Raw genomic sequence first — 41,893 nt, 5'->3', positions numbered from 1 at the left:
CGAAGACATACCCTACGATCAACATCCGGATCATCAGCTCCGGATCGATCGACGGGCGACCCATGGACGAATAATGAGGAGCAAGTTCGCTGCGAAGCCAGGATAGATCGAGAGCAGTGTCGATCTTCCGCACCAGATGATCTTCGGGAACTACATCGCTGAGATGAAACTCGTAGAACAGTTGACCTTGGTCACTCTTCAGACGGCCCATCATGGATCGACCTCGTCGCGATTCGCGTCAACACAACGGAATCACGCTTGCTGGCTCGTCTCAACTGACTTTTGCAACAATATCGGCCCTTAGCTGCCTCTTCTATCAAACGCCGACGTGACTGCTTTCGGCCCATAAGCGGACCACTGGCAGACCGCGACGGAAGCCCTGCTTGTGACCGACATCGGACGTGCTGCCGTTCTCAAATGGTTTATTCTGGTTGGTAACTGTCTCAGCACACCTTTACCGCCTTGGGTCGCTCGGTAATAGTTCCCCCGTTCAACCTGTGGGGGAATCATGAAGCATGTTTTTACTTTGGCTATAGTTTTAATTGCGTCTCCCGCCTCGGCAGCGCCGCCATATGCTTGCCACCACGATCCGATCTGCCAAGTGAAGCGTGATGGCATTTCGGTGGAGCAGGCCAAGCGGCGCGACAGTGGCGCGGAGCCCAGCAATAGTTCTCCGCATGCATTGGCTTGCATGAAGAAATACGGCTTCACCTATGCGGAGTGGCGCGCATACACGGTCCCCGCATCAAAGGCCGAGCCTTATCGGAGATGTCGTGACGGTAGAGGATAAGAACCGAGAGTGAGGCCGCCTCAGTTGGCGGCCTCTTTCATTTTGCAGGCACCAGTAATTTCTATCTGGCGCCCCCTCGCCACGCTTCTAGGACATCAACCAGCTGCAGGAACTTCTGCCTGCTTTTGTGTTCATTGGTTTTATAGGTCTCGCTCGCAAGCCAGCAAACGGGTTCTATTTTACTGTCATTAGCATTCATCCGGCCCCGCCTCTGGGCGTTTATCAGTGGCAAGTTTCCTCCAGGAAACCGCTCACTGTCTGATTTCCCGCTGCTTTACATAGCTCACATACCGATCGATCTGGTTGGCTAAGCGAAGCCAACTTCTAGCCAAATCTCCAAGCATCCGACTTTTGGTGCCATCCTGTGTTTCCTGCGACAACCGATAGCAGTCTGCTGATTGATCTCTGCAATAATTTGAAGTCTGCAAGATGCTATCTCCAACATTGGCGTCCTGATCGACGACGTCATCTCTTCGTCGTCGACAATACATCGCAATGAATATCGGAAGTGAAAGACCGGGCGTCGGCCTCCAACCGCGGCTGCGCGTGAAGGTTCCTAGAGCCGTTTTATTCTCAAGGACTCAAGGCGCGCCCCTCTCAGCACGGCCGCCTGCGATGCGAACGGGACGCGAGAATCAGTCCAGCGGATGACTTGTCGATCGTCAAGTTGGATCTTCGGTACGTCGGATAACCGCACCTCGCCCTGACCGGAGGAATACGGTTGAATTGGTCGGCGCACACGCATCATTGGACGCTTGAGACCGGTGCATCGGTACGGCTTATGGCCGCCGCGAAAGGCCAGACTGTCCCGCCTCGCGGCGTGGAGCTGCCGATTCTTCTAGGAGACGGAACGGTCCTCAAGACACTGGTGACTGATTCTTCAGCCTATCGGATCGTCATCGAGTTGGACAGCGGCCATCTTCGGCGCTTGGCACCCAAGCCAGGGGAGCCTTCAAATCCCATCCGTTTCCCCGGTTCGTGCTGGATCGTTCAGCGCCGCATATAGAGCGGGCGATCACCGGATGGGGTCGAATCCAGAGGCTGGAACAATGGGGCTCGTAGTTGCTGTCACTGCCGCCAATTTCGCGGCAATTTTTCTTGCCGAGATTGGCGAAAAGTAGCACCGCAGGATTCTCGCGACGCTGCTGGCTAGATAACGAGAGCGCGCGGAGAGTTCCTGCACTACTGATATGAGTGTGACTTGGCCTAGACGATGAAGTCCGTCGCATGCAGGTCCGCCGTGTGGACTCCGTGCAGCGTGATCGAATCGCTGGCCGTCAGGTGGATAACCGCATTACCGGAGCTATCGTCGCTGATCAGGCTCTTCAGCGCAGTCCAGTCCGCGAGGCCGTAGTCCCGCACGTCGATCAGATTGTGCTCGATCGCCGTGCTGCCGACGATAATATTGCCTTGATTGAAAGTCATGGATCAGATCTTGTCCCGAGCCCATGTCGAACGCGAAGATGTCGCTGTTCGGTCCGCCCCACATTTCGTCGTTGCCGCCTTTGCCGTTCAGGATGTCCCTGTCGCCTGTGATCGAGCCTGGCGTCGCTGGATCGTAGTACCAGGCGTCGCCCAACACGTTGTCAGCGTACGATCCGCCCGTAAGGACATCGTTGCCTCCATGCGCATTGCCGGACATGAAGGAGGCATCGCCGATCATTAGGAAGGAATCGTAGTGAAGATTGCCGTTGAGATCGACGACGGTGAAGGTATCGTTTCCACGTGCATCACCTGAGAGCCCACCCGCATCACCGTATAAGTTCCCGCCTCCAGTCTGGGCTTCGTCTCCAATCGTGAAGACGAGGTTGCCATTGCCGCCGTGCGCGTGATCGGTCAGGCCGAACGCATCGACAGACCGGCTCGGCAGTTCTGTACGGCGGCGAAGCACAGCTGCGCGTACTGGCGATGTTGCTGATGACGTTGCGGGGCACGCCGTTTCTCTTCATGGCCGACGAGATGAGCCGCAAGCGCGTTCCGATTCCTTCCGACCGCGTCCGCGATCCCTTCGAGAAGCTGATACCGGGCCCATGGGGCTGTGCCGCGATCCCGAGCGCGCGCCGATGCGCTGGGACGACAGTCCCAACGGTCACCAGCGGCGATCCATGGCTGCCGCTGGAGCGCCCCGACGGCGCAGCCAACGTCGCCGCGCAGCAGCGCGACGCGCGTTCGATGCTCGCGGTTTCGCGCGCTGACGTCGCTGCGGCGCGAGCATGCGTGCCTGCGCCTTGGCGGGTACGCGCCGCTGCGCGCGCAGAACGAGATTCTCTCCTTGAACGGACCGATGGCAGCAGCCAGATCCTGGTCGCGCTCAACATAGCGGCCGAGCCGCGACAGCGCCACCGGCAGGGTCGCGACCGCCTGTCGATGTCGACGCATCTCGACCGGCCGTCCGAACCGCTGCTCGACGCGGCTATCCTGCTCCGCGGCAACGAAGGCGTGATCGTTGCGATTGAAGCGCGGTGACCGCAGGAACCATCCGCGCATCAGAACGTCTGATCCACGCCTCCGCCATCCCGCTGTCGGAGGCGAACTGCACGAAGCCGCGGCCCCAGCACTGCCCCGCGCCGGGGTTGGCGGCGTGAGCCCGGAGGCAGCTCATGAGCAAGACGACGAGACTTCAACACCGGATCGTCGGCAAGACCAGGCAGGCCGTCGGCGAGATCATCGGCGACCAGACCCTGCACGATGAAGGCAAGGCCCAGGCGGAGCGCGGACGCGACGAACAGGATGCGCCGAGCGAGATCGATCCGCTGAAGAAGCCCAAGCAGCCGACGTGAACGCGGAGCCACGATCCGCCACTTCCGATACAGCGCGGCCTGCCGGCGGAGACACGCTGCAGCCCAGGGAGCGGCAGCGCTGCTCGCGCTGGATTGCCGCCGCCGAACTCGCCCTGATCAGCAGCACCTTCTCGACGCTTCTGAGCCAGTTGTTCGCCGCCCGCATCGGCCGCGATGCCGCGGTCGACTGGATGACGGTCGCGGCCATTCCCGCGCGTGACTGGGCGCTCAGCGCGGAGCCGTCGTGGGGCGCGATCCTCACCGGCATCGCCTTTCACCAATGGGCGGATTTCTCCTGGGCACTGGTCTTCTTCGGGGTGCTCGGGCGCTGGACCGCGGATCTGCGACCGTTGACGATCCTGCTGCTGGCGCTGCCTTGGGCGTTGTTCTCCTCGAGCCTGGAATGGTTCGTGCTGGTGCCACTGCTTCCGTTCTGGCAGCCGCTGTTCACACTGCAGCAGCCCTACTGGATCGGACTACTGGTCCATGGCTGCTCGGCCATGATGTATCCCTTGTACGCGCGGTTGCGCTGGCGCCGCGGCCAGGCACCGGTGCGCGACATTCGTTTCACCAATGCGTGGAGCACCGGCGCACTTGTCGTGATCGTGCTGCTCGGGACGGTCGCGTTGTTCGGCGCCCATGGCTACGAGCTGCCATGGATCGGTCGCGACAGGGATGCGGACCAGATCTATATCAGGCACATGAGCGCGCATCACGCCCAGGGCATCGAGCTTGCGCGGCTCGCTACCGAACGCGCCCAGGATCCGCATCTGCGCAAGCTCGCGATGCTGATGGTCGCGAGCCAGAACGGCGAAAACCAGATCTTCGAGAACTGGTGGCTGAGCTGGTTCGACACCGAGATGCCCGACTGCAGCACGGATGAACGTACTGCAATGCCCGGTTACTTGACGCCGGCCGACATGCGACAGGTCAAGACCGCGTCGTCCGACCAGTTCGACGCGGCCTTCATAGCGGCGATGAGCAAGCATCATGCCGGCGCGGTCAGGATGGCGGACCGAATGTGGCAAAGCCGCGGCGATCCGCGCCTGCGCATCATGGCCCACGCCATTCGCCACGAACAGCAGGGCGAGATCGCGCTGATGCACGCCGCGGACGGCGTCGCGGCCGTCGCCGCGGCGGTCCGCAACATGTTCGCCGACAACGTCAATTGAGCGCGGGGAAGCTCGCTTCGGCGAGCCGATAAAGTCATAAGGCCCTTAGGCTTCAGCAAACAGATGCGGCGGATGGCGGGCCGAACGAAACCGGGCACCTCGCAACAGTCTGAACCTGGCGACCGCTATGCTACCGGGCGCTGATGGGCCAGAAACTCCATCGTCCAGGCAAGCTGCGGCTTTCTCCCCGAGTTTGCCCCTGTGCAGATCGCCGACCGTTGGCTCGGCGATGGAGGCTTCTCACTGAACGCCCCATTCGAACCGATCCTGGAGAGCGGGACACCGCCTCGCCTTTATGTCGTCGATCTCTTTGCGCGCGACGACGGGGTTCCTGACGGCCTCGAGGCAGCGGCCGAGCGCAAGAGCGACCTCATCTTCGGCAACCAGACTTATCAGCGGCTGCGCCATGCTTCCGAGGCTCGCTGGCTTCGCGCCGAGCTTCAGGGTTTGGTTCACGAAGACCAGATCTACCTCCTGAGCTATCGACCAGGCCAGGGGGAGGCGGGGCCCGAAAAATCCTTCGACCTCTCGGACATCGCAATGGCGCAGAGATGGCGGGCTGGCCGTCTGGACATGGAGCATGCGTTGAGCCTTGCCTGCGACTGCAACAGCATCTGCAGCGTGCGCCGGGCTCAACGGACGGGCGCCTGAGCAGGCGCAGCGCAGCTTCAGCCCTCCCGAACGCTGCATTGACGGATGTCGTCGAGGAATTGGATAAGCCCCTCATCGGCGGCAGCGCCCTCGGGTGAGGCAATGGTCGTGATGCCCCAGTTCGCGAGCACGGCTTCCTGCACCGGATTGCGTTGAGCGACGAAGACGAAGGATCTTGGCCCGTCCTGGCGGTGCCCGGATTCATCCCAGGTCTGCCAGATCCGGTGCAGCAGCAGCCTTATGTTTGGATCCGACATGCTGTACCCGATGAAGAGCAGCGTGCTTCCAAGAGCCGGCACGAAATCGGATATCGAGCGGTGAATCGAAGGCAAGGCGGTTGAGGAAGTCGGTCTCGGTCAACACGAGCGAGGCGTCATCGTCAAAATCGCCGTGATATTTGATGATGTGCATCACGCCGGATCTCGCGCCCGCAATCTCCTTGGCGTTGCTGATCTTCGCATAAGGCCGATCGAGAACCTCGAAGGCAGTTTCGAGATTTCGATTGTAGTTGGTCGTATAGATGACGGGAAAGTCGAGATCGACGATCAGGCGGTGCAGCTTCGAGTCCGCGATTCTCTTGGGATCGACGCGCCAGTTGCGGTCGAGCCAGCTGCGCAACGGGCCGACGCCGCCGCGCTTCAGCCGGTAGTATTCCGCCAGCATCTGATAGCCGCCATGCATCCCATCGATGACGTCGCGATCGAGGCAGAGATCGTCCAGCAGATGGTCGATCAGGGATTGCCAGGAGGGCAGCCCTACCGCCATCGAAATGCCGGCGCCGACAAACAGGATTGCACGCCGCCGCCTGATCGCAGCTGCCAGGATTTCGTGAGGCGCCTCCTCGGCTATGAGACCCGCTGGTTGCTGGTTCATCTCACAGAATGGCCGGATCGGCGGGGCGTTCCTAAAGCGGCCGTCATCGACTGAGGAAAGGCCCCGCCCTTCCCCGTCCGTGTCGCAAAGCGCACGATCAGCCGCCGGAGCTCGGCCTTGTGGACCAGGCGGGCCGCTGTTTTGGCCGAGACCCAGATCGCATCGCGTTCGCCCTTCTCAGGCCACCAGCGCTCCTGGCCATGCACCTTCATGGGAAACACCGCGACATTCATGGTCTGCTTGCGCTCGCCCTTGCGCTTGCGATGCTTGAAGCTACCCAACGCGCGCTTCGCGATCACACCGACGAGCCCGGCCTCCTCGTAGGCTTCGAGCGCAGCTGTGCGGTGCGGCTCCGTGTTGGGCATCAAAGAGCCCTTCGGGACACTCCACCTGCGTTTGCGTCTCGTCGTGATCAGCATCACGTGAAGCTCGGATTTATGCAGACGAAATGGAAGCGCGGCGAATTGCTTCTTGCCCATCAGGTATCTCCAATGGGTTGATAAGCAAGGCCTAACGCCATGGTTCCTGCGGACAGCGTGGGCGCACCCATTAGACATCCTCCACCATTTTGAGGCGCAGGGCGGAAATGGCCTCGCCGGGATTGAGGCGCTTCGGGCAGCGGCATTTGGAGCAGCAAGCGCAAACTCAGATGGATCCGAAGCAGCGCAGCTGAAGGACATCGTCCAACGAAAGCCCGAATAGAACAATACGAAAGGCCGGCGCCGTGGCGAGCATGAGCAGCAGCAGGAAGAGTGCGTACACGAGCCCCGGCGGTGTTCTTCTAATGAGGCTGTAGATCGCCTTGCCCATGAACTTTCCCCTGCGCTCCGCGCACCAGCCTGGCACCCATGGCTAGCATCGCAGCTCCCCACAACAGAAAGCCGATATCCCAAAACACCCGCTGCGCCTCGGGCGCCGTCTCGTTGACCTGATGCAGCCGCAGGATCTGGTGATCGATCACACCCTCGACCAGATTGAAGATGCCCCAACCGAGCAACATCACGCCAAGACATCGCTCGTTCGACCAGTCCAGCCCATCCTTCCGCGCCCGCTGCCACAGCAAATAGAGGCCCGCGAGCACCAGAACGTAGGCTGCGCTGTGGAATAGGCCGTCCCAGAGCGTATTGAGCCTGATGTTGTTGAGAGAGTTGAGAGGATACCAGCCGCTTAACATATGATGCCATTGCAGCAGCTGGTGCAACACGATGCCATCGAAGAATGCACCCAGCCCAAGCCCTAGAAGTATGCCTGCGGATGTCGGAAAGCCATTGGACTTCTCATCTTGCATTTGATGCACTCACACAAGGCGCAAAAGATGCGGGGCAAGTCATCGCACTGTTCGGACGTTCCTATATTTTGCGCCTCCGCTTCGTTGATGCCCACGGATCGCAATCTGTACGCGCGCCGGCAAAAACATGCATTAACGACCGCGACGTCCCAGATTCAGATCGCGATCGGATCTTTGGGAACAAAGGCTGCGGCCAACGCGTCTGTCGCCCACATGTTGAGGGCGCAACATGGCGGGACGCTTGGACTTCACAGCACACCGCGGCGACCAACACCGGCGCCCTACTTAAACGGCCCAACAGAAGCGAGAGAGGTTGTCATGCCATATGCCGTGTTCAAGGATGGTGAGAAGCTGAGCCGGACGTTCTCGACCAAGCAGGAGACGCTCGAGAAGGCCGACGAAGCAGGGCTGGTCGAACACGACGGCGAACGCCCCGTGCTCGAGGACGAGTTGAAGATCGAACCGTGCGCTCCCGATGCCGAGGCTCACGATGACGCTGATCTCGATTGGACACCGGCAAAGCCGTCGCCGTGATGTTCAGCTGGTATCGCCACAGCTCGCATCGGCTGGAACGACCGATTTACTGGAGGGTTGGTGGCACAGGCGACAGCCCTGCATTCCCAACCGAATGAGGAAACGATGCCAAAGGCACCCAAGTCCGTCGAACACGATCCAAGAGAGACGCCGGCCGATGATCCGCGGCAGCAGACCGACATGCCGACGCATCGCCAGACCGACCAGCCCTGGCAGGGCAATCCGGAGAAGGATCAGATTGATCCAAACCGGCCTCCGATCGATCTCGAGAAATGGCAAAAATCAAACACTCATTAGGAGTCCCCGGCTGGCCAGCCAGTCCGAGCTTTAGAGCGTATCAATCGAGCGTGTGGACGACCGGCCGAAGCTCGCCCGCCTCGCCGATCTCGACGGTCGCCAGCGTGACCGGCAGCCTGAAGCGCCTCGGCCCGGCGCTGCCCGGATTGAGATAGAGGACGCAGTGGACCACCCTCACGCTCGCCCGATGCGAGTGGCCACAGATCACCGCATGGACCCCGCTGGGCGCAGGCTTCGCGGCCAGCTCCTTCAGATCATGCAAGACATAAAAGCCGTGTCCACCGAGGCGTATGGTCGTTGTCTCAGGATAATCGCGCGCCCAGGCGCCGACGTCGACATTGCCTCGGATGGCTGTCACCGGTGCGATCCGGCGTAACTCGTCGAGGATACGCTCGGCACCGATATCGCCGGCATGAATGAAATGCGACACGCCGGCGAGGCAGGGCGCCACCTCCGGCCGGAGCAGGCCATGCGTATCCGAAATCACTCCGATCTTCAAAGTGGCATCCCTCCGGCGGACCGAGAACTCCAAGGGATTAGGAACCCCCGCAGTGCGCTCGCATTGCTGCCTATCTAGCCGGAGTTCACCATTGGGCAACAATGGCGTCATGGCAACCGCGTTCCCACCAGCTCGGTCCGCCGGCTCAGCCCGCGAAGCCGTACGGCGCCGCGCGCGACGAACGACGCAGCCACCTAGGCAAGGATAACGGATGCTCGAAGACCTGCGCGCGATCATGCAGCCCGGTGCGATCATCGCCGTTCTCATCGTGCTGGCGCTGATGGCAGCAGCCGACGCGGCCATCTTCATCGCGGCCAGAGGATGGCCGTTCTAGGCCAGAGCCGAAGGGAGGGTCGCCGTCACCAAGCCAGCGCCCTCCACACCAACCGCTCCGACGACCTATAGGAACCTTCATACGTTTGACCGGTTCGCCCTCCAACAGGGGAGCACGGCAAACATCGATGCCTGTCCGGATGCGAACGGCTCTGGTGCCATTTGCGACGTTGCCGCTGGCCGATTGCGCCGGCCGGCAGTCGGCGCTCGACCCGCAGGGACTTCAATCCAACCAGATTCTCCAGACTTTGTTCATCTTCCTGATTGTCGCAGCCGTCATCTGGACCGCGGTCGTCGTCGTCCTGTGCATCGGCCTGCTGCGCCGGAAGCGCCACGCCGACCAGCCTCTCGCGCTGCATCAGGGCTTTGAACGGACCAGCGGTTACGTCGTCTTCGGGTTGGGGCTCGTCACCCTCATCATCGTGCTCGGTCTCTCGATCGTCAGCTACGCTGGCCAGCGCACTGTGTTCGCCAAGGACGAGCATGCCCTCACCCTCAAGATCATCGGCCATCAATGGTGGTGGGAAATTCGTTACGAGGATGACAGCCCCCATCAGAGCTTCGTGACCGCAAACGAGATCCGCATTCCCACCGGCCAGCCGGTGAAAGTCGAGCTTGAATCCGCCGACGTGATCCACAGCTTCTGGGTGCCGAGCCTGACCGGAAAGATGGATCTGATCACCGGGCAGAAGAACGAACTTCAATTCACCGCGAAAAACCCCGGCGTCTACCGCGGCCAGTGTGCTGAGTTCTGCGGCCTTCAGCACGCCCACATGGCCTTCGCGGTCCTCGCGTTGCCGCCCGACGAGTACGGGCGCTGGCGGGATCACGAGAACCAGAGCGCCACCAGCCCGACCGACACGCTCGGCAAGCAGGGCGAGCAGCTGTTTCGCGCGAGAGGCTGCGCGCTCTGCCATACGATCCGCGGCACGCTCGCGGGCGGCCAGCTCGGCCCCGATCTCACGCATTTCGGCAGCAGGACGACGATCGCGGCCGGAACGCTGCCGATGTCCTCGGCAACCCTCGGCGCCTGGATTGCCGATCCCCAGCACATCAAGCCCGGAAGCAACATGCCCAAGATGCCGCTGCAATCGGGCGAGCTCATCGCGATCATTCATTACCTGGAGCAGCTCAAGTGAGCATGATGGCCGAGCAACGAGAGTTGCGTGATGACGCGCTGAATGGCCTTCAGCTTTCGACGCATATGGAAAGCATCTGGCGCACGCCATCCGGATTTTCCGGCGCGCTGATGTCGGTGGACCACAAGGTCGTCGGGCGCCGCTACATCGTCACGGCATTCGCATTTCTGCTGCTCGGCGGGCTTCTCGCGGTGCTCATGCGCGTCCAGCTCGCCAAGCCCGAGAGCACGTTTCTGTCGGCGGACAAGTACAACCAGATCTTCACCATGCACGGCTCGACGATGATGTTCCTGTTCGCCGTGCCGGTGATGGAGGCGTTCGCCGTCTACCTCGTGCCGCTGATGGTCGGAACCCGGAACATTGCATTCCCGCGACTGAACGCCTTCAGCTACTGGATGTTTCTGTTCGGAGGCTGCTTCCTCTGGATTTCCTTCGCCCTCAACGTGGGACCGGATGTCGGCTGGTTTGCCTATGTCCCTCTGTCCTCCTTGCAGTACACGCCCACCAAACGGCCCGACGTCTGGGCGCAAATGATCACCTTCACCGAGGTGGCCGCGCTTGCCGTCTCCGTTGAGATCGTCGTGACCGTGTTCAAGCAGCGCGCGCCGGGCATGACGCTCGACCGAATCCCCCTGTTCGTCTGGGCGATGCTGGTCACCAGTTTTCTGGTGATGTTCGCCATGCCATCCATCATGGTCGCATCGACGTCGATGATCCTCGACCGCCTCGTGAACACGCGCTTTTACGATTCCTCGTCGGGGGGGCATCCCCTGCTGTGGCAGCATCTGTTCTGGTTTTTCGGCCATCCCGAGGTCTACATCATCTTCATCCCCGGCACCGGCATGGTCTCGGCGATCCTCGCAACGTTTGCCCGGCGTCCGGTGGTCGGGTATCCCGTGGTCATCCTCTCGCTGATCGCGACCGGCTTCCTGTCGTTCGGCTTGTGGGTCCACCACATGTTTGTCACGGGCTTGCCTCAGCTCGGCGCCGGCCTGTTCACGGCCTCCAGCATGCTGATCGCGGTGCCCAGCGGTCTGCAGATCTTCTGCTGGCTGGCGACACTTTGGGATGGCCGTCCGGTCTACCGTACGCCGCTGTTGTTCGTGATCGGTTTCATCGTGATCTTCGTCATGGGTGGTCTGTCGGGCGTGATGGTCGCCTCGGTGCCCATCGACACCCAGGTGCATGACACCTATTTCGTCGTCGCCCACTTCCATTACGTGCTGATCGGCGGCGCCGTCTTCCCGTTGATCGGCGCCGTCTATTACTGGTTTCCCAAGATCACCGGCCGGATGCTGAGCGAGCGGCTGGGACGCTGGAACTTCTGGCTCGCCTTCGTTGGCTTCAACGTCGCGTTCTTTCCGATGCACATCCTCGGACTGATCGGAATGCCGCGACGCGTCTACACCTACACCGCCGACATGGACTGGGCGCATCTCAATCTGCTCTCGAGCGGCGGTGCCCTCATATTCGCGCTTAGCTTCGCGCTGCTGCTCGCGAACGTGATCCACAGTCTGCGCAACGGCGCGCTCGCGGGCGACAATCCCTGGAATGCTTCCACCCTGGAATGGGCGACATCCTCACCCCCGCCGCCGCAGAATTTCGATCGCATTCCCGTCGTCAAGCACCGCGATCCCCTTTGGTTCGACAATGAAAGCTTGCCGGTGGTCGCAGGTCTCAGCGCGGAGCGCCGCGAAGTGCTCTTGACCTCGCTCGCCGAAGCGGAGCCGCAAATTCGAGAGGCGTCGCCCGAACCGAGCATCTGGCCACTGCTCACAGCCATCGCGACGACCGTGTTCTTCATCGGCTCGATCTTCACGCCGTGGGCCGTGCTGTGGGGTACCCCACCCATGGCCGTCGCTCTGATCGGCTGGTTCTGGCCGGCCGGCCACAAGGAGGACGAGGAGTGAGGCAGACCATCGTTCGAAATGTGGGTGACTTGCCGACCTATGGTTACGGTCCGCAAAGCGGTCCGTGGTGGGGCGCCATGGGCTTCATGGCGCTGGAAGGCATGGGGTTTGCACTTGCCATCGGCGCCTATCTTTATCTCTACGCCGTCAATCCGAGCTGGCCGATTGGCGCTACCCCGCCCGATCTCTGGCCCGGCACGGCCGAGGTCATCATCTATCTCCTGAGCATCATCCCCAACGAGATGACCAACCGCGCGGCACATCGGCAGGATCTTGCCAGGGTACGCACAGGCCTGATCGTGATGTCGCTGATCGGCATCGCCCTGCTGGTGTTGCGCGGGTTCGAATTCGCCCATCTCAACACGCGCTGGGACAATTCCGCCTACGGATCGATCGTCTGGCTGATCCTCGGGCTGCACACGACCCATCTCGTCACCGATCTCGGCGACACCGTCGTGCTGACGGTGCTGATGTTCACGCGGCACGCGAAGCCGCGCAGGTTCAGCGACGTCACCGACAACGTGTTTTACTGGAACTTCGTCGTGCTGGCCTGGCTGCCGCTCTACGCGCTGCTCGACTGGGTGCCCCGCCTATGACCGCTACCGAACGACACGCGAAACTACTCTATTGGGCGGGCGTCGCGCTCGGCCCCCTGGCCTGGGGCATCAACTTGCAGGGGATCTACGCGCTCACTCATTTCTCATGCGAATCGACCAAGTTCAGCGGCGCGATCATGAGCACGGTGCTCGCCGGCATCGCCCTCGCAGGCACGGCCATATCCGCCTGCGCCATCTGTCGGGGCGCCGGTGCGGAATGGAGCGATGCGCAAGGCGGCGGCCCCCGGACCTTCATGGCCTGGCTTGGCGTCGGCTCCGGCGTTCTGTTCGCGCTGGTCATCGCGAACCAGCTCGCGGCCTCGTTGATGATCAGCCCATGCCTGCGCTGAGCCTCCTCGCAATCCTGCTTGGCCTGCTGGCAACGCCTGCGACGGCTCACGGCATCTCCGAGGTCGATGCGGGCTCGCTCTGGAGCTCCGATCCCTGGCTTCTGGCCCCGCTCTATGTCGTCGGCATCTCCTTTTACATCGGCACGCAACGGCTGTGGCGCCATGCGGGTGGAGGCCGCGGCGTCCGCTTCCGTCAGGTCGGTGCGTTCTGGACCGGCTGGCTGATCGTCGCGCTCGCCCTCACCTCGCCGTTGCATTGGCTCGGCGAGCGCCTGTTCACCGCGCACATGATCGAACACGAACTGCTCATGGTGGTCGGCGCGCCGCTGATGGCCTACGCCCGGATCAACGGGCCGATGATGTGGAGTCTGCCCGCCTCGCTGCGGCCGGCGGCGGGCCGTCTGTTGAATTGGTCGATTGTGGCACGGCCATGGGCCGTCATCAGCCATCCCATCAGCGCGACCACCCTGCATGCCTTGGCGCTCTGGGCCTGGCATGCGCCGCCGCTCTATGCGTTGGCGCTCGAAAACACCGCCATTCATCGCCTCCAGCACATCAGCTTCTTTGCCACCGCGCTGTTGTTCTGGTGGGTACTTTTCCATGGCCGCGGCGTCGGACGCAGCCTGCGGCTGCGGGACGGCATCGCGATCGGATGCCTGTTCGTCACCGTTCTTCATTCCGGTGTGCTCGGAGCGCTGCTGACGCTATCGACGCGCGTCTGGATTCCCGGCCAGGGCGCTCTTGCCGGCGAGTTCGACTTATCTCCCCTGGAAGATCAGCAACTCGCGGGCATCTTGATGTGGGTACCGATGGGGATTCTCTACACCGGCGCTGCGCTGTTCTTCGCCTATCGGTGGCTCATCACTGTCCCCGCGCGCTCCCAAAAGCCGGCGGTTCACCATGCCGGCTGAACGATCCGGGCACTGTGAACGTAGGAACCGCAGGTGTGTTGCAACGTTCGCCAGTTGACGCGCGATATTTCCGTGGAGGCCCTATGCGCAAACAAACCGTCGTGGCGACTGTCATTCTCGCAGCCGCCCTTGCGCCGCCGCAAGGTGCCATCGCACAAGATCAGCCGCGCCCGGGAATGTCGTGTCCGGTCGACCATGATCGGCTCGCCGACATTCTCAAGAAGAGTGTCAAGCCCGGCGGCGGCCCCAGCAATGGCGGCCTCGACAACAATGAATGGGCTGCCGTCGTCAATCGCCAGGGGGTGGTTTGCGCCGTCGCTTACAGCGGCAGCAAGGTCGACGATCAGTGGCCCGGCAGCCGTGCGATCGCCGCCGAGAAGGCCAACACTGCGAATGCGTTCAGCCTGAAGGACAAGGCGATGGCCACTGCCAATCTCTACGCGGGCGCACAGCCCGGCGGCTTTCTATTTGGTGCGGCGCTCAGCAATCCGCCCTCTCCGGAAGTCATCTATGCCGGCACACCCGACGAGTTCGGCACGGCAAAGGATCCGATGGTCGGCAAGCCTGTTGGCGGCGTGATCGTGTTCGGCGGTGGGCTCGCCCTTTACGATGGCAACGGCATCGCGGGTGCGCTCGGCGTGAGCGGCGACAGCTCGTGTGCGGACCACAACGTGGCCTGGCGCATTCGCCACCTCCTCGGCCTCGATCATGTGCCGGCCGGCGTCAGTCCCAACATGAAGGACGCGATCATCTACGACATCGGACCGGACGGCAAAAGCCCGTCGGGCTTCGGTCATCCCAAGTGCAACGGCAAGGAGGACCAGATTGCGGTCGATCTCGGTGCCGGCGTCTCGGGAAACGTCGTGAGATAGCCAGACTCCCGGAACTTAGGAACCAAGCGTGCGTACAACGTTTGTACGTTCGCAAACCGGCCTGCAACGCGGTAAGGCCTCGTCAATGCCGTGGAGATCTTCACTTATGTTAAGTTTCGGCCTCAGGCAGTTGCTGTGGGGAATACCGACTACGCTCTGCGCCTGGCTCGTGTTGCTTTCCCCCGGCTTTGCCCAGACCGATCTCGTCAGTCGCATGAAGGATCCCGGCCAGTGGCCGATGGCGGCGCGGGACTACGCCAACACGCGCTACAGCGAACTCAATCAGATCAACGCCAGCAATGCCTCACGCCTGCAACTTGCCTGGACGTTTTCGGTTGGAGCCGATCGCGGCCAGGAGGCCGCCCCGCTGGTCGTTGACGGGACCATGTATGTGGTCAGCCCCTACGCTGGACCTTACCCGAACCGCGTCTTCGCGCTGGATGCGGCGACAGGCGAGCTGAAATGGTCCTACGCGCCGAAGCCGGAGCCGGCCGCAGCGGGCGTTGCCTGCTGCGACGTCGTCAATCGCGGGCTCGCTTTCGATAACGGCAAGATCTTTCTCAATACGCTGGACAATCACTCGGTCGCGCTCGATGCCAAGACCGGTAAGGAGCTCTGGCACACGAAACTCGGAGAGATCAACAAGGGCGAGACCATCACGATGGCGCCGATCGTCGTGAAGGGCAAGGTGCTCATCGGCAACAGCGGCGGTGAGATGGGCGTTCGCGGCTGGGTGACTGCGCTCGACGAGAACACCGGTGCCATCGCCTGGCGCGCCTATGCCACGGGCCCCGACAAGGACGTCTTGATCGGCGACGATTTCAAGCCCTTTTACGACAACCTCAAAGGCAAAGACCTCGGCGTCAAGAGCTGGCCCGCCGACCGCTGGCAGGTCGGCGGCGGCACCATGTGGGGATGGATTTCCTACGACGCCGACCTCAACCTGATCTATTACGGCACCGCCAATCCCAGCCCGTGGAATGCGAACCAGCGCAGCGGCGACAATCTCTGGAGCACCACCATCTTCGCGCGGGATCCCGACAACGGTCAAGCGAAATGGGCGTATCAGGTCAACCCGCACGATCTGTTCGACCATGACGAAGTCAACGAGAACGTGCTGGTCGACCTCGAGCTCAATGGCCAGCCGCGCAAGGTGCTGATCCACCCCGGACGCAACGGCTATATGTACGTCATGGACCGAACCTCGGGCGAGGTGATCTCGGCGGAAGCCTATGAGTTCGTGAACGCCTATAAGGGCGTCGACCTCAAGACCGGCAAGATCATCCCCAATGAGGAGAAGACCCCTCTGGTCGGCAAGACGGTCGAGAACATCTGCCCGACGGCCCCGGGCGCCAAGGACTGGCAACCGTCCGCCTGGTCGCCCCGTACCAAGCTTCTCTACGTTCCACATCAGCATCTCTGCATGAACTTCAAGGCGTCGCAGGTCGGCTACATCGCCGGCACGCCCTATGTCGGCGCCGATGTCGACATGTATGCCGGGCCGGGCGGCCACCGCGGCGAGTTCATGGCGTGGGACCCGGTCGCTCGGAAGAAGGTGTGGGAGATTCACGAGAAGCTGCCGGTTTGGAGCGGCGCGCTGGTAACCGCGGGCGACGTCGCCTTCTACGGAACGATGGATCGTCTGTTCAAGGCGGTGGACGCGAAAACCGGCAAATTGCTTTGGCAGTTTCGCGCGGGCTCCGGGTTCATCGGTCAGCCGATCTCCTATCGGGGATCCGATGGGCAGCAATACATCGCGATCCTCTCCGGTGTCGGCGGCTGGCCTGGTGTAGTGGCGAATGCAGAGGTGGATCAGCGCGTGCGCAACGGCGCGCTCGGCTTCACCGGTGCGATGCAGGACCTGCCATTCTACACGGCAGGTGGCAGTGAGCTTCTGGTGTTCAAGCTCGGCGGCACCAGCAACCAGGACGGCAGCCATGCGCCTCCGCAGTGATTGGGTCGTCCTTACTGCTGCTCTCGCTTTTGCCGGCCCGATCGGGATCGCATCCTCGGTAGCCGCCGCGCCGAATGGCGAGCTTCGCGTCTGCGCTGATCCGAACAATCTGCCGTTCTCCAATAGCGCCGTAGCCGGTTTTGAGAACAAGCTCGCTTCGATGGTGGCCGAGGCGCTGGGACGGTCGGTGTCCTACACATGGTGGGCACAGCGTCGGGGCTTCATCCGCAACACGCTCAAGGCCGAGAACTGCGACGTCGTGATGGGCGTTCCTGTCGGCTACGAGCTCGTAGAGACCACGAAGCCCTATTATCGCTCGACCTATGTTTTCGTCAGCCGCCAGGACGCGCATCTCGATCTCTCGTCCCTGCTCGATCCCCGCCTCCATCGCCTGACGATCGGCGTGCATCTCGTCGGCGACGACGGCAACAACCCACCGCCCGCACAGGCCCTCGGCCAGCTCGGCATCGTCGACAATGTCCGGGGATACTCGATCTATGGGGACTATCGTCAGGCCAATCCGCCTGCACGCCTGATCGAGGCGGTCGAACACGGCAAGATCGACGTCGCCGCCGCCTGGGGTCCGTTGGGCGGCTATTTCGCCGCGCATTCCAAGGTGCCGCTGTCAGTCATCCCGATCCGGGATGGCGACCGCTTCGCACCTCAACAGTTCCAGTTCGCCATTTCGATGGGCGTTCGCAAGGGGAACCACGCGCTGCGCGACCAGTTGAACGCGTTCATCGACGCACATCGAACCGACATCGCTGCACTGTTGCGGAGCTACGGCGTGCCCTTGATCGAGGAGCCCGTAACGGTCTCGGGAGGGCACGAGTAATGCCTGCCTCACCGCTGCGCGCGAGCGCCTTATCGCTACTGCTGGCGGTCGTGCCGAACAGCGCTGTGCTCGCGCAGCAAACCCTGCCGCAATCCCAGGAGGCGCAGATGCCGACGCTGGCGCCGCGGCCGAATTTCGGCGGCAGCGTCGGCAACGGCAGGCCGGGCGTGTTCATGCAGGTCCCCGTGACCACGCTATTCCCGGGCGCTCAGCCGGATCCGCCTGTGATCAAAAACCCAGTGCAGGGCGACCCCAATGCCGAGCAGCGCGGGATAACCTATTACGTCAATTTCAATTGCGTCGGCTGCCACGCGCCGAATGGCGGCGGCGGCATGGGACCGGCACTGAGCAACAACCTCTTCACATACGGCTCGCAGCCGGAGAACATCTATCTGTCGATCTACCAGGGACGGCCCAACGGCATGCCGGCCTGGGGCGGCGTGCTGCCCGACAGCGTGATCTGGGACCTCGTTACCTATATCGGCAAGATCAGCAACGAGCCGAGCCGGCAATGGGGCCGCACCTTCTCGGCAGACCCATTGTCGCCTGAGCTCGAGCAGGTACCGAGCGAGCAGGTCTCGACGACTGATCCGTGGTCTGCCACCAAGGCCTTCAACTTCGGCCAGAAGCCCTGATGGAATGCGGAGCAGCCGATGGTCCATCCAACGACACGATTGCTGATCGTCGCGCTGCTGGCCGTGACGGCTGCCGCCTGCGAGCCGGGCAGGGCCACCGGCCCCGACAATTTCATCGGCGATGCGCGCCGCGGCAGCGACCTCGTCAAGCAGTATCAATGCGGCACCTGTCATGACATTCCCGGCATTGCCGGTGCCGACGGCAATGTCGGCCCGCCGCTGCACCGGATCGGCACCCGGACCTACATCGCCGGCTACATCTGGAACTCGCCGGACAACATGGCCGACTGGATCGAAGATCCGCAGCGCGCGTTGCCGGGCAACGCCATGCCCAAAATGGGCATCCCGCAGAAGGACGCGCGGGACATCGCGGCGTTTCTCTATACGCTGAAGTAGACCACATGAATCCCACACCGCGCCCTGCAAGGTTGTTCCGCGACACGCCATTGCTGGCCGTCACCATCGTGATGATCGCCATCATGGGATTAGCCCTCATCGGCGGTGGTGCCTGGCTCGCGATGCTCGGCGGCTCCGTTTACTATCTCGTCGCCGGAATCATGCTGCTGCTCACGGCCTGGCTGCTGGTGCGACGTCGCGCCGAGGGTCTCTGGATATATGCCGCGCTGCTGCTTGGCACGATGGCGTGGGCGATCTGGGAAGCTGGATTCGATTTCTGGTCACTGGCGCCGCGAGGCGACATCCTTGCGCCGCTCGGTGTATGGCTGCTGTTGCCGTTCATCGCCCGGCGTTTGACGCCCAATTTGCGGGCCGCGCGCTGGGCGCTCGGGCTCGTCCTGATCGTCGCCGTCGGCGTCCTCGGCGTCTCCCTGGCGCGCGATCGCCACGATCTCGCCGGCACCCTGGCGGAGAGCGCGACGACGGAGGCCATCGCCTCCGCGGATGGAGTTCCGCCCACCGCCGGCGAGAACTGGATGGCCTATGGCGGCAGCGGTCTCGGCACGCGCTATTCTTCGCTCAGCCAGATCACCACAGCCAACGCCCGGGATCTCAAGCTCGCCTGGGAGTTCCGCACCGGCGATCACAAGGGACCTGATGACCCCGACGAGATCACCAACCAGGCGACGCCGCTCAAGATCGGCGACCTCCTCTACACCTGCTCGCCGCACCAGATCGTATTCGCACTCGATGCGGCGACCGGAAAATTGCGCTGGAAATTCGATCCGCAGGTCCAGCACAACAAGGTCTTCCAGCACATGACCTGCCGTGGCGTGTCCTATCACGCGACGAAGCAGGGCGCGGTGACGGCTGACGGCACCCCAGCCCTAGGCGATTGTCCGGAACGCATCTTCGTGCCGACAAATGACGGCCGGATGTTTGCGTTGGACGCCCGGAGCGGAACGCCGTGCCTCAGCTTCGGTAACAAAGGCCAGATCGATCTCAAGGAGGGGAGCGAGATCCAGACGCTCGGCTTCTACGAGGGCACCTCGCCGCCCGTGGTGACCGACAAGGTCCTGATCGTGGGCGGCGCCGTCATCGACAATTATTCCGATCGTGTGCCGTCGGGCGTCATCCGCGGCTTCGATATCTATTCGGGCCGACTCATCTGGGCCTTCGACGCCGGCAATCCCGATCCGAACGAGATGCCGTCGGACTCACACCATTTCACAGCGGGATCACCGAACTCATGGAGCATCTCGGCAGTCGATGAAGAGCTGGGGCTCGTCTATGTCCCGCTCGGCTCGAGCTCGCCGGATATCTGGGGCGGCGGCCGTTCGCCGGAGAAGGAGCGCTACGATTCAGCGTTGATCGCCCTCGATATCGCCACCGGAAAGCTGCGTTGGTCATTTCAGAACGTGCACCATGATCTCTGGGACATGGACATGCCCTCCCAGCCGAGCCTGGTTGATTTGCGTTCGAATGGCGGCGCCACGCCGGCGATCTACATTCCGGCAAAGACCGGCGACATCTTCGTGCTCGACCGCCGCGACGGTCATCAGCTGGTGCCTGCGCCGGAAAAACCCGTACCGCAAGGAGCTGCGCCCGGCGATCGGTTGTCCTCCACCCAGCCCTTCTCGGAGTTGAGCTTCCGTCCGCCCGGCATGCTGACGGATGCGCATATGTGGGGCAGCACGATGTTCGACCAGCTCGCCTGTCGGATCAAATTCAAGCGTCTGCGCTACGAGGGGCCGTTCACGCCACCCTCCGAGCAGGCACGCTGGTCTTCCCCGGCGATTTCGGCGTGTTCGAGTGGGGCGGCATCGCGATTGATCCCCAGCGGCAGATCGCTATCGCCAATCCGCAGTCCATTCCGTTCATCTCGCGCCTCGTGCCGCGCGGAAAAGACAACCCGGCAGCACCAAACGCGGCGCATCCCCCGGGCACCGAACTCGGCGTGCAGCCGATGTACGGCGCTCCCTATGGCGTCGATCTCGGCATCTTCCTGTCGCCGCTCGCCATTCCCTGCCTCGCTCCGCCCTGGGGCAATATCGCGGCCATCGACCTGAAGACGCACAAGGTGGTGTGGCAGCACCGCATCGGCACGATCCGCGACCAGGCTCCGCTGCCGCTGCCCTTCAAGCTCGGCGTTCCCATGCTGGGTGGCCCGATCGTGACCGTGGGCGGCGTCATTTTCATCACGGGGACGATGGACGACTACATCAGGGCGTTCGACGTTCGCGACGGCAGGCAGCTCTGGCAGGATCGGCTTCCGGCCGGGGGGCAATCCACGTCGATGACATATGAGGCAGGCGGCAAGCAATATGTCGTCACGGTCGATGGCGGCCATGGCTCGTTCGGCACCAAGCTCGGCGACTACGTGCGGGCTTACGCGCTGCCTTGATCGGCCGGCACGACCAGCTATGCCCGGCGACGTCGCGTCCTGATCTGCCGGCGCGGACGCGCAAGTGCAGAGGCCACGACACCAGCACAGGCGGCGACCGCAAGCATAGCAATTCCTTTGCTGATGATCCCAGCCGGCGGAAGCTGTTTCCGCACCAGCCAGCCTCCGTCGACCGACGTGCCCGGCGGCGATGCCTCGATCATGCTTCCCTCGCTGATTGGTGCGCGCTTCGCCCGCGACAGCAGGAATCGGAATGCGCTTCCCACCAGATCTTCAGTGAGTTTCGGCGCGACCGCATAGGCGATCTGACCCGCTCGGGCCGGCCAGCCGACGGCCACCTCATCGCGCGGCGCGCGGACCAGGTTCAAGAAGGTCTGGGCAACGTCTTCGGACTGGTACAACAACGGACCCGGATCGAGCCTCTTCCCGGACATGTTGGCGCCGTGGACGAATCCCGGCGTATCCACCATCGCCGGGAATACACCGCAGACGTGGATGTGGGGATGTGCCCTGAGTTCTTGCCGCAGGCTTGCTGTGAACCCACGCAGGCCAAACTTGCTGGCGGTGTACGCGGCCGCGAACGGTGTCGGCGCCCATCCCCCAAGTGAAATATTGTTGATCAGGATGCCTCGCTTCTGGCGCAGGAAGATCGGAAGGACCGCGAAGGCGCCGTTCATGGCGCCCAGCAAATTCACCTCGATCGTCCGGCGATGCAGCGCGAGATCAGCGTCCTGATAGCGGCCAAATACACCCGTGCCGGCATTGTTGATCCAGACGTCGATCCCGCCGAACGCGTCCTCCGTCTGTCTGGCCAATCGTTGCACCGCGTCGGCATCGGTGACGTCGGTCGCGACAGCCAATGCGCGGCCTCCCAGCGCCTCGCACTCCGCGGCAAGCCGCGTTAGGATCTCCCCACGACGCGCGGCGAGCACCACGCTCGCACCTTCCCGCGCGAATGCCAGCGCCGCAGCCCGGCCTATTCCGCTGGATGCTCCCGTAATGACGACCCGCGTGTCCGCCATTGACCGGGCTGGCGATCGCGAAGCGCTGGCAGGAAGCAGCCATCGCAACGACCGGCGGAGACGCTCGATGCCTCCTGTCTCGAACCAGTCGCCGTGGGCAAAAATGACCCGTTCGGGCGCAAGGCCCACAAGCCGCTCTGCCGCGGCCTGGACCGAACGACCGCCCAGGCGCAACAGCATCCGCAAATAGATCGGTGCCATCCCGTCGGGCTTGGCGATGCCAAGCAGGCTTGCGGCAGCCCGATTTGAGGCAGGAAGGTGGTGAGGATCGAGATTTTGCACGAGATCCGTCAGCACCAAGCTGCGGCTCCGCTTGTCGAAAATCTCCACCTCGGAAAACATAGGGGCTTGCACCGAGACGGTCTCGAGTTCGACAGCCCACTCTTCGGGAGACGACGCCCCAAGCTCGCGGTCGATACGGAGGCCCGCCTCGCGGACCTGCTTCCGCGCCGAAAGTCCGCGCGCCGCGAAAGTTTGTGCTTGCGGCAATTCTCTCTGCCAAGCCGGCAGGAACATCCAATGCGCAACGTTCGGCGCCATCAGATATTTGATCGGGCCCAGACGCTCCAGCTCATCGCGCAGAGCTGCCGAATATCGCACTGGCGAGTGCAGGATGAGGCCGCCGTTGGACAACCGGATGACCGTCATGCGAACGGGCAGACGCAAGCACGCTGCACTAATGGGTCGATCGTCGACAATCCAGATGTCGTCCGTGGCCCTCGTCAGGGTCGCAGTCGATGGAGCGGCATCAAATTCGTGCATGAGCGTTTTCCGGTGGAGATCTTGTTCAAGTGCCCGGATAGGACGCTCGTTCCTCTTACACTCACCTCCGCGCGGCGCAGGCCTCGGACAAAGCCCTGGAACCGGCCTGCTTGAGGTCGTCAAGAGAGGTCTGCCCCTTTGTCGCTGCTTCCAGAAGCTTAGAGGCGACGTGAGTCCGGGTACCAATCTCGCGACGGGAGATGCTTTCGCACACTTCTTCGAGCACGGCGCGCAAAAGCGCCGTCGTATCGGTGTCGAACATCGGAGCGGCCTCCAGCCTGAAAGGCTTGAGACTAAGGCAACGGCGAGAACGAGAGATTCAAGATTGTTAAGATCGATCAACTTGCCGAACAAAATACCACGGGCCTGCAGCTCTAATCGTTCTGGCAGTAATCCTTCGGGCAGTGGGAACTTTGAGGATAGCTATCGTCCAATGCCTACGTATGAAATCGACGGATCGTATCACAGGTTATTGTCCGCCGCTTTCCATTTGGGTCAGAGTTGGTGGAGGCGCGGGCGATCGGAAGACCAATGCAAACTGGATTTGCCTTTTCCAAGCTCGCCGATCATTTGGCAAGTCTCGGTGACGCGACCGCGAGCGATCTCGACCTGCTGGCAGACATGCCGAGCACGATCGCGCACCTCAATTCCCATCAGGCCATCCTGCGCCACGGCGACGACAGCCATCAATGCTGCGTGGTCCTGCAAGGTTATCTGTCCTGGCAGGCCGCCGAAGGGGCAAACGGGCAAATCACCTCGATCTCTGTTCCCGGTGACATCGCCGACCTCCAGACACTCTACCGGCCGCGCATCGACGGCAACCTCATCGCGCTCGGCCCCGCCGTCGTCGCCCTCGTGCCGCATCGCTTCTTCCGCGAGCTATCAGCGCGCTCACCTGCGTTGGCGCGTATTCTTCTGCTGATGCTGCTTCGTGATCACGCTATCCAGCGCAACTGGACTATAAATCTTGGCAGCCGGGATGCGTTGACACGCGTGGCCCATCTGCTTTGCGAGATCACGACGCGCCTGCAAAATGTCGGGTTCGCCAAGGATTTTCGGTTGTCTTCGCCCTTCACCCAGTCCGACCTCGCAGCCGCTTGCAGCATCTCTCCCGTTCACGCGAACCGCACCATCCAGGAGCTGCGGCGCGGTAACCTGTTGCGATGGCAAGGTAAGACCCTGGTGATTACGGACTGGCCTGGGTTGGTCCGCGTGGCGGAGTTCGATCCTGCCTACCTTGGTATCCGGCCGCGCGATCGAGGCACACGACCGGCACAACCGGAAGAGACCAAAGCCGCCGTGGCGATGGCCTGACAATTCAGACTTTCTTCCTGAACCTGGCGCGCTCTTGCAGGGCCAATCTCACTTCCGCGATGACACCTTCCCAGTCACCGATCGTCCTTTGATGAAACAGCCGTAAGCTCCGATACCAAGGAGAACGGTTCCCCGACGAAGGCCAGCGCCAGTCGCAGTCGGCATGCAGCAGGACCCAGGCTTCGCAACCCAGCGCCCCCGCGAGATGCGCGACCATCGTGTCGACACAAATGACCAGATCGAGCTCGCGAAGAAGATGACCTAGAGCCACGATATCGGGCGTGCTGATGTCGCGTGCACCGATCTGCGCGACCTCTTCGGCTGTCGTCCTTCTCTGCAGCGAATGAAGCACGATGCCGGGAACGGCGAGCCGGCGCAATAATGAGGGAGCCACGGCGCGCCGCTTATCCCACTGGCCAACCTCCCAGACCAGGCCGACAGCCAGACTGTTGCCGTCGAGGGGCACCGACGCGCTCCTCGGCGGAAGCGTCAGATAAGGCCCTCGCTCGACCTGCTCCCGTCCAACTTTGAGCGCATGCGGCACCTCCATGATTTCGATGTCCACCTCGAAATCCGCTTCGGGTATGCCGTCGTGGAGAGCAAAAGCCCTATCGACGCCTGCCGTGCGCTCGGCCAGTGGCAGAAGTTCCGGCTGGCACCAGACCGTGACACTTCGCGCGATATTCCGAAGAGGCTGCATGAAACGCAGGAACTGGATCGTATCGCCTAGTCCGTGGTAGCATCGGACCAGCACATGCCGGCCCGCGAGAGCCTCGCCGCGCCAAATCTGCTGGACATGACGCGGACCGGTGTGCTTGGGCGGATGCTGCAGCACCGCGAGATCCTGGTCAGCGATGGCCCAGGCGCGGGCGAAATCACCCGCTCGCATGGCCTCGACCCATCTGTTCACGTCCTAAGCTCTGCTAGCGTCGGACGAATTTATGAAATCGGCTTACCTTGCCGTCCTTGGTGCGGTCCTGGTGCAGAAAGGCAATACCGGCTTCGTCGAATTTGTCGAAAAACTCGTCCCAGCCGATGCGGTCGAGTCCCTCATCCGGAGGATCGAAATCGATCCGTAAGATGCCGGCGTGCCCATCCTCTTCCGTCGCCTTGACCGTCGCCGGCTGCCCGCCGCGTTCGTCGACCCATTTGCGGATTGCGGCATGATCGGTGGTCTGCTCGGCTTCGCTGTTTTGCGTCCTGGACGTCATGTGGCACCTCACTTGTGTGCAGATCCGACAATGACACGGTCATTGCTCAAGCCATCCGTGGTGAAACGCGAGCCGGCAAGATTTGTTCTTCGTCGCACCTCGCGACGCGCGCGAGCGCAGCTTCATCTTCTTCATCATCATCAATGATCTTCGTTCCGTTGATACGAACTGGGATTCTAATCCAGGTTAATCGCCGCGCATTTTGTTGACCTGAATCGCTTCCCACGCGCACGCGGCCGCTCCGGCACAGGAACGAACATACCTTCCGGCACGTTCGCCGACCTACTTACGCTGTCGCCACGCGCTTTCCCGGAGGTTTCTCGTCTATGCATTCCCGTCTTCAGGACAGGCGTCGCGTGCGCGTCGGCATCGTCGGCGTGGGCAATTGCGCAAGCTCCTTCGTCCAGGGGCTTACCTATTACCGCAGCGCCAAGTCGAATGAACCTGTACCCGGCCTGATGAACGTCGATCTCGGCGGCTACCATATCAGCGACATTCAGATCGCATCGGCATTCGACGTCAACGCCGACAAGGTCGGGCGCGACGTCGCCGATGCCATCTTTGCCAAGCCAAACAACACGCATCGCTTCAGCGATGTCGATCAGACCGGCGTGATCGTACAGCGCGGCCCCGTGATGGACGGTATCGGGCACTATCTCGAGGATGACGTCCCGGTCGCCGACGTTCCCGAGGCCGATGTTTCGGAAGTGCTGGCGACGTCACGGACCGATGTGCTGGTGTCCTACCTGCCCGTCGGCTCGCAGCGCGCCAGCGAGTGGTACGCGGCGCGCGCCATCGAAGCGGGCTGCGGCTATGTCAACTGCATTCCTGTCTTCATCGCCTCCAATCCGGACTGGCGTCGGCGGTTCGAGGAGGCGGGCCTCCCGATCATCGGCGACGACATCAAGAGCCAGGTCGGCGCCACAATTCTGCATCGCGTGCTCGCCAATCTGTTTCGCGACCGCGGCGTGCGGCTGGACCGCACTTATCAGCTCAATGTGGGCGGCAATACCGATTTCAAGAACATGCTCGAACGCGAGCGGCTGGCATCGAAGAAGATTTCGAAGACGCAGGCCGTCACCAGCCAGTTCGACGTCCCGATGGACCCCGACAATATTCACGTTGGGCCGAGCGATCACGTGCCCTGGTTGACTGACCGGAAGCTGGCGTTCATCCGGCTGGAAGGCACGACGTTCGGCGGCGTGCCGTTGAGCGCCGAGGTCAAGCTCGAGGTATGGGATTCGCCGAACTCGGCCGGCGTGGTGATCGACGCAGTACGCTGCGCAAAACTTGCCATGGACCGCGGCCAGGGCGGCGCCCTGACCGGCCCCTCCAGTTATTTCATGAAATCACCGCCGCAGCAATTCAACGACGAGGAGGCCGGACGGCGGACGCGCGCCTTCATCGACGACAAGGTTTTCAGCTGATGGCCAGGATCATTCATCTCGTGCGTCACGGCCACCACGCCCTGCTCGGCCGCACGCTGTGCGGCCGGATGTGCGGCGTCACGCTCGACGACATCGGTTGCGAGGAGATTGCCCGGTGTGCAGCCAATCTCGCCCCACGGCCGTCGCTAATCCAGTCGAGCCCGCAGAGGCGCTGCATGCAATCGGCCAGCATCCTCGCTGCGCGCTTCGGATTGCCCGTCGAGATCGTTCCTGCTCTCGACGAGCTCGACTATGGCGAATGGACTGGCCGGTCTTTCATGCAGCTCAGCGAAGATCCTCAATGGTCGCGCTGGAACAGCCGCCGCGGCAGCACTCGCCCGCCCGGAGGCGAGAGCATGCGCTCGCTCCAGACTCGCATCGTCCGCCACCTCGAGCAGCTGCGCTCTGATTCTCTCGTAGACTCGGTGATCGCAATCAGCCACGCCGAGCCCATTCGCGCGGCGCTGTTGCATTACGCGCGCATGCGGCTTGACGACTTTCTTTCGATCACGGTCGATCCCGCGAGCGTCAGCACCCTCACTGCGGATCGACGCGGGTTCAGGATCACCGGGATCAACCAGCGGGTGCCGGCGTGAAGATCGTCATTTTCGGCCTGACCATCTCCTCCTCCTGGGGCAATGGCCACGCGACGCTCTGGCGCGGCCTCTGCAAGCACCTCGGACGTCTCGGCCATACTGTCATTTTCTTCGAGCGCGACGTGCCCTACTATGCTGGCGCCCGGGACTTCAATGAGTTGCCCGGTGGGCAACTGCGGCTTTTTTCGAATTGGGAGGAGACCCGCTCCCTCGCCCGCAATGAGATCGCGGATGCCGATGTCGCGATCGTGACGTCCTACTGTCCCGACGCAATTGCGGCCACCGACCTGATCATATCCGAAGGTCGCGCCAGCCCCGTCTTCTATGATCTGGATACCCCGATCACGCTGGCGCGGCTCATGGCGGGAGAATCTGTTGCTTATATCGGCACGCGAGGCCTCCGCGATTTCGCGCTCGTCCTCAGCTTCACCGGCGGCCCACGCGTCGTCCAGGAGTTTCGCGACCGGGTCGGCGCCCGCGACGTCCGTCCCCTGTACGGCCACGTCGATAGCGATATTCATCGCCCGGTGCCGCACGAGCCGCACTATCGCGCGGATCTGTCCTATCTCGGCACCTACTCCGAAGACCGCCAGCGCGGGCTCGAGGCGCTCTTCGTCGAACCGGCGCGAGCGCGGCAAGACCTGCGTTTCCTGATCGGCGGAGCGCAATATCCTGATGACTTCCCGTGGTCGCCCAACATCTATTTCGTGCGGCATCTGCCGCCGTCGGAGCATGCGCCTTTCTTTGCGTCCTCACGCATGACCCTCAACGTCACGCGCAAGGCCATGGCGGAGATGGGCTGGTGCCCCTCCGGCCGCCTGTTCGAGGCGGCGGCCTGCGGCGTTCCCCTCCTGAGCGACGACTGGCCGGGCATCGAGGAGTTCTTCACGCCCGGCAGCGAGATCCTGATCGCCCAAGATGCGCAGGACACTTTGGACGCGTTGGCGATGTCGAGCCCCGATCTGCAGTCCATCGCCAGGCGCGCCTATGAGCGCACGATGGATCAGCATACGTCCGACAAACGCGCGCGCGAGCTGGTGGCGCTGCTCGAGCAGTCAGTATCCGGCTGCGCGCGTCGTCAGCAATCCGAGGAGGCCTGACATGTGGGGCATCGTTCCGGCCGCGGGCCGCGGCAGTCGTATCCAGCCGCTGGCTTTCTCCAAGGAACTGCTGCCCGTCGGCAGCCGGCGCGACGACGGCACCGAGCGTCCGTGTGCGGTCTCCGAGTATCTGCTGGAGCGCCTGATCCTCGGCGGGGCGGACAAGATCTGCTTCGTGATCTCGCCGGGCAAATCCGACATTCTCGAATATTTCGGCGATCACTACGGCAGCGCCCAGCTCGCCTATGTCGTCCAGCCCGACGCCTCCGGCCTGTGCGACGCCGTCTTCAGGGCCGGCACCGTCGTCGGCCATGATGAAGACGTCGTCGTCGGCCTGCCCGACACGGTCTGGTTTCCAAAGGCCGCTTTGCAGGCCTTGCCCGATGCGGACCTCTCCTTCCTGCTCTTTCCCGTTGAGCGCCCGGAATTCTTCGATGCCGTCGTGCTCGACGGCGAGAGCGTGCGGGAGATCCAGGTCAAGCAGCCGAATCCGACGTCGCGGTGGATCTGGGGTGCGTTCCGAATGTCGGCCACCGGCTTTCACGAATTGCACGCGCTCTGGAACGAGCGAGACCGGCGCGACGAGTATTTTGGGACGCTCGTCAACGCCTATCTCAAGGCCGGCGGCCTCGGCATCGGGATCAAGGCTGGCGAATCCTATGTCGATGTCGGGACCGTCGACGGCTATCGCACTGCGATGGCGCTTCTGGCCGAGAGCACCGGCACCGACAGCCGGTCGCGGTTGCGGGCCGGCGCCTCGTCCGATGGGCCTCGACCGACCCATGCAATGGACAATGGAGCGACCGCATGACTGGAGCGCTGCTCACGCGTGAGGAAATCCGCAGGCGCGTCCACGCGCTCGGCCCGTGGTTTCACAACCTCGACCTCAACGGCGTGCCGACCGCACCGACCCACTTTCTCGGCGACTATCCCAACGTCAAATGGCGGCGCTTCTCGGGGATCATCCCGGACCGCCTCGAAGGCAAGACCGTGCTCGATATCGGCTGCAACGCCGGCTTCTATGCCATGGAGATGAAGCGGCGGGGCGCCGAGCGCGTGCTCGGGCTCGACACCGACGAGGAATACCTGGCGCAGGCGCGCTTTGCCGCCGAAGTGAACGGTCTCAGGATCGAATTCCGCAGGATGTCGGCCTATGATGTCGGCCAGCTCCGTGAAAAGTTCGATCTCGTGATCTTCATGGGCGTGCTGTATCATTTGCGTCATCCGCTGCTGGCGCTGGATCTCATCCACGAGCACGTCGCCAAGGATCTTCTGCTGTTCCAGTCGATGCAGCGCGGCGCCAGCCATGTCGACGCGGTCGAGAAGAACTACGATTTCTGGACCACCGACCAGTTCGATTCCGCCGGCTATCCCAGGCTGCACTTCATCGAGCACAAATACGCCGACGATCCCACCAATTGGTGGGTGCCGAACCGGGCCTGCGTCGAGGCCATGCTGCGCAGCGCCGGCTTTGCCATCGCCGCGCATCCCGAAGAAGAAGTCTATCTCTGCAGGCGGACGGAACGGCCACAAGTCGACGGACCCGTCTATCCATCCCGGAGCACAAGCTGATGATCGAGGCGGCCAAGATCTGGAATGAGCCGAACAACAAGTCGCACTGGGATCTCCTGATCGATCCCGACTGGGCCAAGTTCGCAGACCTTGCGACCGCAGCGGGAAAGGCGATCCGCAGCACGAGGCCTCCACTTCCCGTCGTTCTCGGCGGCATCTCGCCGATCGATCCGTCCTTCATGCGCAACATGCAGAGCCGCGGCGTGCTCGACCATTTCGATGCCGTCGCCGTGCACGGCTTTCCGCTCGACTGGAACCTGTGGCAGATCGGCGAGTGGCCCGCCAAGCTCGAGGAGATCAAGGCGGTCACCACCTTGCCTGTGTGGGTGACGGAGGTCGGCGTCTCCTCCTTCGGCGCCGAGGAGGTGCAAGCCTGGGGCCTGTCGCGCACCGCCGAGCTGCTGATCGGCCGTGCTCCGCGTATCCATTGGTACAGCCTTTACGACCTTCCCTCTGCCTGGGAAGCGACGACTCGCCACAAGGAAGCCGAAGGGTCCTCCTACTACCGGCATTTCCACATGGGCCTGCTGCGCGAGGACGGGACGCCCAAAGCGGCCGCCGACGTGTTTGGCGCCTATGCGCCTGCCATGGGCCTGTGCCAATGGTTCCACTTCGAGGATCATCGATTGCACGACGCGGTGCACTGGATGCGCCGTCTGGGCGCGACTCACTTGCGGACCGGCCTATCATGGGCCGACAGCTTCCGTCCCAATGCCATCGACTGGTTCGACCGCCAGATGGAGGCGTTGGCGGAGTTCCAGGTTACGGTCACGTTCTGCTTCACGCCCGAACATCGGGGCATCGAGCCCCATCACACCAGCCCGCCGCTCGACGTGAACGAATTTGCCGATTTTTGCGCGGCGATGGTCGATCGCTACTGCACGAAAACCGGTCTTGCATCCTTCCCAGCGTCGGCCGATCCTCCGATCAGAGAGCCAACATGCGTGCCCTGATCCTGGTTATGGATTCCGTCGGCATCGGCGGCGCGCCGGATGCCGCCCGTTATGGCGACGAAGGCGCGGACACCGTCGGTCACATTGCGGAAGCCTGCACGGCCGGACACGCCGACAGCAACCTGCGCGAGGGGCCGCTCCGGATTCCCAATCTCGTGGCGCTCGGCCTCGGGGAGGCCTGCCGCCTCGCTACGGGGCGCGTACCGCCAGGGCTACAGGGTCAAGCGCAGCACCGGCAATTCGGATGCGCCAGCGAGATTTCGAAGGGCAAGGACACGCCTTCAGGCCATTGGGAGATCGCCGGTGTGCCCGTTCCGTTCGACTGGGGTTATTTCCCGCGCACGAGGCCGTGCTTTCCCGCGGAATTGACGAAAGACTTCTGCGAGCAAGCCGGACTACCCGGCATCCTCGGAGATTGCCACGCCTCGGGGACCGAGATCATCGCCGAGTTCGGCGAGCGTCACATGCGGATGGGAATGCCGATCTGCTACACGTCCGCCGACAGCGTGTTCCAGGTCGCGGCGCATGAGGAGACTTTCGGCCTCGAACGTCTCTACGGCATCTGCGCGATTGCGCGGCGGCTGATCGATTCCCTCAACATCGGCCGCGTCATCGCCCGGCCGTTCATTGGCACAGACGCGAGGGACTTCAAGCGGGCCGCGCACCGTCGCGACTATTCGGTACCGCCGCCCGGAACCACCATGCTTGACCTCGCCGCAAGCGACGGTCGTGACATCGTGACGATCGGCAAGATCGACGACATCTTCGCCCATCGCGCGACCGGGCGAAACATGCGCGGCGACGGTAACATGGCGCTGTTCGATGCCACACTCAAAGGGCTGGCGAGCCTTGCCGACGGGGGATTGCTGTTCGCCAACTTCATCGATTTCGACACGCTGTACGGCCATCGACGCGACGTCGCCGGTTATGCGGTGGCGCTCGAGACCTTCGATAGTCGCCTTCCGGAATTGCTGACCCGCCTGCGAAGCGATGATCTTCTGATCATCACCGCGGATCACGGCTGCGATCCGACCTGGAGCGGCACCGATCATACCCGTGAGCAGGTACCAATCCTTGCCTGGTCGACGCAATCATCTTCGCCAATCGGCGAGCGTACCGGCTTTGCCGATATCGGCGCGACCGCGGCAAGGCATCTCGGCCTGCCTGCCGCCCTGCAAGGGGCGCACTTTTAGCCAACGGCAGCCCGCCGATTCACCTGAGTTATTGATCCAGGTTAGAGAAATATTCGTTTGTACATTTTCGAGGAACGAACATTCCTTGCATCGCTTCTGACTCCAAACGTGACCGGCGCGCGGGTCGTCCGACCACCAAGCAAGTGCGCTTCACCAGACATCATCGATCGAACCCGGGAGGGTCGGTCTTGAAGTTGTACGGAGCGATGGATGACTCGAGTATTGATTACAGGCGGCGCCGGCTTCATCGGCTCTCATGCGGCGGATGTGCTGCTCGCCGCCGGCTACGAGATTCGCCTGCTCGACAACCTGTCGCCCCAGGTCCACGGCGGTAACCGCCAGCGCCCGTCCTATCTCGCCGACGATGCCGAACTCATCGTCGGTGATGTCACCGACAGCGTCGCCGTAGAACATGCCCTGCGCGGCGCCGACATGGTCCTGCATCTGGCGTCCGCAGTCGGCGTCGGACAGAGCATGTACGACATCGAATCCTATGTGCGAACCAATGAGCTCGGTACCGCTGTGCTGCTTCAGGCGCTGTCGAAGCGTCCGGTCGAGCGGCTCGTGGTCGCCTCCTCCATGAGCATCTATGGCGAAGGCCTCTATCGCAGGCCGGATCAAAGCGTCTTTTCCTGCGACGAACGTTCGATCGAGCAGCTCCGCAGCGGCGAGTGGGAGCTGCGCGACGCTGCAGGCGATCCGCTCATCCCCGCAGCAACCCCAGAAAGCAAGCTGCCCTCGCTCAGCTCGGTCTACGCCCTGAACAAGTTCGCCCAAGAACGCATGTGCCTGATCACCGGCAAGGCTTACGGAATCCCAACCGTGGCGCTGCGCTTCTTCAACGTGTTTGGCCCGCGCCAGGCGCTGTCGAATCCATACACAGGCGTGCTCGCGATCTTTGCCGCACGCCTCCTCAACGGACGGCCGCCGCTCGTGTTCGAGGACGGCGAACAACGGCGCGACTTCGTCCACGTCCACGACGTTGCCCGCGCCTGCCGCATTGCGCTGGAAGCGGAGCAAACGCAGGACGTATTCAACGTCGGTTCGGGCCAAAGCCGAACCATCCTGTCGGTTGCGGAGGACCTCGCAGAGGTCATGGGCCGCGGCGACATCGCTCCCGAGATCACGCGAAAGTACCGCGCAGGTGACATCCGGCACTGCTTCGCCGACATCGGCAAGTCGCGCGATCTGCTCGGCTTCGAGCCGCACGTCGCCTTCAAAGATGGACTCGAGGAGCTCGCGGACTATCTCGCGGACCAAATCGCCGACGACCAGGCTGAGCGGGCGACCCAGGAACTGCTGCAACGAGGATTGGTCGCGTGATGAATGAGCGAGACAACAGGCCCGTCCTGATCACCGGTGGCTGCGGCTTCATCGGCTGCAATCTTGTCGACCGGCTGGCAAACCGCGGTGAGCGGGTTCTGGTTCTCGACAATCTGGCCCGTGCCGGCGTGCGCGAGAACGCGCAATGGCTGAAGTCCAGATATGGTGATCTCGTGACCATTACGGTGGCCGACATTCGGGAGCCGATTCCCGTGATCGATGCCGTGCGCGAGGCTCGCGCCGTGCTGCATCTGGCAGCACAGGTCGCCGTCACCGACAGCGTCAGCGACCCGGCTGCCGATTTCGAGATCAATGCACGCGGCACCCTCAACGTGCTCGAAGCGGTTCGGCTGCACAACAGCAGCGCCCCCATCATATTCGCCTCCACCAACAAGGTCTATGGCCGCCTGATCGAGGACAGTGAGATTACGCTCACCGGCCGCCGCTATACGCCCACCAGCCCCCTGCTGGCGGATGGCATCTCCGAGAACGCACCGCTGGATTTCTACAGCCCCTATGGCTGTTCCAAGGGAACGGCGGACCAGTACGTCCACGACTATGCCCGGGTCTACGGCCTGCAGACCGTGGTGATGCGCATGAGCTGCATCTACGGACCGCGCCAGTTCGGCACCGAAGACCAGGGCTGGATCGCGCATTTCCTGCTGAGCGCGCTCCGCGGCAAGCCACTCACGATTTACGGCGACGGCCATCAAGTTCGCGACGCCCTGCATGTGTCGGATGCGGCGGCTGCGTGGCTCGCAGTGCTTGACCGGATCGCGCTCGCGCGCGGACGCGTGTTCAATCTCGGTGGCGGCCCCGCAAACGCGGTCAGCCTTCGCGAGCTCATCGACCATATTGCGGAACTGACCGGCCGTGAGGTCACCTACCGCTTTGCCGATTGGCGTCCGGGCGATCAGCCCTGGTACGTCACCGATACGCGTGCGCTGTCGAGCGCTCTCGAATGGTCGCCGCAGGTCTCCATCGCCGAGGGTCTTCACTCTCTCCACGCCTGGCTGGATACTCGCTTCGGAGCCGCTCACGACAGCCGCGAGGCTCTCGCATGACGCGCGTCGCCCTGATCAATCCGAATTGGGATTTTGGCGGCAGCATCTATTTCGGCTGCCGATCCCCCCACCTTCCGCTCGAGCTCGGGATCTCCGAGCATTACCTGAAGGCGGCCGGGCATCGGACGCTGCTGCTCGATGCGCACATGTTCGGCGTGTCGTTCCGGGATATCGAAGCCGAGCTGCGTGCGTTCGGCCCCGACCTGATCGTCATCACCACGGCCCCGACCTACCTGTTCTGGCGCTGCGCCCCGCCGGAACTACGCGTTCCGCAGGAGCTTGCACTGGCGGTGCGGGATCTTGCACCGACCCTGATCGCGGTCGGCCCGCACGGCTCGACGACGCCGCGGGCGGCTCTCAAGAAGCTCGCCGTCGATATCGTCGTGATGGGCGAGTGCGAAGCGTCTTTGCTGCGCCTCGCCAATGGCGAGCGCGACTTTTCCGGCCTGTGCTTTGCAGACGGCGACTCGGTTCGAGTCAATGGCGGCCCACAGGCCGTCGAATTCAGGGATCAGCCGGCGCTCGATTGGCCGGGCGAGATGATCCGGCGTCATCACCACCACCATCACCGCTTCGAGGCCGAGCCGGCAGGGCCCGGCGCAGAAGTCGAGGCGTCACGCGGCTGCCCCTACAATTGCACGTTCTGCGCCAAGGAGAATTTCCGCAACGCCTACCGCAAGCGGCCTCCGACGACCATCCTCGCGGAAGTTGATCGCCTGCGCGGGCAAGGCGTCGAATATGTTTACTTCATCGACGAGATCTTCCTGCCGAACGCCGAGCTGCTTGAAGGGCTGAGCACGCGCGGCCTCAAATTCGGCGTGCAGACGCGAATCGATCTCTGGAAGCCGGATATGCTCGCGCTGCTCGGCCGCGCAGGCTGCGTCTCGATCGAGGCCGGGATCGAGAGCCTCACCGTCGAGGGCCGCGCGGCGCTCGCCAAGAACTGCAAGATGACCACCGACCAGCTCGCCGACCGGCTCGCCGAAGCCCGGCGTCACGTCCCGTTCGTGCAAGCCAATCTGATCGAAGTCCCCGAGGACGACGATCCCGTGGTGCAGCGCTGGCGCCACAAGATGCAGGATGCCGGAATCTGGGCCAATGACCCGGTCCCGCTCTACCCCTATCCCGGCTCGCCGGACTACCGAAAGCTCTGGGGCGAAGCCGACGATTTCGCCTGGGAGCGCGCGCATCAACACTATCTGGGAATGTTCGACCAGTTCAGCGACGTGCAGAACGACCGGCCCATTCCGCTCGAGGCCCTCGAATATCCGGTGGCGCCATGAGGAAAGGATCGGACATCAGGATCCTGATGACGACCGACACGGTCGGCGGCGTATGGACCTATTCCTGCGCACTCGCCGCGAACCTTGCCGCTTCGGGCGGCGAGGTGACACTGGCGACAATGGGCCCGCCCCCACGCGCCGACCAGTGTGAGATGCTCGGCGACTCGCGTGTCCGGCTGATCGAAACGGAGCTCGCGCTTGAATGGCAGGATCCGGAAGGACGCGACGTCCCTCACGCCAAGCGTACTCTCGCCAGCTTAGAGGCGCGATTTGGCCCGGACATCGTCCACCTCAACAGTTTCCGGGAAGCCACGCTGCCTTGGCGCGCGCCGACCGTTCTCGTGGCGCATTCCTGCGTCAACTCCTGGGCGCTGGCCTGTCGGGATTCGGCCTGGCTCAACGAGCCCCGCTGGATGCGCTATACGGAACGGGTGGCCGCTGCGCTCGACAGCACGGAAGCCTGGGTCTGTCCGAGCCAGTCCTTCCACGATGGCATCGTGGAGATCTATCAGCCGCGCTCCCCCGGCGCCGTGATCTGGAATGGAATTGGAGCTGGCGCGCCGCCGAATCGAAAGCGGGAGCTGATCTTCGCGGCCGGACGGCTGTGGGATCGCGCCAAGAATATCGAAGCTCTTGCCGCGGCCGCGCCGGGACTGGATTGGCCGGTCGAGATCGCAGGCCCCACCGACCGCAACCCGCCCGCCGGCATCACCTGGCTCGGCCCATTATCGCACGGCGCGTTGTGCGATCATCTCCAGCACGCAGCGATCTTTGTCAGCCCCGCGCTGTACGAGCCGTTCGGCCTTTCCGTGCTGGAGGCGGCCGCTGCCGGCTGCGCGCTGGTGCTGTCGGATATTCCCACCTTCCGGGAGTTGTGGAGCGGAGCCGCGCGGCTTTTTGACCCAAGCGATAGTCAGGCTTTGCATCGCATTCTCATCGAACTCAGTGCCGACGAGCGCGAAAGGACGCGCCTGCAACGCGCTGCCTATGAACACTCGTTGAGCTATTCTCTGGCCCGCACGACCAGCGCCTATCAGACGCTCTATGAAGGACTGCTCGCTTCCACCCGCACGACAACCCAAGCCAAGCAGATCGAGGTGCGCGCATGAGATGCGTCCTGTTCTATCACGCATTCAACTCCTGCTGGAACAACGGCAACGCTCATTTCCTGCGCGGATACGCCCGCGAGTTGCACGCGCTCGGACATGAGGTGGTCGTGTTCGAGCCGTTTGATGGCTGGAGTCGATTGAATGCCATCCGCGAAAGCGGCAGTGGGGCGCTACAAGACATCGGGCAACTCTTCCCCGGCGTTTCCATTCGTCGCTTTGATGCCTCACTCGATTTCGACGAAGCTCTTGATGGCGCCGATCTCGTGATTGTGCACGAATGGAATTCGCCTGATGTGATCGAAAAGATCGGCTCCAAGCGCGCGCACGGCGCTCCTTTCACCTTGTTGTTTCACGACACCCATCACCGCGCGGTCACTGCGCCGGATGAACTGGCACAATTCGACCTCGATGCATTCGACGGCGTGCTCGCATTTGGCGAAGTTCTGCGTCGAATTTATGTGACTCTCGGCTGGGCTGATCGTGCCTATACCTGGCACGAGGCCGCCGATACCGCCATGTATCATCCTTTGCCGCATGTCGAGCGCACGGATGATCTGGTCTGGATCGGCAATTGGGGTGATGGCGAGCGCAGTGCCGAGCTCAATGAGTTTCTGGTCGCGCCCGTCGCTGAACTGGGCTTGCGTGCTGGCGTTTACGGCGTCCGTTACTCCGATGTCGCTCTGCAGACCATCCAGGCCGCGGGCATTCGCTATGGCGGCTGGTTGCCGGCGCACTGGGCGCCGGTCGCCTTCGCCGGCGCGCGCGCGACCGTTCACGTCCCCCGTGGTCCCTATGTGCGGTCGCTTCCGGGTATCCCCACCATTCGCGTGTTCGAGGCGCTCGCCTGCGGCATTCCCCTGATCTCGGCCCCTTGGTCCGATGTCGAAGGCCTGTTTCCGCAGGGCGCTTATCTGCAGGCCGCCGATGGCGCCGAGATGAAGCGTGCCCTCCGTACCGTTCTCGATGATCGGGACCTGTCAGCCGCCATGGTGGCGACCGGACTCAGGACAATCCGGGAGCGCCATACGTGCCGTCATCGCGCACAGCAGCTCGTGGACATCGTGGAGCGCATTCGGACCTCCGACAGCTCGTCACGGCCCTTGCGATACATCGGAGCCTCCGCATGAAGATCTGCTTCTTCGGATCCAGCCTCGTCTCGTCCTACTGGAACGGTGCCGCCACCTATTATCGCGGCATGCTCAAGCAGATTGCAGCGCTTGGACACGACATCACCTTTTTCGAGCCCGATGCCTTCGAGCGACAGGCCCATCGCGACATCGTCGATCCCGATTGGGCCAAAGTCGTCGTCTACCCCGCCACAGCCGAGGGCTGGCGCGGTTCACTTGACGCGGCGGCGCGATCGGCCGACATGCTGATCAAGGCCAGCGGCGTCGGGGTCTTCGATCGGGAGCTAGAGATCGCGGTTGGGGCCCTGCCGGCTCGAACCATGCGGATTTACTGGGATGTCGACGCCCCCGCTACGCTCGAAGCCATGGGAAACGATGCCGAGCATCATCTGCGCCGCGCGATTTCCTCTTACGACATAGTCCTGACCTACGGCGGCGGCGATGGCGTCGTATCGGCCTATCGCGCCATGGGTGCGCGGGATTGTGTGCCGATCTACAACGCGCTCGATCCCGAGACGCATTTTCCTTCCCCGCCCAAACCAGAGTTTGCCTGCGATCTCGGCCTGTTGGCCAATCGCCTGCCAGATCGCGAGCAGCGCGTTGAGCATTTCTTTCTCGACGTCGCGCGTGCGCTACCCGACAAGACGTTCGTTCTCGGCGGTTCCGGCTGGGATACCAAGAGCACCGCAAAGAACATCCGCAAGGTCGGGCATGTCGGCACCGGCCAGCACAACGCCTTCTTCGGCTCCGGCCTGGCCACGCTCAACGTCAATCGCGACAGCATGGCGCGCTTCGGCTTCTCGCCGCCGACGCGGGTATTCGAGGCGATCGGCGCAGGCGCCTGCCTGATCACCGATAAATGGCCCGGCATCGAGCATTTCCTGGAGCCGGACCGCGAGGTGCTGGTGGCCGCGAACGGAGCCGAGATTGCCGGTCATCTCGACGCTCTCAACCCCGATCGTGCCGCTGCGATCGCCAACCGGGCCCGCACGCGCATCCTGAACCAACACACCTATCGGCACCGGGCTCGCCAGTTCAACGAACTCTTCGCCGGAAGCAGCTCGCGCATCGAGGCAGCAGAATGAACCTGAGAATTGTCGTCGTCGGTCTTTCGGTCACATCGTCATGGGGCAATGGTCACGCGACGACTTATCGCGCTCTGATCGGGGCCCTCGCACGACGAGGCCACCACGTCACTTTCCTCGAGCGCGACGTCGCCTGGTATCGCGAGCATCGCGATCTCACCCACCCGACATCGTGGACGGTGGAGCTCTATCAGTCCCTAAAGGACGTGCCTCGCCGTTTCGGCAAGCTGATCCGGGACGCCGACCTCGTTGTCATCGGTTCTTATGTGCCCGACGGTATTGCCATCTCCGAGTGGATCACGAGCCAGGCGCGTGGAATCACTGCGTTTTACGACATCGACACACCCCTAACGCTCGCGAAGCTCGACCAAGGCCTCGACTATCTGTCAGCCGCGACGATCCCGCGGTTCGATCTCTATCTGTCGTTCGCCGGTGGTCCCGTGCCCGACATGATCGAGGAGCGGTACGGCAGCCCGATGGCCCGGGTTCTCTATTGCAGCGCCGACACCGAGGCTTACGCGCCGCAGCAAGCGGAGGCGAAATGGGCCCTTGGCTATCTCGGGACCTATAGCGAGGACCGGCAGCCGATTCTCGAACAGCTGCTGCTGTCCCCAGCCCGCGCGTTGTCGTCAGAGCAGTTCGCGGTCGGAGGCGCGCAATATCCCGCTGATATCGTCTGGCCCGACAATGTCCTGCGGATCGAGCACCTTGCGCCGAAACAGCACCCGACGTTCTATGCGGAACAGCGATTCACCCTGAACGCGACTCGCGCCGACATGCGTGCGCTAGGCTTCTCGCCGAGCGTTCGCCTGTTCGAAGCTGCCGCCTGCGGCACGCCCGTAATCTCCGACCGCTGGCCGGGCATCGAAACCATCTTCGCGCCGTCGCGGGAGATTCTTTTGGCCTCGAGCCCGCGCGACGTCATCGAAATCCTGCGCGACATGCCCGAGGAGCGTCGGCTCACCGTTGCGGAGAGCGCACGCCGGCGCGTTCTGACCGATCACACCGCCGACCACCGCGCCGGCCAGCTGGAGGGTTACTACGCCGAAGCAGCCGCACGCCGCCGTCGCAAGTCCTCGCGGCCTGCCGCCGCCCGTCCGGTTCAAGTCGCCGAACTCTAAAGAGAGCCTGCCATGACACTCCAGACCCGTATCCCTACGCTCCGCCGCTCGCCGACCGTGCTCATTGCCGGCGGCGCCGGCTTCATCGGCTCTCATCTCTGCGATTCGTTGTTGCAACGTGGCAACGCCGTCATCTGCCTCGACAATCTCTTCACAGGCAGAATCGCCAATATCAGGCCGCTCCTGAACCATCCGAACTTTCGCTTCATCGAGCATAACGTGCAAGAGGAGATTGAGATCGAAGGGGAAATCGACCGCATCTATAGCCTCGCCTGTCCCGCTTCGCCGCGGCATTACCAAAGAGATCCGGTCGGCACGATGAAGACATGCGTGCTGGGCACAATCAACCTGCTCGAGCTCGCGCATTACAAGGGTGCCCGCGTCCTGCAAGCTTCCACGAGCGAAGTCTACGGCGATCCGGAGGTGCACCCCCAGCCTGAATCCTATCTCGGCAACGTCAACCCAATCGGGCCACGCGCCTGTTACGACGAGGGCAAGCGCGCCGCCGAGACGCTGATGTTTGACTACCACCGCACGCACGGGACTGAGATCAAGGTCGCGCGCATCTTCAACACCTATGGCCCACGCATGCTGGAGAACGATGGCCGTGTCGTTTCGAACTTTATCGTGCAGGCCCTGCGTGGCGAGCCGATCACGATCTATGGCGGCGGCACGCAAACCCGGAGTTTCTGCTTTGTCGACGATCTCGTGCGAGGCCTCCAGCTGCTAATGGAAAGCCCGTCATCGGTGACCGGCCCCTGCAACCTCGGCAATCCTCACGAGGTCACGATCGAAGCCATCGCCCGCGAGGTTCTGACGTATACCGAATCGGCGTCGCAGCTCCGCTTTGAGGCGCTTCCAAAGGACGATCCGAAGCGCCGCAAGCCGGTCATCGACACCGCCTCGCGGTTGCTGGGATGGCGACCGCGTGTCGCGCTGAGGGACGGTCTCCAGGCCACGATTGCCTACTTCGCAATGCGCATCGCTGGTGAGTCGCCGACACTAGTGCCGGCTCTCGCACGGCGAAAGAGGGGTCCGGCGCGCAGCCTGCTCAGCTCCGAATAGCCAGCTGAGAGCCAGAAGCGCTCATTCCGGCTCTGGCGTCTTGCGGCAGGAGCGCTGTTGCGCCCGATTAGTCCTTGCTCTCTTCGATCTTGTCGAGAACGCGCTCCGGCGCGATATCTGAGGCGGCTTCCTGAAGCTCTTTGTTCTCCCGGGAATCGATCCCCATTTTGCGGGCCATTTCATTCATGAGCGCAACCACCTTCGTGATCTCATGTTCGGTGAGGAGACTGATCTGCAGGTCCAACTCCGCCCTTCTATCCGCTTCGGCCGCCATACGGTTTTGAGAGATCAGAACAAAGGTCGAAAGAAAGATTGCCTCTACAGAGGCAATCATAGCGAGCACTACA

The 41,893-nt window shown here is 62.8% G+C and carries 44 protein-coding genes and 2 pseudogenes (1 of these 46 cut by a window edge); 34 read left to right on the top strand and 12 right to left on the bottom strand.

All coding sequences use genetic code 11. The annotated features are described in order from the left end of the window. Both H1B27_RS08150 and H1B27_RS08145 read right to left on the bottom strand, forming a co-directional pair. A partial coding sequence (locus tag H1B27_RS08150; RefSeq protein ID WP_376708974.1) for a transposase occupies positions 1–214 on the bottom strand: 214 nt, incomplete at its 3' end. Positions 215–1,996: 1,782 nt separating this feature from the next. Beyond that, positions 1,997–2,215, bottom strand: a complete 219-nt coding sequence (locus tag H1B27_RS08145; protein ID WP_197965633.1) for a hypothetical protein — start codon at positions 2,213–2,215, stop codon at positions 1,997–1,999. 522 nt (positions 2,216–2,737) lie between these two features. Between H1B27_RS08145 and H1B27_RS08140 the strand changes: the two genes are divergently transcribed. The 4 genes from H1B27_RS08140 (at position 2,738) to H1B27_RS08125 (ending at position 5,393) form a co-directional block, all read left to right on the top strand. Beyond that, positions 2,738–3,256, top strand: a complete 519-nt coding sequence (locus H1B27_RS08140) for a hypothetical protein (RefSeq protein ID WP_246515256.1) — start codon at positions 2,738–2,740, stop codon at positions 3,254–3,256. 134 nt (positions 3,257–3,390) lie between these two features. Beyond that, complete coding sequence (locus H1B27_RS08135; protein ID WP_197965632.1) at positions 3,391–3,570, top strand: CsbD family protein; 180 nt, start codon at positions 3,391–3,393, stop codon at positions 3,568–3,570. Further along, on the top strand, positions 3,567–4,742 hold the full coding sequence (locus H1B27_RS08130) for a DUF305 domain-containing protein (protein WP_197965631.1): 1,176 nt from the start codon (positions 3,567–3,569) through the stop codon (positions 4,740–4,742). The genes H1B27_RS08135 and H1B27_RS08130 overlap by 4 nt, the downstream gene beginning before the upstream one ends. Positions 4,743–4,943: 201 nt before the next feature. Next, positions 4,944–5,393 carry a patatin-like phospholipase family protein gene (locus H1B27_RS08125; RefSeq protein ID WP_197965630.1) on the top strand — a complete coding sequence of 150 codons (450 nt, stop codon included), beginning with the start codon at positions 4,944–4,946 and terminating at the stop codon, positions 5,391–5,393. 17 nt (positions 5,394–5,410) lie between these two features. Here the strand turns inward: H1B27_RS08125 and H1B27_RS08120 are convergent. From H1B27_RS08120 to H1B27_RS08105, 4 genes and pseudogenes are all read right to left on the bottom strand, one after another. Next, positions 5,411–6,266 (bottom strand): annotated as a pseudogene (locus H1B27_RS08120) (SIR2 family protein). Next, on the bottom strand, positions 6,263–6,745 hold the full coding sequence (locus H1B27_RS08115; protein ID WP_197965629.1) for an NUDIX hydrolase: 483 nt from the start codon (positions 6,743–6,745) through the stop codon (positions 6,263–6,265). Before H1B27_RS08115 ends, H1B27_RS08120 begins: the two are co-directional and overlap by 4 nt. 166 nt (positions 6,746–6,911) lie before the next feature. Next, positions 6,912–7,076, bottom strand: coding sequence for a hypothetical protein (locus tag H1B27_RS08110; RefSeq protein ID WP_197965628.1), 165 nt, complete (start codon positions 7,074–7,076; stop codon positions 6,912–6,914). After that, positions 7,048–7,554, bottom strand: coding sequence for a DUF2243 domain-containing protein (locus H1B27_RS08105; RefSeq protein ID WP_197965627.1), 507 nt, complete (start codon positions 7,552–7,554; stop codon positions 7,048–7,050). The genes H1B27_RS08110 and H1B27_RS08105 overlap by 29 nt, the downstream gene beginning before the upstream one ends. A 318-nt stretch (positions 7,555–7,872) precedes the next feature. On the opposite strand from H1B27_RS08105, the gene H1B27_RS08100 reads away from it, so the two are divergent. Together H1B27_RS08100 and H1B27_RS08095 are read left to right on the top strand one after the other, a co-directional pair. Continuing rightward, positions 7,873–8,088 (top strand): hypothetical protein, encoded by a 216-nt coding sequence (locus tag H1B27_RS08100; RefSeq protein WP_197965626.1) that lies wholly within the window; start codon positions 7,873–7,875, stop codon positions 8,086–8,088. Positions 8,089–8,148: 60 nt separating this feature from the next. Further along, positions 8,149–8,385 carry a hypothetical protein gene (locus H1B27_RS08095; protein ID WP_376708973.1) on the top strand — a complete coding sequence of 79 codons (237 nt, stop codon included), beginning with the start codon at positions 8,149–8,151 and terminating at the stop codon, positions 8,383–8,385. A 40-nt stretch (positions 8,386–8,425) separates the two neighbouring features. On the opposite strand, the gene H1B27_RS08090 is transcribed toward H1B27_RS08095, so the two are convergent. After that, on the bottom strand, positions 8,426–8,995 hold the full coding sequence (locus H1B27_RS08090) for a metallophosphoesterase family protein (protein ID WP_197965625.1): 570 nt from the start codon (positions 8,993–8,995) through the stop codon (positions 8,426–8,428). 100 nt (positions 8,996–9,095) lie between these two features. Here H1B27_RS08090 and H1B27_RS40765 point away from each other — a divergent pair, with 100 nt between their 5' ends. The 12 genes and pseudogenes from H1B27_RS40765 to H1B27_RS08035 all read left to right on the top strand — a co-directional run bounded on the left by H1B27_RS40765 (position 9,096) and on the right by H1B27_RS08035 (position 21,219). Next, positions 9,096–9,218, top strand: a complete 123-nt coding sequence (locus H1B27_RS40765; RefSeq protein ID WP_283810574.1) for a hypothetical protein — start codon at positions 9,096–9,098, stop codon at positions 9,216–9,218. 139 nt (positions 9,219–9,357) lie between these two features. Further along, positions 9,358–10,356 carry a cytochrome c oxidase subunit II gene (gene coxB, locus H1B27_RS08085; RefSeq protein WP_246515254.1) on the top strand — a complete coding sequence of 333 codons (999 nt, stop codon included), beginning with the start codon at positions 9,358–9,360 and terminating at the stop codon, positions 10,354–10,356. A 2-nt stretch (positions 10,357–10,358) separates the two neighbouring features. Continuing rightward, positions 10,359–12,266 (top strand): cytochrome c oxidase subunit I, encoded by a 1,908-nt coding sequence (gene ctaD, locus H1B27_RS08080; protein WP_197965647.1) that lies wholly within the window; start codon positions 10,359–10,361, stop codon positions 12,264–12,266. Continuing rightward, the gene (locus H1B27_RS08075) at positions 12,263–12,862 is read left to right on the top strand and encodes a cytochrome c oxidase subunit 3 (RefSeq protein WP_197965623.1); all 600 of its coding nucleotides are present in this window, start codon (positions 12,263–12,265) and stop codon (positions 12,860–12,862) included. The genes ctaD and H1B27_RS08075 overlap by 4 nt, the downstream gene beginning before the upstream one ends. Next, positions 12,859–13,212, top strand: a complete 354-nt coding sequence (locus H1B27_RS08070) for a hypothetical protein (RefSeq protein WP_197965622.1) — start codon at positions 12,859–12,861, stop codon at positions 13,210–13,212. The genes H1B27_RS08075 and H1B27_RS08070 overlap by 4 nt, the downstream gene beginning before the upstream one ends. Beyond that, a complete protein-coding gene (locus H1B27_RS08065; RefSeq protein ID WP_197965621.1) occupies positions 13,200–14,123 on the top strand; it encodes a cytochrome c oxidase assembly protein in 924 nt (307 codons plus the stop codon). The genes H1B27_RS08070 and H1B27_RS08065 overlap by 13 nt, the downstream gene beginning before the upstream one ends. A gap of 83 nt (positions 14,124–14,206) precedes the next feature. Continuing rightward, positions 14,207–14,995 (top strand): heme-binding protein, encoded by a 789-nt coding sequence (locus tag H1B27_RS08060; RefSeq protein ID WP_197965620.1) that lies wholly within the window; start codon positions 14,207–14,209, stop codon positions 14,993–14,995. 106 nt (positions 14,996–15,101) lie between these two features. Then, the gene (locus tag H1B27_RS08055) at positions 15,102–16,949 is read left to right on the top strand and encodes a methanol/ethanol family PQQ-dependent dehydrogenase (protein WP_197965619.1); all 1,848 of its coding nucleotides are present in this window, start codon (positions 15,102–15,104) and stop codon (positions 16,947–16,949) included. After that, positions 16,933–17,784 carry a substrate-binding domain-containing protein gene (locus H1B27_RS08050; protein ID WP_197965618.1) on the top strand — a complete coding sequence of 284 codons (852 nt, stop codon included), beginning with the start codon at positions 16,933–16,935 and terminating at the stop codon, positions 17,782–17,784. The genes H1B27_RS08055 and H1B27_RS08050 overlap by 17 nt, the downstream gene beginning before the upstream one ends. Further along, positions 17,784–18,419 carry a c-type cytochrome gene (locus tag H1B27_RS08045; RefSeq protein ID WP_197965617.1) on the top strand — a complete coding sequence of 212 codons (636 nt, stop codon included), beginning with the start codon at positions 17,784–17,786 and terminating at the stop codon, positions 18,417–18,419. The genes H1B27_RS08050 and H1B27_RS08045 overlap by 1 nt, the downstream gene beginning before the upstream one ends. Positions 18,420–18,437: 18 nt before the next feature. Further along, positions 18,438–18,815: a c-type cytochrome gene (locus H1B27_RS08040; protein ID WP_197965616.1), complete on the top strand. Its 378-nt coding sequence runs from the start codon at positions 18,438–18,440 to the stop codon at positions 18,813–18,815. A 5-nt stretch (positions 18,816–18,820) separates the two neighbouring features. Then, a pseudogene (locus H1B27_RS08035) lies at positions 18,821–21,219 on the top strand (membrane-bound PQQ-dependent dehydrogenase, glucose/quinate/shikimate family). 17 nt (positions 21,220–21,236) lie between these two features. Here H1B27_RS08035 and H1B27_RS08030 read toward each other — a convergent pair. Then, positions 21,237–23,003 (bottom strand): SDR family oxidoreductase, encoded by a 1,767-nt coding sequence (locus H1B27_RS08030; protein ID WP_197965646.1) that lies wholly within the window; start codon positions 23,001–23,003, stop codon positions 21,237–21,239. Between the two features lie 61 nt (positions 23,004–23,064). Then, positions 23,065–23,265, bottom strand: a complete 201-nt coding sequence (locus tag H1B27_RS08025; protein ID WP_197965615.1) for a hypothetical protein — start codon at positions 23,263–23,265, stop codon at positions 23,065–23,067. A gap of 269 nt (positions 23,266–23,534) precedes the next feature. On the opposite strand from H1B27_RS08025, the gene H1B27_RS08020 reads away from it, so the two are divergent. Beyond that, positions 23,535–24,317: a Crp/Fnr family transcriptional regulator gene (locus H1B27_RS08020; RefSeq protein ID WP_197965614.1), complete on the top strand. Its 783-nt coding sequence runs from the start codon at positions 23,535–23,537 to the stop codon at positions 24,315–24,317. Between the two features lie 4 nt (positions 24,318–24,321). On the opposite strand, the gene H1B27_RS08015 is transcribed toward H1B27_RS08020, so the two are convergent. Beyond that, complete coding sequence (locus H1B27_RS08015; RefSeq protein WP_311976930.1) at positions 24,322–25,227, bottom strand: glycosyltransferase family 9 protein; 906 nt, start codon at positions 25,225–25,227, stop codon at positions 24,322–24,324. Between the two features lie 13 nt (positions 25,228–25,240). Then, entirely contained in the window at positions 25,241–25,528 is a 288-nt protein-coding gene (locus H1B27_RS08010; RefSeq protein WP_197965613.1) for a hypothetical protein, read from the bottom strand. A 326-nt stretch (positions 25,529–25,854) separates the two neighbouring features. On the opposite strand from H1B27_RS08010, the gene H1B27_RS08005 reads away from it, so the two are divergent. The 15 genes from H1B27_RS08005 to H1B27_RS07935 all read left to right on the top strand — a co-directional run bounded on the left by H1B27_RS08005 (position 25,855) and on the right by H1B27_RS07935 (position 41,546). Then, positions 25,855–26,955, top strand: coding sequence for an inositol-3-phosphate synthase (locus H1B27_RS08005; protein WP_197965612.1), 1,101 nt, complete (start codon positions 25,855–25,857; stop codon positions 26,953–26,955). Then, positions 26,955–27,551 carry a histidine phosphatase family protein gene (locus H1B27_RS08000; protein ID WP_197965611.1) on the top strand — a complete coding sequence of 199 codons (597 nt, stop codon included), beginning with the start codon at positions 26,955–26,957 and terminating at the stop codon, positions 27,549–27,551. The genes H1B27_RS08005 and H1B27_RS08000 overlap by 1 nt, the downstream gene beginning before the upstream one ends. Next, positions 27,548–28,651, top strand: coding sequence for a CgeB family protein (locus tag H1B27_RS07995; RefSeq protein ID WP_197965610.1), 1,104 nt, complete (start codon positions 27,548–27,550; stop codon positions 28,649–28,651). The genes H1B27_RS08000 and H1B27_RS07995 overlap by 4 nt, the downstream gene beginning before the upstream one ends. A 1-nt stretch (position 28,652) precedes the next feature. Continuing rightward, positions 28,653–29,462, top strand: coding sequence for a sugar phosphate nucleotidyltransferase (locus tag H1B27_RS07990; RefSeq protein ID WP_197965609.1), 810 nt, complete (start codon positions 28,653–28,655; stop codon positions 29,460–29,462). Then, the gene (locus H1B27_RS07985; protein WP_131872304.1) at positions 29,459–30,223 is read left to right on the top strand and encodes a TIGR04290 family methyltransferase; all 765 of its coding nucleotides are present in this window, start codon (positions 29,459–29,461) and stop codon (positions 30,221–30,223) included. The genes H1B27_RS07990 and H1B27_RS07985 overlap by 4 nt, the downstream gene beginning before the upstream one ends. After that, positions 30,223–31,176 (top strand): glycoside hydrolase 5 family protein, encoded by a 954-nt coding sequence (locus H1B27_RS07980; protein ID WP_131872302.1) that lies wholly within the window; start codon positions 30,223–30,225, stop codon positions 31,174–31,176. The genes H1B27_RS07985 and H1B27_RS07980 overlap by 1 nt, the downstream gene beginning before the upstream one ends. Further along, the gene (locus tag H1B27_RS07975) at positions 31,164–32,369 is read left to right on the top strand and encodes a phosphopentomutase (RefSeq protein ID WP_197965608.1); all 1,206 of its coding nucleotides are present in this window, start codon (positions 31,164–31,166) and stop codon (positions 32,367–32,369) included. The genes H1B27_RS07980 and H1B27_RS07975 overlap by 13 nt, the downstream gene beginning before the upstream one ends. 210 nt (positions 32,370–32,579) lie before the next feature. Then, positions 32,580–33,692, top strand: a complete 1,113-nt coding sequence (locus H1B27_RS07970) for an NAD-dependent epimerase/dehydratase family protein (protein ID WP_131872298.1) — start codon at positions 32,580–32,582, stop codon at positions 33,690–33,692. Beyond that, positions 33,692–34,756 (top strand): NAD-dependent epimerase/dehydratase family protein, encoded by a 1,065-nt coding sequence (locus tag H1B27_RS07965; RefSeq protein WP_197965607.1) that lies wholly within the window; start codon positions 33,692–33,694, stop codon positions 34,754–34,756. Before H1B27_RS07970 ends, H1B27_RS07965 begins: the two co-directional genes overlap by 1 nt. Next, on the top strand, positions 34,753–36,039 hold the full coding sequence (locus H1B27_RS07960; RefSeq protein ID WP_197965606.1) for a TIGR04295 family B12-binding domain-containing radical SAM protein: 1,287 nt from the start codon (positions 34,753–34,755) through the stop codon (positions 36,037–36,039). The genes H1B27_RS07965 and H1B27_RS07960 overlap by 4 nt, the downstream gene beginning before the upstream one ends. After that, complete coding sequence (locus H1B27_RS07955) at positions 36,036–37,148, top strand: glycosyltransferase family 4 protein (RefSeq protein ID WP_197965605.1); 1,113 nt, start codon at positions 36,036–36,038, stop codon at positions 37,146–37,148. The genes H1B27_RS07960 and H1B27_RS07955 overlap by 4 nt, the downstream gene beginning before the upstream one ends. After that, positions 37,145–38,275: a CgeB family protein gene (locus H1B27_RS07950; protein WP_197965604.1), complete on the top strand. Its 1,131-nt coding sequence runs from the start codon at positions 37,145–37,147 to the stop codon at positions 38,273–38,275. The genes H1B27_RS07955 and H1B27_RS07950 overlap by 4 nt, the downstream gene beginning before the upstream one ends. Then, a complete protein-coding gene (locus tag H1B27_RS07945; protein WP_197965603.1) occupies positions 38,272–39,360 on the top strand; it encodes a CgeB family protein in 1,089 nt (362 codons plus the stop codon). The genes H1B27_RS07950 and H1B27_RS07945 overlap by 4 nt, the downstream gene beginning before the upstream one ends. After that, positions 39,357–40,481, top strand: coding sequence for a CgeB family protein (locus H1B27_RS07940; protein WP_197965602.1), 1,125 nt, complete (start codon positions 39,357–39,359; stop codon positions 40,479–40,481). The genes H1B27_RS07945 and H1B27_RS07940 overlap by 4 nt, the downstream gene beginning before the upstream one ends. A gap of 12 nt (positions 40,482–40,493) precedes the next feature. Then, the gene (locus tag H1B27_RS07935) at positions 40,494–41,546 is read left to right on the top strand and encodes a UDP-glucuronic acid decarboxylase family protein (protein ID WP_197965601.1); all 1,053 of its coding nucleotides are present in this window, start codon (positions 40,494–40,496) and stop codon (positions 41,544–41,546) included. Between the two features lie 67 nt (positions 41,547–41,613). Here H1B27_RS07935 and H1B27_RS07930 read toward each other — a convergent pair whose 3' ends face one another. Then, positions 41,614–41,893, bottom strand: partial view of a DUF1003 domain-containing protein gene (locus H1B27_RS07930; protein ID WP_197965600.1) — the 3' portion only. The gene runs 254 nt beyond the window's last position; the window shows 280 of its 534 coding nt (coding positions 255–534); its start codon lies off the right edge, out of view — the gene reads right to left on this strand; the stop codon is at positions 41,614–41,616.

It is taken from the genome of Bradyrhizobium diversitatis (genome assembly GCF_016031635.1).
Taxonomy (GTDB): Bacteria; Pseudomonadota; Alphaproteobacteria; order Rhizobiales; family Xanthobacteraceae; genus Bradyrhizobium; species Bradyrhizobium diversitatis.
This window is presented reverse-complemented; position numbering and strand designations above follow the sequence as displayed.

What these genes read in the sequence shown, in the direction of transcription:
- H1B27_RS08145 (WP_197965633.1), bottom strand. Translation starts at nt 2,215, where the DNA reads ATGACTTTCAATCAAGGCAATATTATCGTCGGCAGCACGGCGATCGAG.
- H1B27_RS08140 (WP_246515256.1), top strand. Translation starts at nt 2,738, where the DNA reads ATGGCCGACGAGATGAGCCGCAAGCGCGTTCCGATTCCTTCCGACCGC.
- H1B27_RS08135 (WP_197965632.1), top strand. Translation starts at nt 3,391, where the DNA reads ATGAGCAAGACGACGAGACTTCAACACCGGATCGTCGGCAAGACCAGG.
- H1B27_RS08115 (WP_197965629.1), bottom strand. Translation starts at nt 6,745, where the DNA reads ATGGGCAAGAAGCAATTCGCCGCGCTTCCATTTCGTCTGCATAAATCC.
- H1B27_RS08110 (WP_197965628.1), bottom strand. Translation starts at nt 7,076, where the DNA reads ATGGGCAAGGCGATCTACAGCCTCATTAGAAGAACACCGCCGGGGCTC.
- H1B27_RS08105 (WP_197965627.1), bottom strand. Translation starts at nt 7,554, where the DNA reads ATGCAAGATGAGAAGTCCAATGGCTTTCCGACATCCGCAGGCATACTT.
- H1B27_RS08100 (WP_197965626.1), top strand. Translation starts at nt 7,873, where the DNA reads ATGCCATATGCCGTGTTCAAGGATGGTGAGAAGCTGAGCCGGACGTTC.
- H1B27_RS08090 (WP_197965625.1), bottom strand. Translation starts at nt 8,995, where the DNA reads ATGACGCCATTGTTGCCCAATGGTGAACTCCGGCTAGATAGGCAGCAA.
- H1B27_RS40765 (WP_283810574.1), top strand. Translation starts at nt 9,096, where the DNA reads ATGCTCGAAGACCTGCGCGCGATCATGCAGCCCGGTGCGATCATCGCC.
- coxB (WP_246515254.1), top strand. Translation starts at nt 9,358, where the DNA reads ATGCGAACGGCTCTGGTGCCATTTGCGACGTTGCCGCTGGCCGATTGC.
- ctaD (WP_197965647.1), top strand. Translation starts at nt 10,359, where the DNA reads ATGATGGCCGAGCAACGAGAGTTGCGTGATGACGCGCTGAATGGCCTT.
- H1B27_RS08070 (WP_197965622.1), top strand. Translation starts at nt 12,859, where the DNA reads ATGACCGCTACCGAACGACACGCGAAACTACTCTATTGGGCGGGCGTC.
- H1B27_RS08065 (WP_197965621.1), top strand. Translation starts at nt 13,200, where the DNA reads ATGCCTGCGCTGAGCCTCCTCGCAATCCTGCTTGGCCTGCTGGCAACG.
- H1B27_RS08060 (WP_197965620.1), top strand. Translation starts at nt 14,207, where the DNA reads ATGCGCAAACAAACCGTCGTGGCGACTGTCATTCTCGCAGCCGCCCTT.
- H1B27_RS08055 (WP_197965619.1), top strand. Translation starts at nt 15,102, where the DNA reads ATGTTAAGTTTCGGCCTCAGGCAGTTGCTGTGGGGAATACCGACTACG.
- H1B27_RS08050 (WP_197965618.1), top strand. Translation starts at nt 16,933, where the DNA reads ATGCGCCTCCGCAGTGATTGGGTCGTCCTTACTGCTGCTCTCGCTTTT.
- H1B27_RS08045 (WP_197965617.1), top strand. Translation starts at nt 17,784, where the DNA reads ATGCCTGCCTCACCGCTGCGCGCGAGCGCCTTATCGCTACTGCTGGCG.
- H1B27_RS08040 (WP_197965616.1), top strand. Translation starts at nt 18,438, where the DNA reads ATGGTCCATCCAACGACACGATTGCTGATCGTCGCGCTGCTGGCCGTG.
- H1B27_RS08030 (WP_197965646.1), bottom strand. Translation starts at nt 23,003, where the DNA reads ATGCACGAATTTGATGCCGCTCCATCGACTGCGACCCTGACGAGGGCC.
- H1B27_RS08025 (WP_197965615.1), bottom strand. Translation starts at nt 23,265, where the DNA reads ATGTTCGACACCGATACGACGGCGCTTTTGCGCGCCGTGCTCGAAGAA.
- H1B27_RS08020 (WP_197965614.1), top strand. Translation starts at nt 23,535, where the DNA reads ATGCAAACTGGATTTGCCTTTTCCAAGCTCGCCGATCATTTGGCAAGT.
- H1B27_RS08010 (WP_197965613.1), bottom strand. Translation starts at nt 25,528, where the DNA reads ATGACGTCCAGGACGCAAAACAGCGAAGCCGAGCAGACCACCGATCAT.
- H1B27_RS08005 (WP_197965612.1), top strand. Translation starts at nt 25,855, where the DNA reads ATGCATTCCCGTCTTCAGGACAGGCGTCGCGTGCGCGTCGGCATCGTC.
- H1B27_RS08000 (WP_197965611.1), top strand. Translation starts at nt 26,955, where the DNA reads ATGGCCAGGATCATTCATCTCGTGCGTCACGGCCACCACGCCCTGCTC.
- H1B27_RS07990 (WP_197965609.1), top strand. Translation starts at nt 28,653, where the DNA reads ATGTGGGGCATCGTTCCGGCCGCGGGCCGCGGCAGTCGTATCCAGCCG.
- H1B27_RS07985 (WP_131872304.1), top strand. Translation starts at nt 29,459, where the DNA reads ATGACTGGAGCGCTGCTCACGCGTGAGGAAATCCGCAGGCGCGTCCAC.
- H1B27_RS07980 (WP_131872302.1), top strand. Translation starts at nt 30,223, where the DNA reads ATGATCGAGGCGGCCAAGATCTGGAATGAGCCGAACAACAAGTCGCAC.
- H1B27_RS07975 (WP_197965608.1), top strand. Translation starts at nt 31,164, where the DNA reads ATGCGTGCCCTGATCCTGGTTATGGATTCCGTCGGCATCGGCGGCGCG.
- H1B27_RS07970 (WP_131872298.1), top strand. Translation starts at nt 32,580, where the DNA reads ATGACTCGAGTATTGATTACAGGCGGCGCCGGCTTCATCGGCTCTCAT.
- H1B27_RS07965 (WP_197965607.1), top strand. Translation starts at nt 33,692, where the DNA reads ATGAATGAGCGAGACAACAGGCCCGTCCTGATCACCGGTGGCTGCGGC.
- H1B27_RS07960 (WP_197965606.1), top strand. Translation starts at nt 34,753, where the DNA reads ATGACGCGCGTCGCCCTGATCAATCCGAATTGGGATTTTGGCGGCAGC.
- H1B27_RS07955 (WP_197965605.1), top strand. Translation starts at nt 36,036, where the DNA reads ATGAGGAAAGGATCGGACATCAGGATCCTGATGACGACCGACACGGTC.
- H1B27_RS07950 (WP_197965604.1), top strand. Translation starts at nt 37,145, where the DNA reads ATGAGATGCGTCCTGTTCTATCACGCATTCAACTCCTGCTGGAACAAC.
- H1B27_RS07945 (WP_197965603.1), top strand. Translation starts at nt 38,272, where the DNA reads ATGAAGATCTGCTTCTTCGGATCCAGCCTCGTCTCGTCCTACTGGAAC.
- H1B27_RS07940 (WP_197965602.1), top strand. Translation starts at nt 39,357, where the DNA reads ATGAACCTGAGAATTGTCGTCGTCGGTCTTTCGGTCACATCGTCATGG.
- H1B27_RS07935 (WP_197965601.1), top strand. Translation starts at nt 40,494, where the DNA reads ATGACACTCCAGACCCGTATCCCTACGCTCCGCCGCTCGCCGACCGTG.